This is a genomic window from Shewanella sp. LC6 (genome assembly GCF_006385735.2).
GTDB classification, from domain to species: Bacteria; Pseudomonadota; Gammaproteobacteria; order Enterobacterales; family Shewanellaceae; genus Shewanella; species Shewanella xiamenensis.
In genome coordinates this window covers 3,299,878-3,357,548 of sequence record NZ_CP043902.1, presented here as the reverse complement: position 1 = coordinate 3,357,548, position 57,671 = coordinate 3,299,878, and the positions used below count along the sequence as shown (strand labels likewise).

Here is a 57,671-nt window from a genome sequence, read left to right as displayed (position 1 = left end):
ATGATCCCTTTTTTATTAATGCGTTATCCACCGCAGATAAATTTGCCTACGAACAAAAATTACGCGCCGCAATTCGCGAAGAACTCAATACTCTATGGCAACAAAAGCAGGCCTTAATCGGACTCTTCGATGGTGCTCATTTAGTGGGGGTTGCTTGCGTTGTCACCCAAGAAGTGCCACTCGGAGAAGGTCGCTATTGGCACTGGCGGCTCAAAATGTTGCTGGGTACGGGGTGGCAATCGACCCAAGCTATGATGAAAAAGGAATCGATTATTTTGGAACTGTTACCCAGCCAGCGTTGTGGGATTTTGCAATTTATTGCTTTAGCGCCAAACGAGCAAGGTAAAGGGCTGGGCCATCAACTTGTTCAAGCGGTAGTGAGTTGGTGCGATGAGCAGCCAAATCTTGAAGGTATTGGGGTATTCACCTCGCAGGAAGCTCATATGCATTTATTTAAACAACATGATTTTGTTTTCTTGGGTGAATTGACTATTGGTAGTGTGGCTGGGCAATTACTTTTTTATACAGGCCAACAAGATGAATGAACGTTATCGCTCTTTCGCTGAGTTTTATCCTTTCTATCTCTCCCAGCATCAAGACAGTCGTTGTCGGCGGCTACATTTTATTGGAAGTATTCTGGTATTGTTATTATTAGGGGCTGCATTTATCACTGCCGCATGGTGGTTGTTGATGCTGATCCCGCTAGTGGGGTATGGATTTGCTTGGGTTGGTCATTTTGTCTTTGAGCGTAATCGACCTGCGACCTTTCAATATCCTTTGTACAGCTTGATGGGGGATTGGGTGATGTTTGTCCAAATTCTTTTGGGAAAAGTAAAGTATTGAATCTGATATTCCGGTAAGAAGCTGACAAGTGTGTGAGAGATCGCTTACAAAGCCTGTAAGACAATATGTTTTTCTGTTGATTGTTTTATAATCTGTAGTTTTAAAAGTTATTTAATTTCAATTTGTTACAAATTCCACTTTGCTGGTTGAATGAGATTTTTCTGGGTTGTTGTTCTTATGTGGGAACAACAAAGACAGAATTCACGTAGAATTTATTTGTCGCCAAAACACATGGATAGCACGGATTGCAATACAGGCGAAACGGACGCAAGAAGCAACTAATTTAGGTTCTTGGATTTTGGATTTGAACCTCTGGCGGTAGGAAAACTGTCATAAACCAAGGATAGGCTAAGGAAAAGCAGGATAGCTTTGTCAAGGATGATACAGGATATAATACTTGTTAGGACGACAGGTTTCAGGATGATAAAGGACAAGCTTAAGGATTAAGCATGTACTCGGTGCAGGATGTATCGAGTTAAGGGATAAGTATAAGGGTGAACAGCTTGTACTCGTCTATGGAAGGCATTGAGCAGGATGCATTATGGAATGAGTCATAGGATGTGACTGGTGCCGGAATAGGATTTCCGGGTCAAAGGATTGAGTGTTATGGTTAAGCCATAACACAGGGAGGATTAGGGATACAGGGATGCTGTAGGATGCACGTAAACGCATGGATGGTGCAGGGAGCACAAATAAGCAGGATGGCTTACAGAGAATAAATGGGGCGTACACAGTACGCCCTTTTCTTTTTTGTCTTTTGAAGCCGCAGCTTGTATCCAGGCATTTTCTAAATATTGAATTGCAAATCCGTCCAATCACCCAGTTCACAGCTCATCAAGATTCTAATATCAACCCGCTTATACATTGATAACAATGCGCAATGATACTTTTGAGTTGCTTGGTTCTAGTGGTTGATACTAACCAGAGTATATGGAACTTGGCGTCGCTTAGAGGCTGTTCATAGTTCTGTGTCAAAATGTCCATTTTTATAATTTTAACGGTAGTGGGATAAAAGAGATTGTCGATTATTGCTCCTTTATGCGGCGATTTACGGCTTGGTTGGTTCTGAGTCTTTCTTGGCAAGCAAACTAAATTAGTTGAGAGGATTAAAATTGCCAGTTTCTTTGTGAGATATGTCTCACAAGTATGTAAGTAATTTGTAAGTTTTTTGACTGATAAAAACCGTCATATTCCATCAAATATAGTTTAATCAGTGTGTTAGGTTTTGCTTTTAATTATGTCGTTATTATTGCGGCTTATCTTTTTATTTTAACTAGCGCAAATTTCATCATGACTATCCTAAGATTCATTTGCAGAGGGAGCGAGAGACAACAGGATGTTAGCGGTCAGGATGGCCGGACAGTGTTTAATGGATTAACACTCACGGAATGGTAAGGAAAGACTTTCAGGATGAAAGCGTTACGAACCACGGAAGGATAGACTATCACGGATAGATAGCCTAGTTGCACAGGATTGCGATGGCACAAGGAGTGCAGCAGAAAGGAAGCAACTTAACCTATTTCATGGATGATGCTGGAACCGCTCAGGAAAGAGCAAGCTTGGTAAAAGGAACGCCAAGAGGTAGGGATGTACTTGAGTACAGGGAGATATCAAGGATTGAACAGGGATGATGCAGGATGCAAGTTGACGCATGGATGGTGCAGGGAGCACGAAAATAGCGGGATAGCTTAACAAAGAACAGAAGGGCGTGATCTTAGGAGCACGCCCTTTCTTTTTGGTATTCATACAGATGATGCAGATGTTGAGCCGCGCTATGGCTGAGTGTTATCAATACGGCTTGGCGTGATCAATTCAGCTCAAAGGTCAACGGCAGTGACTTAATGACACTTGCCAGAGCTACAACTACTTTGGCTCCCACAGCCACCAAATTTACCTTTCGTCGTCGGTGCTTCTTGCCATTCGGGTTCTGGGAATATAGGCCATTCAATCTTTTGAATTTTTTTACCTAGCATCCATATATGACCACGATATTGATTTATACCATCTGTGCTGAACTCGAATAGATACTTTGCCTTCCAACAGATCCCGGTAGTGCCGCCAAGGCTAGGACGAGCGGTTTCCATTGCGATCGCTAATAGTTGTACTTTTTGTCTACAGCATTCTTTTTCAGCAAAAATACGGCTTAATTCTGCCATTTGACGAAGTTGCCAAAAGAAAGCGGCAACGACAATCAGCGCAATAATTAACAGAAGATCTGACATCATTTACTTGCAGCCTTAAACAAGCCACCAATGGCTTGTGATAGTTGAACACTACGATTGGGATTTCGTAATTCACGCAGTAAGTGATTGCGTAAATTAGGAATAGCCACAATATCAGCAAAGACCTGATTAAAAAAGGCTTGCGGCTGAAGTGCAAGTGCTTCTAAGTAAATACTGCGACTCAGCTCTTGCTTTAGTATCGACCAATTTCGACCTGCAATACTGATGAGGGCGTTTGCATCAAGCTGGTCTGTATGCTGTAAGTGGGCTAAGGCTTGTTGGCTTAATTCAGACTGTGATGCTAATGCTCGCATGTAATAGGATTGGTACTCATTAGGTGCCTTGATGAACTTACTAAAGATCTTCTCCGCAATAGCCTCAGTCAACTGTAGATGTTCGAGGCACTGGCATAGAGCGATTTGCACTTCAATGGCGGCATGGTCAAAACTGGCAAGTATATGTTGCTCATGATCTAATTCATTGAGACGGACACAAACATCACTCAAACCTTGCAGGCCAATATGTTGCCATTCACTCGGAGCAATTTGGCCTGATAAGTATTGCATGGCAAATTCATATTGGATTGATGCCTTTAACCCTAATTGCTTACGCACTAAGGCGTTGAATAACGCTAGTTTCTCTTGGCTAGGTTTAAAACTAAATGGATTATTGGCGAGGCGATCCTGCTGTTCATCGGTTAATGGCTGAGTTGGATCTTGTCCCAGTGCCGTGAGCACCATTTCAATAAATTGTGAACGGGGTGCAGGCGAGAGTAGACCTTGCTCATCTAAAGGAAGCTTGAGGAACCAAATAAAATGCTGCTGGCTTTCATTCCAAAAAACAATGGCAAACTGTGCATGGCCTTGAATAGGGTAGGGATAAGGTGTGGCTAGAGATTCGATTTGATGGAAGGCCAACATATCGATGTGCTGTACCCTTCGACCCAGTTCATAGACTTGGAATTGGGTTTTGGCTGTCGTTAAAAATTGGCTAAGCGTAGTAATTTCAGTCATTTGGCTGCTATATCAATCAAAAAGGCTCAATAAATTGGCGACATTATAGGGGGAAGTTGTTCACGATGGTATGATTGCCACACTTTTATCGCCCCCTGTCGCTGAGCGTTATCTTCTAGTGACAGCGAGCTAAAGGACGTTACATTGATGCTTTACAGCCAAACTCAAATAAAATTAGCCCAAATTATTCACGAGCTCCAAGGTGTTGGACTTTGGTCGGCCAATGCGCCAAGTGATAAAGCGATGGCCAGTACTGCGCCGTTTGCCTGCGATCTTATGTCGTTTGAACAATGGTTACAGTTTATCTTTATCCCGCGAATGCAAGCATTGATCGATGCTGGACAACCCTTGCCTAGCCAAATTGCCATTGCGCCTATGGCTGAACATGTGTGGTCTGAGCAGGCGACATTAGCACCCTTAATCGGTGTCTTAAATGAATTGGATATATTGTTAAATGAACCAAGATGATATCTGGTTAGATATACCAGAGAGTAAGCAATTGAATACCGATAGTGATGATGTAGAAGCCGCGCCTGAACTGCACATTTTATATCAAGACGAGCATCTCGTTGCTATCCACAAACCTGCGGGATTGCTGGTGCATCGCAGTTATTTGGCACGCCGTGAACGTTTTTTTGCGATGCAATTAACACGCGATCTGGTGGAGTGTCATGTGTTTCCGGTACATCGTTTAGATAGACCGACCTCTGGCGTGTTGTTATTTGCCAAAAATAGTGAAGTGGCTAACGCGCTTTGCGAACAATTTGCCGACCATAGTATCGAAAAACAGTACCTAGCGTTGGTGCGTGGCAATATGCACGAGAGTGGTGTATTGGATTATGCGCTCAAGGTGGAATTGGATGAAGTGGCGGATAAGTTCTCAAATCAAGATAAAGCAGCCCAAGAAGCGGTGACTCAATATGAACCGCTACTCAATGCTGAAATCCCCTATCCGTCAGGACGTTATGCAACGAGTCGATTTGCTTTAGTTAAACTGAGTCCTAAAACGGGGCGCAAGCATCAACTAAGACGCCATATGGCGCACTTACGTCATCCGATTATTGGTGATACCACCCATGGTGATGGTAAGCAAAATGCATTTTTTAGAACCCATTTTGACATCAATCGACTATGGCTGATTGCGAAAAAATTAACCTTCACTCACCCGATAACCCATGAGCGCTTAAGCATTGAAACAGAGCTTGAGCCTGAATGGGAAACCGTTTTTGCTCGCCTAGGTTGGGATGATAGCGCATTATCTTCCACACCCAGCATATTGATTGCGGGTTAAGCTGAAATGTATTAGGTCGCCACGTGTTTATTTGCGTGACTAAGATAGTGTGGTCTGTTCACTTGCTGTTGGCCCTGATGTTAACAGCTTAGCTACTCGCTAGCTTTAGTTCTTGCATTAAGGTGACTAAGCTTGAAAATCCCGTGGTGGGCTTAAGTGGCGTTTGCAGGTTTTGCTGTGCGGCATGAAAGTAATGTTTACGTCTAATTTGAGTGCTTTTATGTTGGTGCTTGAGGTGTTTTTGCCTATTGCTCTGTCGCATCAGTTTAGTTCCTCATGCTCAATAACTTGATTTAATTTATAAAATTTTACCTTGTTGCTTGCCCTAAAGCATAACAATAAAGTAACTTCAGCTGAGTTGCGTTTACGCATGTGGGACGGAGTATATCATGAAAAAAGTTAATCTGATCTTTGGCACTGTGTATGGTAGCGCACAATTTACCGCCGAAACCTTAGAAAAAGCGCTGACAGAACTTGGTTATGAAGCCAGATTGTGGCAACCGAATGAAATTAGCCAATTTACACCACCACAGGATGAGCTGTTAGTGGTTGTCACCTCAACCACCGGGCAGGGGGATTTACCCGATGATATCCAGCCTTGGTTTTATCATCTCCAAACAACAGCTCCCTATTTGCCAGAGCTGAAATACAGTGTTATTGCGCTGGGAGATTCAAGTTACGATACCTTTTGTGGTGCAGGCAAGTCAGTGGATGCATTGCTGAGTGAATTAGGCGCAAAAGCCGTTGTGGAGCGTCTCGATATTGACGCCTGTGAAACCATGGAACCTGAGGTCGAAGCGATAAAATGGCTGCAAAGCTGGAACCAAATCGTCAAATCCGAGCGCGCCGCTTAGGCCATTTGGTCACTCAGCAGTGGTTTAAATTTGCTCAGCGCTTAAGCCAAGCGCTGTTAATCCCTATTGCCATTTTACCCGCGGCTGGGGTCATGCTTGGGTTGACGGTAAGCCCAATTCCCTTTATGCCTGAAGTACTTAATGTATTAATGCTGGCTGTGGGTAAGCTGATCTTCGCGATTATGCCGATTTTGTTTGCGGTGGCAGTGGCGATTGGTTTTTGTCGAGATCAAGGGATTGCTGCATTTACCGCGGTGTTTGGCTATGGCGTGTTGACAGCAACCTTGGCTGCTTTAGCTGACTTATACCAATTGCCAACTCAGTTAGTTCTTGGCATGGATACCTTAGATACAGGGATTGCTGGCGGCATGCTGATTGGCGGCGTGACTTGCTTTGCGGTGCGTTGGAGCCAATATATTCGCCTGCCAGCGATTTTTTCCTTTTTCGAAGGGCGGCGTAGCGCCTCTTTATTGATCATTCCGTTGGCTATGGGGTTAGGTTATGTACTCGCCCATGTATGGCCATCAATCTCCTTATTGATTGAGCGAGTCTCTGATTGGGCTGTTTACCAAAAGCCTGCAATTGCGTTTGGTGTTTATGGTGCGCTTGAGCGTTTACTCATTCCTTTAGGGCTACATCATATTTGGAATGCACCATTTTATTTAGAAGTTGGCCAATATCAGTTGCAGGACGCCGAAGTGGTACGCGGTGAAGTGGCGCGTTATTTAGCGGGTGATCCGCAAGCAGGGAATTTAGCGGGGGGCTACCTGATTAAAATGTGGGGATTACCAGCAGCGGCGCTGGCCATTTGGCGCTGCGCTGATGCCTCGGAGCGAAATCGTGTTGCGGGTATTATGCTTTCCGCTGCGGCAGCCAGTTGGTTAACAGGTGTGACTGAGCCAATTGAGTTTGCATTTATGTTTGTGGCGCCTATCTTGTTTCTTATCCATGTCATGCTGGCGGGCTTGGCTTACTCTGTCTGCATTATGCTTGATATTCACCATAGTATTGTATTTTCCCACGGACTGGTTGACTTCACTTTGCTATTTTCCCTGTCCCGCAATACGGGATGGTTTGCAGTCTTGGGGCCGCTTACGGCGGTGATTTATTACATTTTGTTTAGGGGAAGTATTCTGGCATTTAATTTAAAAACGCCAGGGCGGCTTGAATCCTATGACGCCAATCGCTCCAAAGAGAGCTTAAGAGCAATTATTGCGGCATTAGGTGGTCGCGATAACATCGTTGAACTCAATGCCTGTTTAACGCGATTACGTTTGAGTGTGCATAGCCCTGAGTTAGTTAATAAAGTTCGACTCAGTCAGCTAGGCGCGAAGGGAGTGATTGTGATGGGGAAAGGTGTGCAAGTGGTCTATGGCACTAAGGCTGAAACTCTGCGTAAAGTGTTGCAGCGTTATTTAGATACACGGCGTTAGCATTGCAGCTTATTAAAATTAATCACTGATTTATTGTGTTTAATAAAGTCAACTCACAATAAATTCACTTTTTAATACAAAAAATTAGCTTTTCATGCTGTATCAGCGGATTGGCTATGGCACACTCGAGTGAGGGACCATAGAGGAGATCAGATTTTGCAGTCACAGCATGTAGTTTCCAACGCACAACCCGCCTTAGCACGTAAAATCCTGATGACAGATTGCGCCGATGCCCAAGGGCTTATCGCCAAAATCACCAGTGTTTGCTTTAACCATCAGCTTAACATCATCAAAAACAGTGAATTTGTGGATAATGCGCAGGGAAGATTTTTTATGCGCACTGAGCTTGAGGGGCACTTTAACAGCGAGCAATTATTGCAGGATCTGCGTCAAGTATTACCCGTTCCAAATCATATGACCTTAGTGAGTGCGGGTAAGAAACGCATTGTTATATTAGTCACTAAAGAAGCACATTGTCTCGGCGACCTCTTGATGAAAGCGTATTATGGCGGTTTAAATGTTGAGATTGCCGCCGTAGTGGGCAACCACGATGTACTTAAAGAACTTGTTGAAAAGTTTGATATTCCTTTTCATCTCGTCAGTCATGAAGGACTCGACAGAATTCAACATGAGCAGGCGTTGTTGGCCGCGGTGTCGCAATACGCGCCAGACTATCTGGTGCTTGCCAAATATATGCGGGTGCTGACGCCGGATTTTGTTGCTGAATATCCAAACCGTATCATCAATATCCATCACTCTTTCTTACCAGCCTTTATTGGTGCAGCTCCTTACCGCCAAGCCTGGGAACGTGGGGTGAAAATTATCGGTGCGACGGCGCATTTTGTGAACAACTGCCTCGATGAAGGGCCGATTATCAAACAGGATGTGATCCCCGTTGATCATAGTTACAGCGCACTCGAAATGGCCAAAGCGGGCCGAGACGTTGAAAAAAGTGTTCTCAGCAAGGCGCTGCAATTAGTGTTAAATGAGCAAGTGGTGGTTTACGGCAATAAAACCATAGTGTTTTAGGGTGTAAAATTTGATTTGAGTATCCCCAACATACTCCTGCGCATACCGTGATGGGGATCTTATGTTTCAGTTTTAGTCTGCGGCTTATATTCGCTTTGCTATCCTTATGTTTAATAGGATTTTTACTTTGTTTATGTCCTAATGAGTTTTTGAGTCTACATTCCTATTTTTAATCAAGGATGGAGGTTGGATGTCAACAAATCGCGGTCTAATTGTCGGAACGATGGATCTCCCCGATGGTTTGCATTTGTCTTGGGCACAACTTGATAAAGAGTTTCGTGTTCAAAAAATGAGCCAAGCCTTTTATGAGCGCTGTAACCGCTCAGCAGCGCAAATCATTAATAAACCTATTTGCCAGTTATTCAGTGCTTTTGATACTGATTTATGTGCAGATATTGAGCATAGTAGCGGTGGCTATATAGGCTTCCAGTTACAGGACAATAATGGCGCAAATGTACATTTCGCTTTGCATGCAGTTCCTGAAAATGGATGGTACTTGATCTTATCTGAGATAAATTTTAAAGATCCCAAAATTAAAGAATTGCACGTAGATTATCGCCGTGTAATCCAAGCGAGCGATGTTTGGTTGCAGCATATTGAAGAAGTGATTAGGTCTTCTCCTGAGGATGTTTTCCGGGTTGCGGTAGCCAAATCTGTCGCACTCAGCAGTAGTCGGTATGGGTTTATTCTTTTACATAACGAAAAATCGAAATTGCTTAGCTTGGCGGCCAGAACCCAATACCCTCAATCTAAGATTGACCTGCCAGAAATTGTCGAAGAAGAGACTCAAGCTCCTGAAACTGAAAGTCTTGTCTGGCTTGAATGCGCTCAAAACTTTAAGCCCATCATTAAAAATAGCCTAGGTAGGCCCGCGAATGCTCAGGGAGTATTCGATAAATTACTGCTTGAGGAACGCTATTTAGCGGTGCCCATTTTATTTCGAAATCGGTTGATGGGAATTATTTGCGTCGTTGGGCGAAGTGACCCCTACAGTCGTCAAGATGCCCGCTCATTGCTCACTTTTGCGAGTATTTTATGGCATTCGATTGAGCTTCCCCGCAGTTTGCGGGCAGTATCGCGGCAGTCCAAAATTATTAAGGCGCAAAAGGAGCAATTATCCCAATCGTTAACCCAGCTTATCAGCGCCATTTCCGAGGCATTAGAACTTAAGGATGCCTATACCGCGGGGCATCAAAAGTCGGTGGCCCAATTAAGCTATCTTATAGGTGAAAAGCTCGGGCTTGAGCCGCAGCGTTTAGAGGGGCTAAAAATTGGTGCACTAGTGCATGACATAGGAAAGCTTGCAATACCATCACAGATTTTGACTAAACCTTCAAAATTATCCAAAGAAGAATACGCCTTAATTCAAACTCATCCACAACATGGAGCGGAAATTGTAGAGGATGTCGAATTTCCCTGGCCGATTAAACAAATGATATTACAGCATCATGAGCGGCTCGATGGATCGGGTTATCCCTTGGGATTAAAGGATAAAGCGATTCTCTATGAGGCTAAAATTATTGCCGTTGCCGATGTTGCTGATTCAATCCTATCACACCGACCCTATCGTCCTTCATTGGGATTGGCGAAGATGACAGAAGTGCTTCGGGCGGGTAAAGGGACCTTATTTGATCATGATATAGTTGAAACCTGTTTAGAGGTACTTATTAACCGTGAAATTAGTATTAGCGATCATATCGGTTCTGCCGCGCTAGACCCGGTAGTGACAGTCACTTTGGACCATGAGTTAGCCGACATTAAACGACTACTTGCTCACGCCCATGCTAAGGTGGCTGTTGTACAGGATGAAGAACATCACCTCATTGGCGTTATCACCCAAAGATTATTGGACTACTGGCTCAGCCCCCTCATTGGCAGTGCAGCCGAGCGAGAACAGGATAGGGCTTTTTTGCGTAAAAAAGCTCATCAAATCATGGAGCATTCTGTTCCTTTAATTAGTGATGTGGCGACTTCAGAAGATGCGCTGCAGCAACTTAATGAGTCTGACTCTGAGTTTTTGGTGGTTGTGAATAAGGCGCAACATGCAATAGGCGTAATCGGCTGGCGTGCAATAGCAATGGCGAATAAGTTACGCCAGGATGTCGAGCGTTTAATTTAACGGAACTCAGTAGATAAAAAATGCCAAGCAGGCTGCTTGGCATTTTGTTATCCCGCAATGTAGCGAAACGATTAATCGACGATACGTAACAGTTCGTTGATCCCCACTTTGCCGCGGGTTTTTGCATCCACTTTCTTGACGATAATCGCAGCGTATAGGCTGTATTTGCCACATGCTGAGGGCAGGTTACCGGATACGACTACAGAGCCAGCTGGTACGCGGCCATAGTGGATTTCGCCCGTTTCACGGTCATAAATACGGGTACTTTGGCCGATATAAACGCCCATGGATATCACCGAGCCTTCTTCTACCACAACGCCTTCGACAATTTCAGAGCGTGCGCCGATAAAGCAGTTATCTTCGATAATAGTCGGGCCAGCTTGCAGCGGCTCCAATACCCCACCAATGCCTACACCACCAGATAAATGCACGTTTTTACCAATTTGCGCGCATGAACCCACAGTTGCCCAAGTGTCAACCATGGTCCCTTCGTCAACGTAGGCGCCAAGGTTCACGTAAGAGGGCATTAACACAGTGTTTTTACCGATAAAAGAGCCTTTACGAACAGTGGCTGAAGGCACCACGCGGATGGCTTCGGCTTTAAAGCGGGCCTCGTCATACTCGGCAAACTTTAACGGCACTTTGTCAAAATATTTGGTTTCGGCGCCATCGATAACTGCGTTATCAAAAATACGGAATGACAGTAACACCGCCTTTTTCAACCATTGATGAACATGCCATTGGCCGTCGATTTTTTCAGCGACGCGCAGTTCACCCTTGTCGAGCATATTGATGACATGTTGCACATCGTTACGCACGCTAGCGTCAACAGTGCTTGGTGTGATGTCGGCACGCGCTTCAAAAGCGGCCTCAATACGTTGGCGTAAAGCCTCCATTTACTTCTCCCGTTGTGGTTAATTGGTTGACTCTGTGTTGATGGCGCTCAGTGCGCTAATCAAGGCTTCCTTGAGCGTATGCTCTTGGTTTTCATTGAGTTGCAAGCCATCATTGGTTTGCAAAATAAAAAAGTCTTCCGCTCGCTCGCCGATGGTAGTGATCTTGGCGGAGAGCAAAGTGGTGTTGCAGCGATAAAAAATATCGCCCACTTTAGCTAATAATCCCGGCGTATCCAAGGCAATGAGTTCCATCATACTTGTACCATGACGGTTACTCTCAAGGAAACTCACCTGAGTGGGAACATTAAAAGGTTTCATCTTGCGCGACAGTTTTCTAAAGCGTGGCAGTTTGGGGTTATCACTGGCGAGCGCTTTTTCAAGGGCTTTACGGATACTTTGTATGCGCGAGAGTTGGCTGACGGGTTCGCCGTCTTGCTCGAGAATAACAAAGGTATCGAGAGCATAATTGTCCTTTGATGTCATGATGTTAGCATCGTGGACGTTAATATTTTTATTATCAAGCACCGCCATCACGGTAGCAAATAACTTAGGTCTGTCCTGACAATAAACAAACAGCTCTGTGCCGCCGCGGGTCGTGTGTTTTGAAACGAGCACTAAGGGCTCATCCAACTGCTTATGCTTGAGGATGGCTTCAGCATGCCAAGCGACTTGATTGGGCTGGTGGCGCAAAAAGTAGTCGGCCTTAAAGCGTTGCCAAAGGGTATCTAAATCTTTTTCTTTAATGCCGCGCCGCAGTAGTTCTTTTTTCGCCTTGGCTTGGTATTCGCGTACTCGGGCCCGAATATCGACGGGCTTTTCTTTGCCGCGAGCGAGCACCCTTTGGGTTGAAAAATATAAGTCGCGTAGCAATGAGCCTTTCCAGTTATTCCAGGTCTTTTCGTTAGTGGCGCAGATATCGGCCACGGTTAAACAGTACAAATAACTTAAATGCACCGCATCGCGCACCTTGCTGGCAAAGTCGGCCACCACATCGGGGTCGGAAATATCACGGCGCTGGGCGGTTACCGACATTACTAAGTGATTTTCAACTAACCAAGCGACTAAGCGGCCATCGTGGTCGTTCAAGCCATGAAGTTTACAGAAGGCTAGGGCATCGCTTGAGCCAAGCTTGCTGTGATCGCCGCCGCGGCCCTTGGCGATATCGTGGAAAATCGCGCCGAGTACTAACAAACCTTTTTTCGGTAACTGATTGATAAGCACTGAGCCTAAAGGAAACTCTTCTTTTTGTTCTGGCTGCGAGAAGCGCTCGATATTGAGGAGCAATCTGTGGGTGTGTTCATCCACCGTATAGGCGTGGAACAGGTCAAACTGCATTTGGCCTTCGATATTGCGCCATGCGGGCAAATAGGCCGACAGCACCCCGTGTTTATGCATCAGCGATAAGGCTGCAATACCGCGTGGATGTTTTAAGATCTCCATAAAGGCTTGGCGGCACTGAGGATTTTCTTGCAAAGGTTGCTGCTGTGCTCGGCGAGCACGTCTCAGTGAGCGTAGGGTAGGCGCATAAATGCCTTTAATATTAGAGTTTTTCGCGACATGGACAAACAAACGTACAATTTCTTCACCGCTGTCGAATAAATCGTCACTTAGGGCCTCGATAAAGGCACCACGGCGCTGATAGTTATTGTCAATCGCTTGAATTTCTAAAGCTTTCGTTTGACCAAGAGTTGCCCGCTTAAACAGTTGCAGCAGCATTTCGTTGAGTTCCATCACGCGGCGCACCGTGCGATAGTAACGTTTCATCATCTGCTCAACAGCAAGTTGGGTCGCGTCTTCGTATCCCATCAACTCAGCCACTTGGCGCTGGACATCGAACAGCAGGCGGTTTTCATCACGCCCGACAGTCATGTGCAGGGCAAAACGCAACTTCCACAGAAAGTGCTGACACTCGAGCAGCTCTTCTAATTCGGCGGGTTCTAAAAATTCGTATTGCACCAGTTCTTCTAAGCGTGAGGCGCCAAAGTGGCGCATGGCAACCCAGGCGATGGTTTGAATGTCCCGAAGGCCGCCGGGGCAACTTTTGATATTGGGCTCAAGATCGAAGGCACTCGCCTTGGCATGGCGGGCCGTTTGTTCATCGCGCTTAGCGATAAAGAACTGACTGGAGGTCCAAAAATCGCTTTGACGAATGGCATCGTAGAGCTGGTCAAACAGACTTTCAGGCCCTGAAAGCAAGCGCGCTTCAAGCAAATTAGTGGCGATGGTAATGTCGTCTCGCCCAAGGCGTAGCGTATCATCAAGGGTGCGGACGCTATGACCAATCTCAAGACTAGCATCCCACAAAAAGGCGATAAACTCGCTGAGCGCGGCTTCCGCTACCGCAGCTAACTCGCCCTCGAAGAGGAATAGCAAATCGACATCAGAGTGCGGATGTAACTCACCGCGACCATAGCCACCAACGGCAATCAGGGCGATGGGGTATTGATCTAGGCCGTGTTGCAACCAGGCCTGTTTTATAAGGGAGTCGACAAACTGACAGCGCTGAGTCACTAGCTCTTCAATCGGGGTTTTGGCCTTGAACCTTGCTAAAAGCGTTTGATTCTGTTCGATTAATGATTGTTTAGCTAGCAGCGCTGTATTCATCGAGTCCCTTGTTTGGATGCGTTAAAATATTTGCTACCCACCAAGTTCCAATATGACCTGATGGATAGTTTAACAATTGTCATTAGTGATTAATGATCCGCGGAAAATCTTCCTCATCGCGCAGCGTCAGCACTTCAACACCGGTTTCGGTCACTAATAATGTGTGTTCCCACTGGGCTGAGTTTTTACCATCGGAAGTGGTCACCGTCCAATTATCATCGCGATCTAGCACAGTGGTGTGTCGACCCGCGTTGATCATCGGTTCAATGGTAAAGCACATACCTGGGCGTAAAATGGTGTTGTCACCATTACGGTAGTGCATCACTTGGGGTTCTTCATGGAAACCCGCGCCAATACCGTGGCCACAATAATCTTGCACGATGGAATATTTCTCAAGGCCTGTTTTGCTGGCTTTGATGAATTTTTCAATAGTATTGCCGATTTCACCTAATTTTAATCCCGGACGCACTTTACGGATCGCAAGATAGAGACTTTCTTGGGCGATGCGGCACAGACGTTTATCCTTAGGGCTGACTTCACCGATTAAGAACATTTTAGAGGTATCGCCGTGGTAACCGTCTTTAATGACGGTGATATCGATATTGAGAATATCGCCATCCTTGAGAACGCGATCGCTCGGAATACCGTGGCAAATGACGTTGTTTAACGAAGTACAAATCGACTTAGGAAAACCATGGTAGTTGAGCGGGGCAGAAATCGCGCCTTGCTCTTCGGTATATTTGGCGCAGATATCGTTTAATTCATTAGTGGTGACCCCCGCCTTAACATAAGGGGCGATCATTTCTAATACTTGTGCAGCCAGTTTACCTGCCGCGCGCATTTTCTCGATTTCTTCTGCTGTCTTAATGACTATACTCATTGCGTTTTCTCTTGTGTCTTCGGTGTCTATTGGCGCGATCAACCTAATGCAAAAATTTGTGCTTTAGGGCTATTTATGGTATAAAGCGCGCCGTTATGTTTAAGTCTTGATGAATTACCCAAGCTCAGCTTTATCTGCTTTTGGGCGATAGCAAAACTAAAGATGGCGGCCATTATACATGGCAATTTATCTAAATACTAAATCACACACGTGTCGACACATTCTTCGGGGTGCCCTCAGCTGTTAACTGCGGGGTCGAAGACATGGGATACGTGGAGGTCTAACCCCCTAAATTTTAAGGTAATAGAAATGACTACAGTTTCAATGCGCGATATGCTCCAGGCCGGTGTCCACTTCGGTCACCAAACCCGTTACTGGAACCCAAAAATGAAGCCATTCATTTTCGGTGCTCGCAACGGCGTTCACATCATCAACCTTGAGCATACTGTGCCAATGTTCAATGAAGCACTGGCTTTCATCAGCAACGTTGCTTCAAAGAAAGGTAAAGTATTATTCGTTGGTACTAAACGTGCTGCTGGCGAAGCGATCAAAGAAGCTGCTATTTCTTGTGATCAGTACTATGTTGATCACCGTTGGTTAGGCGGTATGCTGACTAACTGGAAAACCGTTCGTCAGTCAATCAAACGTCTGAAAGAACTGGAAAGCCAATCAGTAGATGGTACTTTCGACAAGCTGACCAAAAAAGAAGCGCTGATGCGTACTCGTGAGCTTGAAAAGCTGGAAAAATCTTTAGGCGGTATTAAGAACATGGGCGGCCTGCCAGACGTATTATTCGTTATCGGCGCTGACCACGAGCATATCGCTATTAAAGAAGCTAACAACCTGGGTATCCCTGTTGTTGCAGTTGTTGATACTAACTCTGCGCCAGATGGTGTTAACTACATCGTTCCTGGTAACGACGACGCGATGCGTGCTATTCGCCTGTACACTACTTCTGTTGCTGCAGCAGCTAACGCTGGCCGTGGTCAAGATTTAGCTGTTCAAGCTGAGCAAGACGGTTTCGTAGAAGCCGAATAATAATAAGGCGGGATGAGTTTCATCACCCTTATTAACCAAGATTTTGATTGGTTAACAGGGGCCATTCGGCCCCTGTTTTATATCTGCAAATTAGTCGATTTTTTAGAGAGGATTTAACAATGGCAATTTCTGCTGCCCAAGTTAAAGAACTGCGCGAGCGTACTGGCGCAGGCATGATGGATTGTAAAAAAGCGTTAGAAGAAACCAACGGCGACATGGAGTTAGCAATTGACAACATGCGTAAGTCTGGTGCTGCTAAAGCTGCTAAGAAAGCAGGTAACATCGCTGCTGACGGTACTATCCTGATCAAAAACGGTGAAGGTTTTGCAGTACTGTTAGAAGTAAACTGCCAAACTGACTTCGTTGCTAAAGATGCAAACTTCTTAGGTTTTGCTAATGCTGTTTTAGACGTTGCTGCAGCGTCTAAAGTGACTTTAGAAGACTTAAAAGCCCAATTCGAAGAAGCCCGTGTTGCGCTAGTTGCTAAAATCGGTGAAAACATCAACGTTCGTCGCGTTGAGTACATCGACGGCACTAAATTAGCTTCTTACCGTCACGGTGAGCGTATCGGTGTAGTGGTAACTGGTGACGCTGATGACGAAACTCTGAAGCACCTCGCAATGCACGTTGCCGCTTCTAAGCCAGAATACGTTAACCCAGAAGACGTTCCAGCTGACGTAGTCGCTCGTGAACAAGCTCTGCAAATCGAAATCTCTATGAATGAAGGCAAACCTGCTGAAATCGCAGAGAAAATGGTTGTTGGTCGTATGAAGAAGTTTACTGGTGAGATTTCTCTGACTGGTCAAGCTTACATCATGGAACCAAAGAAAACTGTTGGCGAATTCTTGAAAGAGAAAGGCGCGAAAGTCACTAACTTCATTCGTTTAGAAGTGGGTGAAGGTATTGAGAAGAAAGAAGAAGATTTCGCAGCTGAAGTTGCTGCTCAAATCGCTGCTTCTAAAAAGGCTTAATCGCCAACGCTAAATACCCCCAAGACCGCAGCAATGGCTGCGGTCTTGTTATGACCAGGATATAAAAATTATGAGCACCAATCCAAAACCTGCATTTAGACGCATTCTTCTAAAATTAAGTGGCGAAGCACTGATGGGCGACGAAGGCTTCGGCATCGATCCTAAAGTGTTAGATCGCATGGCTCAAGAAGTCAAAGAGCTGGTAGAGTTAGGCATTCAGGTGGGTGTGGTCATTGGTGGTGGTAATCTATTTCGCGGTGAAGGCTTAGCAAAAGCGGGCATGAATCGTGTGGTGGGCGATCACATGGGTATGCTGGCAACGGTTATGAACGGCTTGGCCATGCGTGATGCCCTGCACCGTGCCTATGTTAATGCTCGTCTGATGTCGGCTATCCCATTAAAAGGGGTGTGTGACGACTACAATTGGGCTGAGGCGATCAGCTTATTAAAATCAGGCCGTGTGGTGATTTTTGCTGCGGGTACTGGTAATCCATTCTGCACTACCGATTCTGCTGCTTGCTTACGCGGCATTGAAATCGAAGCAGAAGTCGTGCTAAAAGGCACTAAAGTTGACGGCGTTTATTCTGACGACCCGATGAAAAATCCAGAAGCAGTGAAGTACGATGACTTAACGTACACTGAAGTACTGGATAAAGAATTAAAAGTAATGGACTTAGCAGCCTTTACTATGGCGCGTGACCATGACATGCCAATCCTAGTATTCAACATGAATAAACCTGGCGCCCTGCGCCGAGTGGTCATGGGTGAAGAAGAAGGCACAATGATCAAAGCGAAATAAGTTATTCAATGACCAAGAAGGACATTTAACGTGATTGCAGATATTAAAAAAGATGCTCAAGAGCGCATGGGTAAATGCGTTGACGCGACCAAAAACCAAATGGCTAAAGTACGTACTGGTCGTGCACACCCAAGCCTACTGGACTCAATCCAAGTATCTTACTATGGCACTATGACACCACTGAACCAAGTGGCGAACGTGGGTGTTGAAGATGCACGTACTTTGTCAGTAACCGTATTTGACCGTAGTGCAATCCAAGCGGTTGAGAAAGCGATCATGAGCTCTGATTTAGGGTTAAACCCTATGTCAGCGGGTGCAACCTTACGTATCCCATTACCCGCACTGACGGAAGAGCGTCGTAAAGACTTTATCAAAGTAGTACGTGCTGAGGCCGAAGGTGGTCGAGTGGCGATTCGTAACGTACGTCGCGATGCGATTTCTGACGTGAAGAAACTCGAAAAAGCTAAAGAATGCACTGAAGATGATGTTCGCCGCTTCGAAGAGGAAGTACAAAAGTTCACCGATGCTCACATTAAGAAGGTCGATGAGATTTTAGCGGCCAAAGAAATTGAGTTGATGGAAGTCTAATCTCAAGCGCTATAAGCTAGAGTTGCTACGCCGTGTAGGGGTATACTACACGGCGTTTGTCTATTTTAAAGGGTTGTATTAGATGTCATCCACAGTGGAATTTGATCCGCAATCTAGGCCGACTGAGGCGGATGCTTGTGCTCAGACAAGCTTACCGGAGATATTACCCGAACTCGTTAAACAGTCATTACCTAAGCATGTTGCGATTATTATGGATGGTAATGGACGTTGGGCCCAAATCCAGGGCAAGCCACGAGTGATGGGGCATAAGGCTGGGGTTAAAGCGGTGAGACGTGCGGTGAGCGCGGCCAGCCAGTTAGGGATACAATCGCTGACGCTATTTGCGTTTTCTAGCGAAAATTGGCGTAGACCCGATAAAGAAGTCAGCTTATTGATGGAACTGTTTTTTACCGTATTGCAGCGGGAAATTAAGTTACTCGATAAAAACCAGGTCAAATTGAATATCATCGGCGATATCAGTCGCTTTTCTGCGCGTTTACAAAAGCAAATTCGTGCCGCAGAAGCGAAAACTGCGAGCAATACGGGATTGATATTGAATGTGGCGGCCAATTACGGCGGTCGTTGGGACATACTGCAAGCTGCGCAAAAGTTAGCTGAAAAGGTTGAAACTGGCGAAATGACCAGCAGTCAGTTCACCGAAGAAGCCTTGAGTGAACATTTGTGCATGCAAAATCAGAGTGAAGTTGATTTAATGATCCGTACGGGTGGGGATTACCGGATCAGCAATTTTGTACTCTGGCAGGCTGCCTATGCTGAGTTGGTGTTTTTGGACACCCTTTGGCCTGATTTTGATGAACAGGCTTTTCATGAAGCGATTGCCACGTTTGCCAGTCGCCAGCGCCGTTTTGGTTTGACCGGAAGTCAAATTGATGAGATGCGCGCATTGTAAAACGTCATGAGGGATTTTTTTTGCTAAAACAACGTATAATAACAGCAATTTGGTTGATTCCATTAGTTTTGGGAGCAATCTATTTACTCCCCGTTGAGTACTTTGCTTGGGCCTTGATCGCCGTGTTTCTGATCGCCGCTAAGGAGTGGGGCAGGATCATCGATAGTCAATGTGATGTCACCCAATGGAGTTTTACTTGCACGGTCGGTATTTTACTGATCGCGCTTAATTTAATTGTTCCCGCCGACACCATTTGGCTTAGGGGGCAAATTCATCCCATTTATCTTGCCGTGGTTACCATAGGTACTTTGTGGTGGATGGTGTCACTGCTGCTGGTGGTCACTTATCCTAAAAGCGCCAAATTGTGGCAAAAGAGTCCGATGCTAAAGTCCATGTTTGGACAATTGACTTTAGTACCTTGTTTTGTGGCTCTGATTGCCCTTAAATCGATTAGTTCGCAAATATCGCCTTACTATGGGGCATCGCTAGTATTATTGGTGATGTTGATCGTTTGGGCTGCGGATTCTGGGGCGTATTTTGTGGGCAAAGCTGTCGGTAAAACTAAGCTTATGCCCGCAGTTAGCCCAGCTAAAACCTTAGAGGGTTTGCTTGGTGGCCTAGTGACTACACTAATTGTTGTTGCTGGTGTTATGTATATATCCCCTGAGCAGGAGTTAGGCTTAGTGGCTGCGGTGACCATTTTTGTGGCACTGATTTCAGCCCTTGGCGATTTATCAGAGAGTATGTTTAAACGCGCTGCGTGCATTAAAGATTCGGGCACGATTTTGCCTGGACATGGCGGCGTGCTCGACCGCATCGACAGCCTGACAGCAGCCTTGCCGGTGTTTACCCTAATCTACATTGCATTTTGGATGTAACGCTATGCAAAATATGGTGATTTTGGGTGCGACAGGCTCGATTGGTGCCAGTACCTTAAGTGTGATTTCGGCCAACCCTTCAGCCTATCGAGTGTATGCTTTAGTGGCAAATGCGAGTGTCGACAAGATGCTCGCTCTGTGTTTAGCCCATCGCCCGCAGGTCGCCCATATGGTCGACCCTAATGCTGCATTAGCACTCAAGACGCAATTACCCGCGGCGCTTAATATCCAAGTCACAAGTGGCGAGGATGAGCTTATTGCCTTAGTCACCTCCTCAGTGGTTGATACCGTGATGGCTGCGATTGTCGGCGCGGCGGGTTTAGTCCCGACACTGGCTGCGGTGAAGGCGGGTAAGCGGGTATTGCTCGCCAATAAAGAGGCGCTGGTGATGTCCGGCGAACTGTTTATTGAGGCAACGAAACGCTCTGGCGCCACGTTGTTGCCGGTTGACAGTGAACACAATGCGATTTTCCAATGCTTACCCGAAGAAGTGCAGGCTAATTTAGGGCGCTGTGATTTAGCGGCGTCAGGTATTTCCCATATTTTGCTCACCGGTTCTGGTGGTCCATTTTTAAGCGCCGAGCTGTCAAGTCTTGCGGCAATGACGCCAGCACAGGCTTGCAAACATCCAAATTGGTCAATGGGTCCGAAAATCTCGGTCGACTCTGCCACTATGATGAATAAGGGCTTGGAGTTTATCGAAGCGCGCTGGTTGTTCAATACCCAAAAAGATCAACTAAAGGTGGTTATTCATCCGCAAAGTGTTATTCATTCTATGGTGCAATACCGCGATGGCAGTGTGATCGCGCAGATGGGTAACCCGGATATGCGTACGCCAATTGCGCATTGTATGTCCTATCCGCAAAGAATTCGCTCCGGTGTTGAACCTTTGGATTTTTTCAAAGTCGGACAGTTAAGCTTTTGTGAGCCAGACTTTAATCGCTTCCCCTGTTTGGCTTTAGCGATTGCCGCTTGTGCCCAAGGGCAAGAAGCGACTACGGTACTCAATGCGGCCAATGAAATCGCTGTGGAGGCGTTTTTACAAGGCAAGATTGGGTTTACCCATATCGCCAAGGTGAACGAAGCCTGTTTATCGTCGGTGCCTAAACGGGCGATGACCAGCATCGAAGATATCATTGCCCTCGATGCACAAACACGGATATATGCCCGTGAATTACTAGCGAAATTTGCTTAGGCCTCTTGTTGACGAGGCTTGAGTGGATTTACTGATGACGTAAGGAGTGGAATGTTAGATTTTTTGTGGAACTTAGGTTCTTTTATCGTAGCACTTGGGCTGTTAATTACTGCCCACGAATACGGCCATTTCTATGTTGCGCGCCGCTGTGGTGTGAAAGTTGAGCGTTTTTCTATTGGTTTTGGTAAGGCGATTTGGCGCAAAGTCGGTCAAGATGGTACTGAATATGTTATTGCCATGATCCCGCTGGGTGGCTATGTCAAAATGCTCGATGAGCGTGTTGAAGATGTCCCCGATAACTTAAAAGATCAGGCCTTTAACCGTAAAAGCGTGTGGCAACGCATAGCCATTGTGGCGGCTGGCCCCATTGCGAACTTTATTTTTGCGATTATCGCACTGTATTTTACGTATTTAATTGGTGTGCCATCGCTAAAGCCAGTCATTACCTCAACGACACCTGGCACTGCGGCGGCACAAATCCAAGTCACTGAGCCGATGCAAGTGACGGCGATTTCAGGTCAGTCGGTACGGAATTGGGAAGAAGTCAATTTGGCGCTTGTTGGCCATATTGGTGATGATAGTTTAACACTATCCCTTGCGCCCCTTAACGGTTTACAGGGACTTAATACCGATACTCGTACTTACACTTTAGACACCCGTCAATGGCGTTTCGACCCTGAGAAAGAGTCACCGATCACGGCACTGGGCTTGGGCGTGTATCGCCCTGCTATTGAGCCACAAATTGCGCTCATCAGTGAAGGCAGTGCAGCGGCTAAGAGTGATCTGAAGGTCGGTGATACCTTAGTGGCTATCAATGGCCAGCAATATACCGATTGGCAAGCTTTTGTTGACATTATTCAGCATTCTGCCAATGTGCCTGTGGAGTTAACCGTGCGCCGTAATGGCGAGCAATTTGCCATCTCTGTGACACCAGCAAGTGTTAAAAATAGCGATGGTAAAGATGTCGGCGTGCTTGGGGTGAGCCCAGCTCAGGCACAATGGCCTGACAATATGCGATTACAGCTGGAATATGGGCCAATCGAATCTTTTGCTATCGCAGCCGATAAAACATGGCAACTTGTTGTCGTGAGCTTTAAGATGATTGGTAAATTATTTACTGGCGATGTGTCAGTGAAAAACTTAAGTGGACCTATCTCAATCGCACAGGGTGCGGGCAATAGTGCAAACTACGGCTTGGTTTACTTTCTCGGTTTCCTCGCGCTTATCAGTGTCAATTTAGGCATCATTAACTTGCTGCCATTGCCTGTGCTCGATGGGGGACACCTGCTGTATTACTTCGTTGAAGTAATAACTGGTAAGCCTGTATCTGAAAAAGTACAGGAAATAGGATTCAGATTTGGGGCAGCATTACTGCTGATGTTGATGAGCATTGCGCTCTTCAATGATTTTGCCCGACTCTGAGCAAGGACAGACTAATAATTAGAAGTGCTCTATGAGATTGAATAAACTTTTTGCCTCGATGTTATTCGTCGGTGCGTCGTTTTCAGGGACTGTGTTGGCGGATACTTTCCAACCCTTTGAAGTGACCGACATCCAAGTTGAAGGTTTGCAGCGAGTCGCACTGGGTGCTGCCTTGTTAAGCTTACCAGTGAAAGTGGGCGACACTGTAGATCAGTTAAAAATTCAGCAAGCCATTAAAAGCCTGTATGCCTCAACTAACTTTGAGAATATCTCAGTCAGTCATGATGGCGGCGTGTTGATTGTCAAAGTCACCGAAAGACCAACCATCAGTGCTGTGACGTTTGAAGGCAACAAAGACATTAAAGATGAGCAGTTACAGGAAAGTCTGGACGGCTCAGGCGTTAAAGTCGGCGAATCTTTAGACCGCACAATGCTGACTGGCATCGAGAAGGGATTACAAGACTTCTACTACGGCGTGGGCAAATACGGCGCCAAAGTCGAGGCGCAGGTGATTAACTTGCCTCGTAACCGTGTCGAACTTAAGTTCAAATTTACTGAAGGTTTAGCGGCCGAAATCCGCCAAATTAACGTGGTCGGTAATCATGAGTTCACTGATGCTGAGCTTATCGGCATGTTAGAACTGAAAGATTATGTGGCTTGGTGGGATCTGTTTGGTGAGCGTCGCTATCAGAAGCAAAAGCTTCAAGCCGACCTTGAGACGATTAAAACCTATTACCACAACAAGGGTTATATTCGCTTTGAAGTTACCTCGACTCAAGTGGCGATGACCCCAGACCGTAAAGGCTTGTACATCACTATCAACGTCAATGAAGGTGAGAAGTACAAGGTAAAAGGCGTTAACCTCACGGGCGATCTGATGGGTCGTGAAGAGTTGATGAAATCGATTCTGCCTATCAAGGCGGGCGATATGTACAACGGCGGTGATGTGACCTTCACCGAAGAGATGTACAGCAAATACTTAGGCCGTTTCGGTTACGCTTACCCTGAAGTGAAAACCTACCCTGAAATTGATGATAAGACCAAGGAAGTGACCTTAAACATCAATATCAAACCTGGTAAGCGAGTGTATGTTCGCTCCATCAACTTTACCGGTAATACTGTCACTAAAGATGAAGTGATGCGTCGCGAACTGCGTCAGATGGAAGGTGCTTGGTTAAACTCAGCGCAGGTTGAGCAATCTAAAGCCCGTTTAAACCGTTTAGGCTTCTTCGAGACCGTCGATACCGAGACCATTCAAGTGCCTGGTACTGACGATTTAGTCGATGTAGCGGTTAAGGTGAAAGAGCAGCCTTCTGGCTCATTTAACGCCGGTGTCGGTTATGGTACTGAATCAGGTCTAAGCCTACAGTTTGGTGTGCAGCAAAATAACTTCCTCGGCACGGGTAACCAAGCGGGTGTGAGTTTAAGTACCAACAAGTACTCTAAAAACGTCAACTTATCTTACACCGATCCATATTGGACTAAAGATGGTGTGAGCTTAGGCGGTAGTGTTTACTGGAACGAGTTCGATGCAAACGAAGCCAACCTTGAACGCTATAAAAACAGCTCCTATGGGGTAGCGCTAAACTCTGGTTTCCCGATTAACGAATACAACCGTATCAACGGCGGTATTGGTTATCGTCATAACACGATTTCAGAAATCTCTGCCTATGAACAGGCGCTGCGTTTCTACAATATTTACCGTGAAGATGATCCAAATGCAGACTTAAGTTTTGATAACTTTGAGCTGAGTTTAGGTTGGTATCGCAGTACCTTAAACCGAGGAACCTTCCCAACAGACGGTTCATCACAGCGTTTAAGCGGTAAGATGACTGTACCTGGATCAGATCTGCAGTACTTCAAGACTGACTTCGATACCAACTACTATTTCCCTCTCAACCGCAGTCAAAGTTTTGTGGTCTTGGCACGTGGTCGTTTAGGCTATGGTAATGGTTATGGTCAATTTAACGATAATGACCAGATCCTACCATTCTGGGAAAACTATTACTCAGGCGGTAGCACCTCACTGCGTGGCTTTAAGTCTAACTCCGTTGGTCCGCGTTCCTTCTATCTTTTCCGTGGAAGTGAACCCTGTGCGCCGGATCCATCGGGCGATGGTTGTAGTTTACCGGGCGATCCAAACAGTATTCAGGTAAGCTCTGGCCGTTCAATCGGTGGTAACGCTATCGCAACTGCGAGTTTAGAGTTTATTGTACCGACGCCATTCTTGGATGAGGCTTATACCAACTCTGTACGTACCAGCTTCTTCCTCGATGCCGGTAACGTGTGGGATACCGAGTTTGACTTTGCGAAATATCAAACCTTACCCGCTGAAGAGTTTGATAAGTTACAAGACTACAGTGACCCTGCGCGTATAAGAGCATCTTGGGGGGTAAGCTTACAGTGGTTATCACCAATGGGCCCTATGGTATTCAGCTTGGCATGGCCGATTAAAGAGTACGAAGGCGATCAAACAGAGATCTTCTCGTTCAATATTGGCAAAACTTTTTAAAAGGCATACACTCGGCAAGTTTTGCTGAATATAACAAAGGTAACAAGGAGTCTATTTTGAACAAGATGGTAAACCGTGCCCTGGTGACGTTAGCTTTATTAGGTGCACCTTTAGCTGCGCAGGCGGAAAATATTGCTGTAGTTGATATGGGCGCTGTGTTTGAGCAGTTACCTCAACGTGAGCAAATCATGCAGTCTCTGAAGTCAGAGTTTGGTGATCGCATGTCTGAAGTTCAGAAAATGCAAGAAGAAATGCGCTCTCTAATGGAGAAGCAGCAACGTGATGGCGCGTTAATGAATGACACGCAAAAAACTGAGCTGGTTCGTAAAATGGAAGCGCTAAAATCTGAATATCAGTTGAAAGGTAAGGCGTTGGATGAGGACTTACGTCGTCGCCAAGGCGAAGAGCAAAACAAACTGTTAGTTAAGGTTCAAAAAGCCATTAACACTATCGCTGAAAAAGAAAAATACGATTTAGTTTTACAGCGTGGTGCAGTCATTTATGTTAAGCCAAATGCTGACATCAGTGGCAAAGTGGTTGAAGCCTTAAGCAAAGGCAAGTAATTGATGAAAAGTGTGACTTTAAAAGAGCTAAGCCTGATATTAGATGGCGTTGTCCAAGGCGATGAAACCTTAGTGATCAACAGTGTTGCAACGCTTGAACATGCCACAGCGGGACAAATCTCTTTTTTAGCCAACAGCAAATACCGTGCTCAGCTTGAGTCAACTCAAGCGAGCGCGGTGTTATTGTCGGCTAAAGATGCGCAGGACTATCCTGGCACTGCGTTAGTTGTAAAAGATCCCTATGTGGGGTTTGCTCGTGTGGCGCAGTTGTTAGATACCACGCCCAAGGCAGCGATGGGTATTCATCCCTCAGCGCAAATTGACCCTTCTGCCCAGTTAGGTGAAGGCGTGGCAATTGGTGCTAATGTGGTGATTGGTGCCAATGTTATCCTCGGTGAAAATGTACAAATTGGTGCGGGTACTGTGATTGGACAAGACTCCATCATAGGCTCAAATAGCCGTTTATGGGCCAATGTCACCCTGTATCACAATGTCCATTTAGGCCAAGACTGTATTATTCATTCCGGTGCCGTTATTGGCTCTGATGGATTTGGTTACGCTAATGAGCGCGGACAGTGGGTTAAGATCCCTCAAACTGGCGGTGTGCGCATTGGTGATCGCGTCGAAATCGGTGCTAATTCAACGATTGACCGCGGTGCATTAGGCCATACAGAAATCCACAATGGTGTGATTATCGACAACCAAGTGCAGGTCGCCCATAACGATATTATTGGTGAAAATACAGCTATCGCAGGCAGTACCACGATTGCGGGCAGTGTCACTATTGGTAAGTACTGTATTATTGGTGGAAATTGTGCCATTGCTGGCCATTTATCCATTGCCGATGGTGTGCATATTTCTGGCGCGACCAACATTACTGGTAATATGCGTGAGCCTGGTTTGTATTCATCAGCCACGGTTGCTATGGATAACAAAACGTGGCGTAAAAACACAGTTCGCTTCCGTCAATTGGATGAACTGTTCCAGCGCGTGAAGACGTTGGAAAAAAATTTAAATACACCAGAGTAATTGCCCTAAGGCAATTTTGAGGAACTAGGTTCGTGTCTAATCAAATGAACACTATGGATATTTCGGAGATCCTTAAGTATCTGCCCCATAGATATCCATTCCTATTAATCGATCGCGTACTGGATTTCACCCCCGGTGAGAGTCTCCATGCGATTAAAAACGTGACGATTAATGAGCCCTTCTTTCAGGGGCATTTCCCGATCCAGCCTGTGATGCCCGGCGTGCTGATTTTAGAAGCCATGGCGCAGGCCACTGGTCTGCTTGCTTTTAAGACCATGAGTGACGATGTGCCACCACCTGGTGTGTTGTATTATTTTGCGGGTATCGATAATGCACGTTTTAGACGTGTAGTCGAACCCGGTGATCAAATCCATTTTGAAGTCAAAATGATTAAAGAGCGCCGCGGGATTGGCGTTTTCTATGGTGAGGCCAAAGTGGATGGTGAAGTGGTTTGTTCCGCTGAAATCATGTGTGCCCGCAGAGAGATTAATCAGTGATAGATACATTAGCGTTTGTGCATCCCGATGCAAAAATTGGTAAAAATGTCACCATAGGTCCATGGAGTTATGTGGGCGCGGGTGTCGAGATTGGCGACGATTGTTGGTTAAGCTCCCACGTGGTGGTGAAGGGGCCAACGGTGATAGGTAAAGGCAACCGTATTTTTCAATTCGCCTCTGTGGGTGAAGAATGCCAAGATAAAAAATACGCAGGTGAGCCTACACGCCTTATCATTGGCGATAACAATGTTATCCGTGAGCATGTCACTATTCACCGTGGAACGGTTCAAGACAATAGCGAAACCCGTATTGGTTCAAACAACCTGTTTATGAACTACGTGCACATTGCCCACGACTGCGTGGTCGGCAATAACGTAATTATGGCCAATAATGCGTCTATCGCAGGCCATGTGCATGTCGGTGACTGGGCGATTCTCGGTGGCATGACTGGCGTTCACCAGTTTGTGCATATTGGTGCTCACGCCTTTACTGCGGGATGTTCGTTATTATTACAAGATGTGCCACCCTTTGTAATGGCTGCGGGACAACCAGCTATCCCTCGCGGCTTAAACAGCGAAGGTATGAAGCGCCGAGGTTTCTCTAAGGAAACTCAATTAGCGGTGCGCCGCGCTTATAAAACCTTATATCGTAGCAGCCTGACGGTTGAAGAAGCGGTTGAGGCACTTGCCGAAGATGCACAAAATGACGCGCAAGTTAAGTTGCTCGTTGAGTTTGTCAAATCTTCGGGTCGCGGCATTATTCGTTAGCGGCATGATGCGTTAAGAGTTTCGACTCTAGACTATGCCATTCATAGGCACTGCTTGTGACATTCTGCGTTAGAAAATGCCATGGCAGAGGTTATCGCTGCGGTGCCATTCACTTGTCAGATATGATTGGTTTATGAGCAAAAAATCTCAATTAGTGTTTGCAATGGTCGCCGGAGAACTCTCCGGCGATATTTTAGGTGCGGGTTTGATGGCCGCGCTGCAAAAAGCACATCCCAATGCCCGTTTTGTTGGTATTGGTGGACCTCGTATGGAAGCCTTAGGCTTCGAATCCCTGTTTGCGATGGAAGAATTAGCCGTGATGGGGATAGTTGAAGTGCTATCGCGCCTGCCACGCCTGCTCCATGTCCGAGCTTCGTTAATTAAGTCCATCACCGAGCTTAAGCCTGATTGCTTTATCGGTATTGATGCGCCGGACTTCAATATCGGTCTCGAGCTTAAATTAAAGGCTCAGGGGATTAAAACCGTTCACTATGTGAGTCCTTCGGTGTGGGCATGGCGGCCTAAGCGGATCTTTAAAATCGCCAAGGCCACTAATATGGTACTGTCATTATTGCCCTTCGAGAAAGCCTTCTACGATAAGCATCAAGTGCCTTGTACCTTTGTCGGTCATACCTTAGCCGACGACATTCCGCTTGAGAGTGATAAAGCAAGTGCGCGTCAATTGCTGGAGTTAGATCCTGAGGCTGAATATCTCGCGATTTTACCTGGTTCGCGCGGCGGTGAGCTAAAGCAATTGGCTGAGCCCTTTGTGAAGGCGGCGCTACTTATCAAGCAGCAATTTCCCGATATTCGCTTTGTGACGCCTTTAGTGAATCAAAAGCGCCGTGAGCAGTTTGAACAAGCGTTAAAAGATTATGCGCCGGATTTAGAAATTCACATGGTGGAAGGCAAGTCACGCGAAGTGATGGCCGCTGCCGATGGTATTTTACTCGCCTCGGGTACAGCGACGTTAGAGGCCATGCTGATTAAACGCCCAATGGTGGTGGCGTACCGCGTGAGTCCACTGACCTATCGTATTGCCAAGAGCATGATGCAGGTGAATCGTTTCTCGCTGCCAAATTTATTAGCGGGGCGAGATGTGGTACCAGAGCTCATTCAGCATGATTGCACGCCAGAGAAAATAGCTGCCGCGGTTGGCGTTGAACTTAACCGCGACTTTGCACCAATTAAAGCCGAGTTTGAACGTTTGCATCAACTGCTGCGTTGTAATGCCAGCCAAAAGGCGGCCGAGGCGGTTTTGGCTCTGGTTGATGTTAAGGATGTGAACTAATGGCGGTATTTAAGACGCTGACCGACACCGAGATCGCTGCTTTTGCATCGGTGTTAGTGGCTGGTGTCGATGAGGTTGGTCGCGGTCCCCTCGTTGGCGATGTCGTCACCGCTGCGGTGATCCTCGATCCTAATCGACCTATTTGGGGCTTAAATGACTCTAAAAAGCTCAGCGAGAAGCGCCGCGAGGCATTATTCGATGAGATTTGTGAAAAAGCCTTAAGCTTTCATGTGGGGCGGGCAAGTCCTGCGGAAATTGATGAGCTGAATATCCTGCATGCCACTATGCTTGCCATGCAGCGCGCGGTGGCAGGGCTTGCACGTGCGCCCGAGTTAGTTTTAGTCGATGGTAATCGCAGTCCGGCGTTTACTCACCAAGGGCTGTCTTTGGCGAGCCATAGCATAGTCAAGGGTGATGGCCTGATTGCCAGCATCAGTGCAGCCTCGATTATTGCCAAAGTGACCCGCGATCGGGAGATGGATGCCCTCGATGCCGCTTATCCACAGTATGGATTTGCTAAGCATAAGGGCTATCCAACTAAGGCGCATTTTGACGCCATCGCCGAGCATGGTGTGTTCGATCAATATCGTAAAAGTTTCAAACCCGTCAAGGCATTACTGGAGCGTTAACACCGATTGGGTGTTTTCACTTCAGCTTGAGAGCAAAGTCACTAGCCCAAGAGCGGTGACTTTGCTAGTCTGCTTTTTTAGTGATTGTTAACCTGCTATTCAAAGATAATTCTAATTATGTCCGATCCTCGTTTTGTGCATCTGCGTGTCCACAGTGACTTTTCTATGTCCGATGGTGTGGCTAAGGTCAAGCCAATCCTTGCTCAAGTTGAAGCGCATGGGATGGCGGCGGTGGCTTTAACAGATCAAAATAACTTCTGTGGTCTAGTGAAGTTTTACGGCGGTTGCCATGGCGCAGGGATCAAGCCGATTATCGGCGCGGACTTTTGGATGCAAGTGCCTGGTTTTGATGGCGAGTTTTGCGCATTAACCATTATTGCGATGAATAATGAGGGCTATCAAAACCTCACCCAAATCATCAGTCAAGCCTATTTACGCGGGCATGTTCAAGGTCGCGTAGTGATTGACCAAGAGTGGTTGGTCACATATAACCAAGGCATTTTGCTGCTGTCTGGGGGCAAAGAAGGGGATGTGGGTAAGGCGCTGCTGAAGGGCAACAATACTCAGGTTGAGTCGTTATGCGAGTTCTATCAGCAGCATTTTGAGGGACGTTATTTCCTTGAGTTGTTACGCACCGGACGCCCCGATGAAGAGCGTTATCTGCACATGGCGGTGGGATTAGCGCAGGAAAAGGGTATTCCTGTGGTGGCTACAAATCAGGTGGTGTTTTTAAAGCCAGAGGACTTCGAAGCCCATGAAATACGGGTCGCGATTCACGATGGTTTTACGCTCGCCGATCCACGCCGTCCTAAAAAGTACAGTGAGCAGCAGTACCTTCGCAGTGAAGAGGAAATGTGTGAGCTGTTTGCTGACATCCCCGCAGCCCTTGCCAATACCGTTGAAATTGCTAAGCGTTGTAACGTCACTATTCGTTTAAACGAATACTTCTTACCTAACTTCCCCACTGGCGATATGTCGATTGAGGATTATTTGGTTGATCGCTCTAAGAAGGGGCTCGAAGAGCGCTTAGCATTCTTATTCCCCGACCCACAGGTGCGCGCCGAGCGTCGCGGTGAATATGACGAGCGTCTCGATGTAGAACTAAAAGTAATCAACCAGATGGGCTTTCCTGGTTACTTCTTGATCGTGATGGAGTTTATTCAGTGGGGTAAGGACAACGGGATTCCCGTTGGTCCTGGTCGTGGTTCGGGCGCGGGTTCGCTTGTCGCCTATGCCCTTAAGATTACTGACTTAGACCCCCTCGAATTTGACCTGCTGTTCGAACGTTTTTTGAACCCAGAACGGGTGTCGATGCCCGACTTCGACGTTGACTTCTGTATGGATCGACGCGACGAGGTCATTGACCACGTGGCTGAGTTGTACGGCCGTGAAGCGGTATCGCAGATTATTACTTTCGGTACCATGGCGGCTAAGGCGGTTATCCGAGACGTCGGCCGTGTGCTGGGCCATCCCTATGGCTTTGTCGACCGCATTTCAAAGCTTATCCCACCCGAGCCTGGGATGACACTGGCCAAAGCTTTTGAAGTGGAACCTGCATTGCAGGAATCCTACGATGCCGATGAAGATGTCAAAGATCTTATCGACATGTGCCGCAAACTCGAGGGCGTCACTCGAAACGCGGGTAAGCACGCGGGGGGCGTGGTGATTGCGCCCACCAAGATCACCGACTTTTCGCCGCTATACTGCGACGCTGAAGGTAAAAACCCGGTAACCCAGTTCGATAAAAACGACGTGGAAACCGCAGGGTTAGTTAAATTTGACTTCTTGGGGTTAAGAACGCTCACTATCGTCGATTGGGCGCTAGAGATGATCAACAAGGTGGAGGTTAAAAATGGCCGTCCACCAATACGCATTGAAGCGATTCCGCTAGACGACCCAGCCTCGTTTAGATTGCTGCAACGTTATGAAACCACTGCGGTATTCCAGCTCGAATCCCGTGGTATGAAGGATTTGATTAAACGTCTACAGCCCGACTGTTTCGAAGATATGATCGCTCTGGTGGCATTGTTTCGCCCAGGGCCGTTGCAATCGGGCATGGTGGATAACTTTATCGAGCGTAAGCATGGCCGTGAAGAGGTGTCTTACCCCGATTCTCAATACCAGCATGAATCCTTAAAAGAACTGCTTTCGCCCACCTACGGCATTATTTTGTACCAAGAGCAGGTGATGCAGATTGCACAGGTATTGTCAGGTTATACCTTGGGCGGCGCTGACATGTTACGCCGTGCTATGGGTAAGAAAAAGCCTGAGGAGATGGCCAAACAGCGGAGTATTTTTAAAGAGGGCGCGATTAAAAACGGTGTCGACGGCGAGCTGTCGATGAAAATCTTCGACCTTGTGGAAAAGTTCGCTGGTTACGGTTTTAACAAGTCTCACTCTGCGGCCTATGCGTTAGTTTCCTATCAAACGCTGTGGTTGAAGACCCATTTTCCATCGCAATTTATGGCGGCGGTAATGTCTGCCGATATGGATAACACCGATAAAATTGTGACCTTAGTGGATGAATGCGAGCGGATGGGGCTCACCATCATTCCGCCGGATGTGAATAAGGGATTATTTAAGTTTACCGTTGATGATGATCTGCGAATTGTCTACGGCATTGGTGCGATCAAAGGCGTGGGTGAGGGACCAGTTGAGTCAATTTTAGAGGCGCGTAAAGATGGTCCCTTTGTTGATTTATTCGATTTCTGTGCCCGTATCGACCTAAAAAAGCTCAATAAACGGGTTATTGAAAAGCTTATCTGTGCGGGAGCGTTAGATTCCCTCGGACCGCACCGCGCGTCGATGATGGCAACCTTACCCGAGGCCATTAGCGCAGCAGACCAACACGCCAAGGCTGAGGCCATTGGTCAGCATGATATGTTTGGTTTGCTTAATAGCGATCCCGAGGACAGCAAGCAGCAGTTTGTTGAATGTACTCCGTGGCCGGATAAAATTTGGCTTGAGGGCGAGCGCGAAACATTAGGGTTGTATTTAACTGGGCACCCAATAAATCAATACCTTAAAGAGCTTAAGCATTACACCTCTGGGCGCTTGAAGGATGTGCATCCTACCGAACGGGGTAAAACCGTTAAGGCGGCGGGCCTCGTCGTGGCGACCAGGGTGATGCTCACTAAACGCGGCTCGAAAATGGGCTTACTGACCTTAGATGATAAGAGCGCTCGGCTTGAGGTGATGCTATTTACTGAAGCCTTTGAGAAGTTTAATCACCTGCTGGAAAAGGACCGGATCCTGATCTGTGAAGGTGAGGTGAGTTTTGATGATTTTGCCGGTGGAAACCGGATGACGGCGCGCAATATCATCGATATCAGTGAGGCGCGTAGCCATTTTGCCAGTGCATTGGAAATCGATTTAGAGGCATCGCAGCTGACCCCAAATATGCTCGAGGGCATTGAGCAGGCAATCAGTCCATGGCGTAATGGCGCTGTGCCAGTGCTGATTAACTACAGCCAAGCTCAAGCCAAGGGGCAGTTTAGATTGGCCGAAACCTGGCGAGTTAACCCAAGTGATGAGTTGGTCTTTGCCTTGGAAAGTTTACTCGGCCCGAACAAAGTGCGGATTGTATTTCCATCGTAATATCTGCCTTAAGTCGAACCAAGCTTAGGTTTCTGTTGTTTTTGAGTGGGGAAGAGGATGGCTGCGCAGGATTTGAGTGTTCATATAGCGCGATTTTTAGATAGCTTACCCTTTCAAGCGGGGAGCAAGTTAGTCCTCGCTTACAGTGGCGGAGTCGATTCCGAAGTGCTCGCCTACGGCTTAAGTGAATATGCTAAACAGCGTCCTGATTTACGCTATCAATTGATTTATGTACACCATGGCTTGAGCCCCAATGCCGATGCTTGGGCCAAGCATTGTCAAGAACGCGCGGCCCTGTATGGTTTACCTGTGACGGTAGAACGGGTGCAACTCGAGCTTGGTCCTCGGGTGAGCGTTGAGGCTGCAGCGCGAAAAGCGCGTTATCAGGCGATTTTAGCGTATCTTAGTCCGCAGGATATCTTACTAACCGCTCACCATGAAGATGATCAACTCGAGACAATTCTGTTAGCCCTAAAACGCGGTCAAGGCCCTAAGGGGTTAGCGGCCATGGGGCATATTCAGCCGCTCTCATTAGCAGGTAAAGGTTCGTGCTTACAAGTGCGCCCTTTGCTTGATATTAGCCGCGAGATGATTGAAGCCTTTGCTAAAGCGCAACATTTAGTCCATATCGACGATGAGAGTAATCAAGATGATAAGTACGATCGTAACTTTCTTCGCCTCGAGATTATCCCACGCCTAAAGGCGCGCTGGCCAAGTATCGCCAGCACCGCCAGTCGCAGTGCCCAGCTTTGTGCCGAGCAGCAAGCCATAGTAGAAACTGAGGTCAGTGAGCGTTTACCTCAGCTGTTAACCAAGGCGGCTGTTACTGAGCAAACTGTACTCAAGCTGACTGAATTGGCAGCGCAACCGATTGAATGGCAAGGGATACTGCTGCGGGGCTTTATTGAGTCCCAAGGGTTTTCACTGCCATCCTACGTGCAGTTGCAGCAAATGTTGCAGCAATTAATCCACGCTAAAGAGGATGCTAAGGTCCATATCCGCATTAATGACTGTGTACTGCGCCGCTTTGCCGGGATGCTTTATCTGGATAGTGGAGAAACCCTATCTACTGCGCCCCACATTACAGCGCGCGACCTACATCAAGAGATTCTGACCTTATTGACTCAAGCATCAGCAATGGTTGAAGACAAGATTGTGCCATTTGCGTTGGTGACCACAGGCCCTCGGCTACGTTTACCTAACGCCGATGAAGTGGTGAGTCTACGTTATGGCTTGCCGGGGCAATTTCGCTGTCAGCCACATTTTCGAGATAAGGGACGCGAGCTGAAAAAGTTATGGCAGGAATGCGCTGTGCCGCCATGGTTACGTACTGATGTAGGATTCGTGTTCTACAACGATAAGCTGGTGATGGCCTTTGGTCTCTGGGTCGAAAAGGCATTTTGTGCCCAAGGGGATGATATCGGGCTTAAGTTTGATGGGAATGCGATCGGATAGCAAAGTCTATTTGCCATGCTTTATCGCCAGTGAGCAGCATCCATGCTCGATTAAGACAGTTGGGCCGGGCTTAACTTGTAGCAATTACGCCCCGAGGCTTTGGCTTGATACAAAGTTTTATCAGCCTGCTCATAGAGTTGTTCGGCTTCCATCGTGTCGCTCGCCTCAGCCGCCCCAAGGCTACTGCTCACGCCAAATTGATGGAAGCTGGTATTGGCATTGGTTGCAGTGACGATACGCTCACACAGTAAACCCGCGGCATGAATATTACCTTGTACTATGACCACAAACTCATCGCCGCCGATGCGGAAAGCCTGATCTGTACTACGGATACAGCTACGGATAATGTCACCAAACTCCTTCAAAATATAGTCACCGCATTTGTGACCATACTTATCGTTAAGCTGCTTAAAATTATCCAAATCCAACACAATAAGTGACACCGTTCCCTGTTTTCTGTGAGCCCTGGCCACCGCGTTTTTCAGGCTTTGGCTGTAATAGTGACGATTTCCAAGACCCGTTAGGGAGTCAAACATCGCCTGCATCGACATTTCTTGGTACTGCATGGCATTCAGCAATGGTTGTAACAAGAGCGGCTCTATTTCTTGCAAGCTGATGCTCTGTGAGGGCGTTAGTGGCGTTAACAGTTGATACTGCAGTGTAACTGGTGTCCCGCCGCAAATGATCTGCCGTTTAAGGCTAATCCCATAACGTTTACCCCAGCTTAATTTATATTGCTCAGATTGTAGTCGAACCCCTTGAATCGGCAGATGTTGTCCCAGCACTTTGCCGTAGCAGGCAAAGACTGTCCGCGGATCTAAACTAGCATGCAGTTGCTGGATAACTTGTACGAGATCCAGCGGCGCGGATGTCGGGCTATATGCCTCTGTTTGATAGTTATATTCATCGGGATATAACGTGGTCGCTAAGCCAAAGTCCATTATGATTACCCCAGCAAATGAAATGGCGATAAAAACTGTTACCTTAGTTAAGCAATATGTGTGCCGTTATATTTAATAATTAGATTTGTCTTTATATGTCACTCAGTTAAGCTTAAAGCTCATCGTTATAATTTTTAACATGCCAGTAATTTGACAGGAGCTAGTGCGTCTATGGAACATGGTTTCTTGATTCAAATTCTGCTGATGTTAGTCATTGCGATCGTTGCGATTGCGCTACTTAGGCGTATCGGTTTGCCAGCGATTTTGGCGTATTTGTTAACAGGAGTACTCAGTGGGCCGAGTGGCTTTCATTGGTTTACTCAGCAGCAAATGCAGTCTGTCGCCGAGCTTGGGGTAGTGCTGTTGATGTTTACCCTAGGGCTCGAGTTTTCGGTACCCCGCTTATGGGCGATGCGCAGAACCGTGTTTGGTTTAGGCAGTGCACAGGTGCTCGTCACCACTGTCTTGACTATGCTAGTGGCGTTAGCCTGTGGGTTGAATTGGATTGAATCCCTCGTTATCGGCGCTGCAATTGCGCTTTCATCTACCGCCATCGTGCTTAAACTGCTCAATGAGCAGGGCTGGCTGAGGCGTCGTCATGGCGAATTATCTGTCAGTGTACTGTTATTTCAGGATTTAGCGGTAGTGCCGCTGCTGATTCTACTGCCATTACTCGGACAGAGTGATGAACCCTTAATGTTAGCCTCTATCGCTTGGGCGTTACTCAAGGGGATTCTCGCCTTCTTTTTCTTAATGGCTTTGGGGAAGTGGGCTTTACCCAGGCTGTTTGATGAGGTGGCAAGGTCGCGCTCAAATGAACTCTTTGTTCTTTCAACATTAGTGGTCGCCTTGGTCACGGGCGCATTTACCCAGTGGTTAGGATTATCAATGGCCTTAGGGGCATTTATGGCGGGGATGCTGCTTGGTGAGAGTCAATATCGTCGCCAGCTAGAGGCGGATATTCGCCCCTTTCGCGATCTATTAATGGGGCTATTTTTTATTTCTATCGGCATGATGCTAGATTTTGGATTGGTTATTCAGTTTTGGTGGCAAATTCTATTGGTTCTGCTCGCAGTTGTGTTTGGTAAGGCACTTATTATCCATGGATTATTACGCTTAGTGGGTGAGCCCTTTAGGATTGCGATTAGCACAGCCTTAAGCTTGGCGCAGGTAGGGGAATTTAGTTTTGTGGTACTCGCGCTCGCCGTTAGCTATGGGTTACTGAGTAATGAGATCAGTACGATGCTGGTAATGGTGGCGGTATTATCGATGAGTATCGCCCCTTGGTTGGTGCGTCACAGTGTGGATATTGCAAAGTGGTTATTGGGGATCCGCCAGTCAGCGCATGTAGATGATGTCGTCCCCGTGGTATCCGACGACCATGATTTAGTGGTGATTTTGGGGTATGGGCGCGTAGGGCAAACCATTGCGCGTTTTTTAAAGACCGAAGCCGTGCCTTATTTGGTGCTCGATCTTGATCCCACAAGGGTTTCTGAGGCGCGTCGAGCTGGGGAGCCTATTTACTTTGGTGATGTGTGTAAGCGGGCCATTCTCAAACAGATTGGTATTAAGCATGCCAAAATGATAGTGATCACCTTTAGCGACTCCCGCAGTTTAGAAGACGCCTTACCCTTATGCCGGCAACTGGCTCCTGAAGCTAACATTTTGGTCAGAACCCGCGATGATAGCGAGTTAGACTTATTGCAAAAGGCGGGGGCCAATCAAGTCATCCCAGAAACCTTAGAAGGAAGTTTGATGTTAGTTTCGCAGGTTTTGCATCAATGCGGAGTGCCATTAGCGCGGATCCTCAAGCGGTTAGAGTCGGAGCGGCGTAATCATTATCAATTTTTACATGGCTTTTTCTCGGGTACAGAGACGGATTTCACTTTAGAATCTTTGCATGCAGTGCTGCTGCACCGCGGTGCAAATGCCGTTGGTAAGCACGTGGCGGATATTGATTGGGAATCACTGCGGGTAGAGTTGAGGGCTATACGTCGTAATGGTCAAGAAATTGAGCATCCTGCATCGGATTGGGTATTTCGAGCGGGGGATATTCTCCTCATCGTCGGCAAACCGAGAAGAGTAGAAAATGCAGAAGCGAAATTACTGCAGGGCTAGTTGGTTTAATGAGAACATCAATCAATAGGATAAAACGCACCAATAAAAAATGCCGACACTGAGTCGGCATTTTGTCTGTAAACTTGTTGTTAATTAATCCCTTGCGGGAAGTTAATTACAGAACAACAACGTTCGCAGCTTGAGGGCCTTTTTGGCCTTGTTCGACTTCGTAAGAAACCTTTTGACCTTCAGCAAGGGTTTTAAAGCCATCAGATACGATTGCGCGGAAGTGAACGAATGCGTCAGCGCCACCGTTATCAGGGGAAATAAAACCAAAACCTTTGTCTTCGTTAAACCATTTTACTACACCAGTAGTTTTAGACATGAATGTCTCCAAAATTTTCAAAAAAATAATTCGCAACAATGCGTGAAATTAGCCAGAAATAGAATTATTTACATTGATGATAAGTTATGAGTGGAAAGCTTCATGACAGCAAACAAATACCGGGTGCAGCGAAGGTTTTCAAATACATAATATTGCTTATAAATAGGTCTGACTCACAGGCCAGGACGCAGAATAGCATACTCCCACTTTTTGTATAGCTTTATTTTTAACTAGGGCATATCTATTAGGGGTTTTTAGTTCAAACATTTGATGAGGATAATTTTTTATTGTTTTTATTCATATGGATAGTGTTTGATTGTGTCACTGAAGCCAGATTGAAATAATTATTCCTGTAAGTTTACTCGCACTATAAAAAGTGGTGCTAAACATTTAGAAGGTGGCTTATTTATTTGTCACTTTTCGTTACGTTATTAAATTGTTGCTTATTTGTGATGGTGGTATTGTTTTCCGTATTGGGAAGTTTTCCCATCGAACTTTGACAATAATGACCTGTGGAGCATCAATATTGAAAACGGTATTAAAACGCATTGGGCTTGGCATTTTAGCCATATTGCTATTGTTGATGGCAGTTGCCGCCCATGAATGGTTTGCCAAAAAGCCATTTTTCTTTCGCGCATTTTTAGATAGAAGCGTCGTAAAAATGGCCTTTGAAAGTCCTGAGACGTTAACATCCTTAGGATTTTTAGAATCTGTTGGGATTACGGGGCATAACGCCCTGCTCGACGATGATAGCCCTGAAGCCATGGACAAAACCTTTACTCAAGTCCGTGCGTTAAGAGACACATTACTGAGTTACCAAGACGCAGATCTCGATGATAATCAGCGTATTTCGAAGGATATTGCATTGTATCTGGCGGATTTTGCCCTCGCGGCCGAACCCTATCGCTATCATAACTATCCGGTGAATCAGTTGTTTGGTGTGCAAAATGGTTACCCAAGCTTTATGCAGGCGCAGCATCAAATCCATTCGGTTGATGATGCTGAAAATTACCTCTCGCGCTTAATTGCGGTGAAGACTAAGTTTGGGCAAACCTTAGAAGGGCTCAAACTTCGTGAAGCTAAGGGCATTATTCCGCCTAAGTTTGTGATTGAGCGGGTGCTTACTGAAATGAATGACTTTATCAGTGTGCCAGTTGAAGACAATATTCTCTACAGCTCCCTTAAAACCAAATTAGCAGAAACTCAGATTAGCAGCGATGAACAGGCGTGTTTGCTTGCCACCGCAAAAACCAATATTGAAGCTTACGTGCAGCCAGCGTATCGACTCTTCATTGATTATTTTACTGAGTTACAGACTAAAGCAGGCACGGATGATGGTTATTGGGCTTTGCCTAACGGGAATGTAGCCTATGAACAGCTGTTGAAGTTCTTTACTACGACAAATTACACCGCCGATGAGATCCATGCTAAAGGCTTGGCCGAGGTGAGCCGTATCCAAGGTGAAATCATGACCATCTTGTCAGCACAAGGGTACGATATAAGCCAAGGATTTTCGGTGGCGATTGAGGCCTTGGCCGCCGATCCTAAATTTTACTATGAAGACACCGATGCTGGCAGAGCGCAGATCCTAGTGGATTATCAAAAAATCCTCGACGAGATCAATGCCGGACTCGACAACGCATTTCGTATCCGTCCAAAGGCGGGAATGGAAGTGGTGCGTATTCCTGAATTTAAAGAGAAAACGGCTCCTGGCGCTTATTATCAGCAACCGGCGATTGACGGCAGCCGCCCAGGACGTTTTTATGCCAACCTCTTTGATATCAAAGCAACACCTAAATACGGTATGCGTACCTTAGCCTACCATGAGGGGATCCCCGGACATCATTTTCAGGTTGCAGTTGCAATGGAACTTGAAGGGCAACCACTTATTCGTAAGATGGCGCCTTTTACCGCTTATATTGAAGGCTGGGCACTCTATAGTGAGCGTTTAGCTTGGGAACTCGGTTTCCAACAAGATCCCTTCGATAATATTGGTCGTTTGCAGGCGGAGTTGTTTAGAGCTGTGCGCCTTGTTGTTGATACAGGTATTCACCATAGTCGTTGGACACGGGAACAAGCCATTGACTATATGAAGAAAAATACTGGAATGTCAGATCGCGATGTGACCGCTGAAATTGAGCGTTATATTGTGATGCCCGGCCAAGCGACAGCCTATAAGGTGGGGATGATGAAGATCCTCGAACTGCGGGAAAAGTCGAAACAAGCTCTTGGGGACAAATTTGATTTGCGCGATTTTCACGATGTGCTGCTTAAAAATGGCGCTGTTCCCTTAGATATTTTAGAAAAATTGGTTGATCGCTATATTGCTGATAAGCGTCGTCAAGCCTAAGTTGAGGTGACTTTAGTTGGCACATCCCCGCAGGAATGGTCTGCGGGGATATATCCCGCTCACGTAAGTGATTCGTCTTCTGGCTTTCCCTATCCGGTTTCAATACAATTCCCCCTTACACGTTGATAAATGCCTTTGACAATCGTGGTTTATTGTCCGTAAAGGTATTTTTGAGTTTCAAGGTTTTGCTGATGAATCGCTTTCCCCCCCAAGAGCCCATTCAATTGACTCAAACGGCAATTGAGTCCTTATTCACGCCGCCGACCTTGATGCGTGCCCGTGATTATGTGATGCAGGGGAAGGTGTTAAGCGCAAAAGCCAATGCCGATTTTCGCCATATTGAAGGCTCGGTAGCGGGCAGTGAAACCTCGCCCTATCGTCAAGATATACGTTTAGTCAGCGTCAATCATAAGCTCATCATGAACGGTTTTTGCTCTTGTCCCGCCACGGGACATTGCAAGCATATGGCTGCGGTACTGTATAGCTTGCTCACCGATAAAACGGTTGAGGATCAACGCATCGCCCAATGGTTACATCTACTCGATGATGCCGATGATCCTCGTTTGAATGATGTTGAGTCCCTCTACGATGATCGGGTGCTGTATATCCTCTCAAAGGACGATAATGGGGTGTTTATCGAGCTTAGGCGCGGCAAGGTTGGGAAGAAGGGCGGTTATAACAAGGGTTCCAAAATTGCACTCTCGGATGTGCAATATTATATGCCTGCATGGATTGGTGCCGAGGATGTGCTGATCATCAATCTGATAATGTCTACGAGGCGCCATGGTGCATCGCGGCTCTATCTTAAGGCGCAGTTAGGTGCGGTTGCGCTCGAGAAAATGCTCGCGACCGAACGTTGTTTTTGGGAGGAAAGTCGCCTCGCATTGACCGCGGGCGATGCCATTACGCCACAGTTTATTTGGCAAGATATTGATAGTGAACACAAGCAAATGCGCCTTGTTTTGCCCAAGCGAGATAATTGGGAGCTTGTGCCAACCGAGCCTGCGTATTATATCGAACTCGATTACTTTCAAATTGGTCTTATCGACACTGATATCAGTATTGAAAAATTGCGCCTACTCAGCCAAATGCCACCCGTGCCTCGCACGCAGGTTGAGGTGGTGAGTCATAAACTGATTAAACATTTTTCAGCGCGCACAGTGCCGCTACCAAGTGCCATCAATTTTGTCGAACTACGGGATAAACTTCGGGTTCGGTTGAGCCTAAATATGCTTTCGGCGGTATCGACTCATGCCAATGCTACTCTACCTAATACGACCCAACTCAAGACAACAACGCCACATATTCAAGCTGTTGATATCAATCAGCCCTATGTGACCTTGGCATTTATCTACGGTGATGTCGTTTTGAGTGGTAATGCAGCTAAAGAAGCCTTAACCCTTGTGACCCAAGGCGGAACAACCTATCAAATTAACCGTGCGTTGGACGAAGAGCAAACGGCGGTTGAGGCTCTGCAAACGCTTGGATTTACTCGTTTTGTATTTGATCTTAGCAGTTTAGCCTGCCACTGGCGCTTAGGTGTGTTGCCCGAGGCGATTCGGGAGTGGCTGCACTTTATCGATGAAGACGTCCCAAGATTACAAGCCCAAGGTGTTGAGGTGTTATTGGCGCCCGAGTTTAGCCTTAAGGTAGTCGACGCGCCGTTAACCGTTGAGCTGGATGACAGTAAAGAGGGCTGGTTTTCCCTGTCTTTGCATGCGGATATCAATGGTCAGCGGTTACCCATGTTGCCGCTGGTGGCCACTTGGCTTAAACAACATGGTGAGCCCGCCGATGATGCCGAGCTATTGCTACCTAGCCCAAATGGTGAGTGGCTTAAAATTAAAGCCAGTGTTATCAAACCCTTGATGAGCATTATTTTAGAGCTGTTTGAACAGCACCGCGGCAACAGTATCGCCTTACCTAAATATCGGGCACATTTACTCAATGAGTTAGCCCAGAGTGATATCAGCTTGCTCAATGGTGAGCGGGTGCGCCAACTTGCGGCCAAATTAGAACAATTTACTGGTGTTGTTGCGGTTACTGCGCCAACCCAATTACAGGCAGAGCTGCGTCCCTATCAGCAACAGGGCTTAAATTGGTTATGTTTTTTAAAGGAATATCAACTAGGTGGCATTTTAGCCGACGATATGGGATTGGGTAAAACCATTCAAACTTTGGCATTCCTGTTGAAGCAAAAACAGCTTAAGTCCGCGGCTGGCCCTCATCTACCCAGTTTAATTATCTGCCCCACCAGTTTGGTCGGGAACTGGGCAAAGGAGGCGGCAAAATTTGCGCCTTCGTTAACACTGGCGGTGATCCATGGCGCACAGCGCGGGCCGCTTTTGGCACGGTTAAGTGAGTTTGATGTGGTTGTTACTACCTATCCGTTAATGGTGAGGGATAACGATTTTTACCAGGCACAACCTTTTGAGCACATAGTGCTTGATGAAGCACAGCAGATTAAAAATGCTCAAGCTAAAGTCAGTCAGATGATTAAAGCGCTGCAGGCGCCTTTTAAACTCTGCCTTACGGGGACGCCCCTTGAAAATCATTTAGGTGAACTCAAATCCTTAATGGATTTTTGTTTGCCAGGACTCCTTGGGACAACGGCTTATTTTAATAAGGCATTTCGTTATCGGATTGAGCGTTACGGCGATAGCGAGCAGGCAAAAGTGTTGAGTCAACGCATTGCGCCCTTTGTGCTCAGACGAACGAAGGCGGAGGTAGTGACTGAACTTCCGCCTAAAACCGAAATTTATCAAACTCTTGAGCTTGAGAAAGATCAACGCAATCTGTACGAGAGTATTCGCTTAAGTATGGAGAAAAAAATTCGAGAATTGTTTGCAAGCCAAGGCGTGGCGGGCAGCCATATCGAGTTTTTAGACGCGCTACTCAAATTGCGTCAAGCCTGCTGCGATCCGCGATTAGTAAAACTCGAACAGGCACAAAAAGTTAAAAATAACGCCAAGCTTAACTGGCTTAGCCAAAACTTGCCGGAAATGGTGCAGGAAGGACGCAAAATTTTAATCTTCAGCCAATTTACTAGCATGCTGATTTTGATTGAAGAATTGCTGCAATCCTTAGAGATCGACTACAGCAAACTGACAGGGCAAACTCGGCTACGTCAGGTGCAGATTGATCAATTCCAAGAAGGCGATACGCCAGTGTTTTTAATTAGCTTAAAGGCGGGCGGAACTGGGCTTAATTTGACCGCTGCCGATACGGTTATCCATTACGATCCTTGGTGGAATCCTGCGGCCGAAAGGCAAGCCACTGATAGAGCACACCGTATTGGCCAAGAAAATCCGGTGTTTGTCTATAAGCTTATCGCCGAGGGGACGGTGGAAGAAAAAATCCAAGAGATGCAGCAGCATAAACAAGGTTTAGCCGATAGTATTCTTGAAGGTAAGGGCAGTGGCGCATGGCAAGGTAGTGCCGATGAACTGCTCTCTTTATTCCACTAAGGCATTGTTGCATATCACTGCCTGTGGTCGTTGACTTGGCGACTCTTGTACAAGCAGAGCGGTAACAGATTGATGCTTAAAAATTCTTTTTAAAATGCGAGTTAAAAGACAGAGGTGACCCATGCAGTACCCAGTCGATACCCATACCCATACCGTGGCATCCTCCCATGCCTATAGCACTATCCATGATTATCTTGCGGTGGCAAAACAAAAGGGGATCCGCCTGTTTGCGACGACAGATCATGGCCCTGCCATGGCGGATGCGCCGCATTTTTGGCATTTCGTTAATTTACGGGTATTGCCACGCATGGTCGATGGTGTCGGGATTTTACGCGGCATTGAAGCCAATATTAAAAATCGCGACGGTGAAATCGATTACTTTGGCGATTATCTGTCGCAGCTCGATATCGTCTTGGCGGGATTCCATGAACCTGTGTTTGCGCCCTCAGATAAGGCAACCCATACCGAGGCGATGATTAATGCCATTAAAAGTGGCAAGGTCGATATTATTACTCACCCAGGAAACCCCGCATATCCCATTGATATTGAAGCTGTCGTCACCGCTGCCGCCCAATATGGGGTTGCACTTGAAATTAATAATTCCTCCTTTGAAGTGTCTCGCAAGGGCAGTGAAGCCAACTGCACCGCGATAGCCAAGGCGGCGAAAGCGTTAGGTGCAACCTTAGTCATGGGGTCTGATTCCCATGTGGCATTTAGCCTTGGTGGATTTGATCGCGCCTTAAGCATTATCAATGCGGTTGATTATCCAAAGGATAAGCTGCTTAATCGCTCGCCCATGGCGCTGTTAGACTTTTTGACTCTGCGGGGGCATCAAACTGTTGCTGATTTTATACCGCTCTTTCGCGATGAAGTAATCTGAGGCGCTTGAGTCAATCAATGCAGGATGTCACTCCCGCGCGACCAACAGTGCTCTTAACTGGCGCGCACAGCCAACTAGCAAAAGCATTAATCCGAACGCATCTCAATGGTGGATTAGCATTTAATCTCCATCCGCTTACGCATGCTGCCTTAGATATCAGCGATAAATACAGTGTGGCGGAGGTGTTTGCGCAGGTTAAGCCCGACTGGGTGATTAACTGTGCGGCCTATAATGCGGTCGACAAGGCTGAGATAGCGGTGGATGAGGCTTATCGCGTCAATAGCCTCGGCCCAGAATTATTGGCAACCGAATGTGCGCTCACGGGCGCACGGTTTGTACATATTTCCAGTGATTATGTGTTTAGCAGTCTGCTTGCGAGCGTTGAGGCCAATGCCTTAAGTGAATCTGTGACACCTTCGCCAATATCGGTTTATGGCAAGAGTAAGCTTGCCGGAGAGCAAGCGGTGCTGCGTATCTTGGGTGAGCGCGCGATTGTTATCCGTACCGCATGGCTTTACGGTGTCGATGGGCATAATTTTGTGAAAACTATGCTGAGGTTGATGGCCGCCACGCCCGATGCTCAGCCGCTCTTGGTGATTGACGATCAAATCGGCTCACCTACGTGGGTCGATGCCCTCGCGTCGCTTATCTGGCAACTGATGCTAACGGGCGAGTCGGGGCGATTCCATTACGCTGGGCAGGGGCAATGCAGTTGGTATGAATTTGCTGCTGAAATTCAGCAGCAAGCGTTGGCTCTTAAGTTATTAGATAAAGCCGTGCCTGTTGTTGCTATCGATAGCCTCAGTTATGCCGCCAAAGCGCTTGAGAAAGGCAATGTGCTGGCACAAAGGCCGACTTACAGCGCGCTTAATAGCGATAAACTGCGACAGACGCTGGATAAGCACCATCTTGCCGCTATGCAATGTCCTGAAGTTTGGCAGGATTGGCGAGTGCAACTTAACTGCATGCTTAACACCCTTATAACACAAGGTGCAAAACCCTAAACAGATGCCGTTTTTTGTTACTCACAGGCAAGCGGATTGCCTTTGCCAGTATTCCAATCCTATGTGGTTTGTTTTCAAGGCGGTGAATACGAATGCAGCCTAGGGAATGACTCTTTTCAGCGTATCTTGCTTGGCTTAGACTCGACTTATTTAAAATTAAAGCCTGTTGCTGAGGACTTAAGCTTTGGTGTTTAAGCCCGCTTAGTCAATTTTGCTTGATGTATGACGAATTTGTTCTTAATTCTCAATGGCTGCCGATGGCATAATGCCGCAAAGCTGATTGAATAAAGGACGACTAAGTGACCGATAACACCACAATTGCGCTGCATTTTTCTAAAGCGGACTTGTTGCGGCTAGTGAATATAGCCCATGCGGCAGGTGATGCCATTATGGCGATTTACGCCCAAGAGCATATTGCTGTTACACAAAAGAGTGATGATAGTCCTGTCACTGCTGCCGATCTTGCAGCCCATAGGGTGATAGTCACTCAATTAGCTGAGCAATTTGCGGGCATTGCTGTAATGTCAGAAGAAGCCGCCGATATTCCTTGGGATGAACGTGAGCAATGGCAGACCTACTGGCTTATCGATCCTTTAGATGGCACGAAGGAATTTATTAAGCGAAATGGTGAGTTTACCGTCAATATAGCGCTCATTCATCGAGGCGAAGCTATCGCGGGTGTGGTTTATGCTCCAGTGTTGAACACGACTTATTATGGGGCGAAACACTTAGGTGCCTGGCGACAGGATGGGCAGCAAGAACAGCCGCTTCAGGGCTGTAAGATACCAAGACAGGTGCCGATAGTGGTGGGCAGTCGTTCGCACTTAAGCCCTGATGTGGCTGATTATTTGAACAATATTGGCCAGCATGAAATGTTAAGCGTAGGAAGCTCGCTGAAGTTTTGTATGCTGGCAGAAGGTAAGGCCGATCTCTATCCAAGATTGGGGCCTACCAGCGAATGGGACACTGCGGCAGCGCAGGCGGTACTTGAAAGCGCAGGCGGAAAAGTCGTGTGTTATGACTCAGGTTTACCCTTAACCTACAATCAAAAACCTGACATATTAAACCCTTATTTTATTGCCACAGCGCCTGGCTGGGCAAAATAACGAGCAATCACAAGCGAGTCTGCGCGGACTCCTTGGCAGAACAATAGCGGAGAAGCTTATTCATGATACGCATGGGCATCGATTTAGGCGGCACAAAAATAGAACTCGTCGCCTTAAATGACGAAGGAAATGAGGTTTTTCGTAAGCGTATCAATACCCCTCGGGATTATCAGGGCACGCTTAACGCGATCGTCGATTTAGTGAATGAGGCGGAAGCGACCTTAGGTGAAAAAGGCTCTGTTGGCGTGGGGATCCCGGGAGTCATTTCTCCCTATTCAGGATTAGTCAAAAATGCCAACTCGACTTGGATCAACGGTCATCCCTTGGATGTGCATTTAGGGGAGCTGCTCGGCCGTGAAGTGCGGGTTGCTAACGATGCCAACTGTTTTGCGGTATCTGAAGCCGTCGATGGTGCTGCTGCGGGTAAATCTGTGGTGTTTGGGGTGATCATTGGCACGGGCTGCGGCGCGGGTGTGGCCATTAACGGTAAAGTGCATGCGGGTGGTAATGGCATTGGTGGCGAATGGGGCCATAATCCGCTGCCGTGGATGACCAAGGAGGAGTTTAATACTACCCGTTGTTTTTGCGGTAATCCTGATTGTATCGAAACCTTTATTTCGGGCACTGGCTTTGTTCGTGATTACAATGAGGCGCTCAGTCGCGCAGCAAGCGTCCAACGTGTGCCCGCTAAATCTGGTTCAGAGATCATGAGCTTAGTCGACGATGGAGATGAGATAGCTATATTGGCCTTTGACCGTTACATGGATAGACTCGCGCGCTCACTGGCCCATGTGATTAATCTACTTGACCCAGATGCGATTGTGTTAGGTGGCGGCATGTCCAATATTGAGGCTATTTACCCAAGATTACCTGCATTATTAAGCCATTATGTTGTAGGGCGCGAATGCCGAACACCGGTTGTACAGAATCTTTATGGTTGTTCTTCAGGTGTGCGTGGCGCAGCGTGGTTATGGGAAAAATAACCCAGTAACCTTAGTTTTCACTCGTGACAACGCATCGCCTCGGCGATGCGTTTTGCTTTCTTTTGATGTTATGATTGCGCTCCTTTGGATTATTGGGCGCTAGCGCATGTTTTGGATTAAGAAAGTTGTCTCTCAGGCAATTATGCCTGTTCCATTTATCCTGTTGTTATTGCTGCTATCTTTGTTTATTTGGCGCAAACCGCGGTTAGCAAAATGGGCGATTGGCGGTGCTTTTACCCTTCTACTGTTATTAAGCAGTCAATTTAGTGTCGATTATCTCGTGAAACCGCTTGAGACCCAATATCCCATTAATTCCACTCCCATTGCGGATATCTGTGTGGTGATGGTGCTGGGTTCTGCTCACTCGGATATTGAAGGTGCTACGGCGGTACAGTCTCTATCGGCTGTGGCATTGGCAAGATTAACGGAAGGGCTTCGGCAGCTTAAGTTAGGTCAAGATTGTAGTTTAGTCGTTAGTGGTTGGGGCGGCGAGCTAACCCAACATCCCCACGCTGAAGTCATGGCCAAGGCTGCGGTTGAACTTGGCATCGATGTGTCACGTATTATTGAATTTCCGCTCGCGCGCGACACCCTTGAAGAAGCGCACTATTTTAAAGAGCGCTTTGGCAATCAGCCTGTGCGATTAGTCACCTCGGCCTCCCATATGCCACGGGCGATGGCCATTTTTAGTGGTAAAGGATTAACCGCAAGTGCGGCGCCGACGGATTTTAGGGCCAGAGACGATTTTTATTGGCGTTTTACTGCGGATAACTTACTCGCCTCGCAACGTGCGCTACATGAATACATTGGCCGTTTATGGCTTTGGGTAAAACAGGAATAAAAATATGGCCTTAGAGTCTGATATTGTCTCGGTTCGTCCACTCTCTAAACGTAATGGTTTGACTTTAACTATTGTAGGTGCCTGTGCCTTTGTGTTGGGCTTTGGCTTGTTTGTGATACTACCTGAGCTATTTGCAGTGGGCTTAGTGTTTTTCAGCTTGGGTGCGATCGCATTGATATTGGGCCTTGCAAAGGTTTTCGAGCCTGACACAACATTGACTATGGATGAGCAGGGGCTGACTTATTTTCATCGCCGCGGCAAGGTGTCGATAAACTGGGATAATATTCAGCGGGTTGACATTCCAAGGGTGACTCAGGGAGTTGATACTATTGAGCTTTCCTATATTGGTATTAAGCTAAAGCAGTTAAATCCGATACTCGATAATATTTCATTACGGCTTGCAGCGGGATTATTGACTGAGCAGCGGCCGTTACTGGTTACCGCCGCATCACAGCAAGAAGATTTAGCGACCTTAGAAACTTATCTTGGTGCTGAATTTAGCCCTTTGGTGGTTGATGGTGACAGATACCGCGGCGTATTGGCGATGTTTGGACATCGCTGCGTGATGCTCAACACTCACCTTGGCTATCATCTTTATATTCCCCATGACAGTTTAGATCGTGAGCCGCGGGAATTTATTAAACTGTTAAGGCAACGCATCGCGCAGAGTTCGACGCAAATCGATGCTACAACAAATTAACACTACTGATAAAAAAGGGGCCCCGATGGAGCCCCAATAAGTTGCAGAGAGGAAGTTTGGGTTGTGCAGGGGGCAACCCAAAGGTACTAGTACTAGTGTGCTACCTCTGCGTGTACCTTATCTATGCCATAAGTTTTACCTTCAGCATGGCAGGTCGCGCATGATTCTACTGGTAGGTTAGAAGATGTCGTTGCATTAACTCCTTCTACTGTTGCACCGTTACTTACGAAGTGAGCTACAGCTGCAGCATCTGAGTGAGCGTGACAGGTACGGCAGGATTCAGCCACTGGGCTAATGTAGTTACTACCCACTTTGATAGAACGTTTGCCTGAAGTTAAACCACCGTCAGTTGCGAACAGTTTTGCGCCGTCTTTATGGCACGCTGTGCAATCTGTTTCTGGTGATGGATAACCGAATAACGCACCATTAGCATCACGGAAGATACCTTCCACTACACCGAAGTTACCGCTGTGGAAACGGTGAGCAACAGTGAACAGGTCTTTGTTGTTGAATGTCACTTCAGGAGTGACAACTAACTTGCCATCAGCACCTTTATAGCCTGTTTGACCATGGCCTGATGCGCCAGTTGTATCGTTGTGGCAGTTCATACATTGATCGAAGGTGTAAACACCATGTCTATAACCTTTGGCGTAGTCTAAGGTGCCATGACAAGCGTTACATTTCGCTTCAGCTACAGTGATACGAGCTGGGTCGCTCATACGAGCTGTTGCTGCGGTACCACCATCTAAGTTGAAGAATTTCACTGGAGAGGTGTTACCAATTGGGCTTGTTGGGCCATATTCTAGACCTGTTGTATTACAGCTGACGACTTTGCCGGCTTTAGCGCAGAAGTTGGCTTCAGAACCAACGTAGATCGTGCCAGTTGCTTGCGCATCTGGAACATCTTTAACAATGGTTAACACTCCACCAGATAGAGTACCGTTTTCTAATTTTATGGAGTAGGTTTTGTTTGTTGCAGGATCAATTACTTCTCTCCATGAGTACACTGTACCATCTGTCGCCACATTACCAAGTAGTAAACCGTTAGCGGCTAACATACCTGTTGGGTTTGAAGTCGCGTTATAGGTTTTCAGTGATGTACCATCTGCAACCGGTGCACCGTTAATGGTGATGTTAGCTTTAAAGGTAATGGTTTTCATGCCGACAGTTGCAGATGGTGCAACTGTAGGAGTAGTGAAATCCACTTTCATCAGTGAAGCGTATTCAGCACGTTTACCCACACTGTGAACCACTGCTGGAGATAAGTTACCTGCGCCATGACAAGAGTTACATTGAGTGTCATCCGCTTGTGCTAAACCAAACTCAGAGTGATTTTCGCCAGTTGCGAAGTTGACTGTCATATGGCAGCCCACGCAAGCCTGTGCGTAAACGGTGTTATAGCTAGGTTGTTCAGTTGTGTGGCAAGAAGTACATTCTTTAAGATCAGATGGGAATCCAATCTCGCTCCACTCTTTAGCAGTTTTATTGGTTAAATCGAAGTTCGCTGCGTTTTCTGCACCAGAGTGGATCCGGTGGATCATTGCAGGGAAATCAAAAATCAGACCTGCTGCAAGGTTAGCGTCACTGGGTACTAGATCTGGGTTATGGCAAGTTACGCAGTTTTTAACGTCTTGATAATTATGGTGAGCTTCGATCTTAGCGATATGGCCATCAGTTTCACCGTGACAGTTTTTACATGCTGCACTCGATACTGTGTCTTTGCCTGATGCGGCTAACTCATCGGTCGCTGGGATAAAATCAACAGGTACTGAAAGTACTTTATCTGCTAAGGCAACGCCTTGGCTATTGGCGATATTGTATGCGCGTAAAAATACTCTGTGTACTGCATTAGGGTTATCATTTGGATTAATGATCGGTGCAGCACCATCGTAAGTCCAAGTGGCAGTGTATGTACCAGGGTTTGCTGTATCTTCAGTTAATTTACAAGCATTCTTAGTACCGTTAAGGCCGTTTAGAGTACAAGTTAATGAGCTACCCGCTTTGTTTGCCGTAGCATTGTTTTGCCATTGAATTGGCGCACCAGTGCCTGACGTATTGTCATTTGCCGTTAAAGAGTAGATCGCAATTTTATCGAGTCCCATAAAAGGAACATCTTTGCCTGCGCTCTTTCCGGTTAAGCTGAACTTAACACTGAAGCCTTCGCTGCTGGTGACTTTGATATCAGCTGGGCTAAGAGTAAATTTCAGATCGGTTATAGATTCTGCGGTTTTAGCAAAAGAACCAGCGGGTAACCCTGGTGTACCAGGCGTACCCGGTGTTCCAGGGGTACCAGGTGTTCCGGGCGTGCCGGGTGCACCATCTTGCCCGTCTTCTCCGTCCCCGCAGGCGGTTAAACACAAGGCACTAGTGAGAGCTAGTGCCAGTAGAGATTTATTGTAGTTTTTCATCATCGCGTCCCTTTTTCTTTCTATAAGACTGCGTGTGCAGTGACTCTACTATAGGTCGAACAATCTACTTATAAAGGGGTATTTGCAAGTTTGTATCTGATATGTGAACAGTGATTTAACACACCAAAATGGAAATTCTAAAATGTGAAATTAAGTATTTCGCAAATTAGAATCTGACGGTAAAAGTGAGATATGGATTGCAGAATGTTATTTTTGTTTTTAACAATTTGTTGAGATTAATTTTCAATTAATTTTACTTAAAGATACTGATGAAACATTTATCAAATGCTTTTTTACAGTGAAAAATAAAACAAAAACAACTATTGAGAATCATAGTGTACAGAGGGAGAATGCGCTGTATTTACTTAAATTTAACAATTGAAGCTTTTGTAAATAGTGGCACAAGCATCCATGCTTTTGGGGATTATTGACTGACTCGCGTATTGAAAGGCGTGAGGGCGGTTAATAATGAACTGACGACAAGTTCGCATTGTGTTTGACTGTAGCGTCGATGGCTTCGTGGCTTTTCTACGAGAAAATACTGTGGTGGCATAATCGTTTCATGTAGACGATGTAACTCTGCGATGGGAAGCGGCGCTAGTTTTAATCCCGGCATATGTTTTACGGTATGCATATCAATACTCGAACAAAATGCCACACTTTGCATGGTGAGAAGGTGGGCATACCATTCTTCCCGATCCGTGACTCTTTCAATCGAGGGTAACAACAGCCCTTGGCGCTGACAGAACAGTTCTAGTGGGTCAATTCTGCTGTTAAAGCCCTTCAGTTCAATGCATAGAAATGAATAACGGCATATGTGCTCAAGGCTGATTTCAAGTTGGCTTTCCCAAAGGGAATGATGTTTCGAGGCAACGACATAGACATTTGAAATACAGCCTAAGCGTGTAACACTAAGCTCTTTGGATTCGGTCGGCTCTATTGTGATCCCAAAATCTAATTCACCTGCATGTATCAGTTCCGCACTATTGTCTTGCCACTTGTGTAGTCTTATTTGGCCTAATTCACTTATCACATCGGGTGAGCTGAGCTGTGGTGCTAAGAAACTTAATAATCCATTACTTGCGGCTATATGGAGCGGTAATTCAACGTGACTCGCTGCATTTTGCAGCTGCATTGCAGATTGTTCTAGGTGATAAACCGAATCGGTGAATTGGCAAATAGCGACATACAGACTTTCAGCAAGAGGTGTGGGTTTGAGCCCCTGTTGGCGCCGATAAAATAGTTCATCATTAAATGTTAACCGTAGCGCATTGAGACAGCGGCTAATTTTGGGAGCCGACACATTTAACGCTTTGGCGGCACTATTTGCATGTCCGTTATCAAAAATACTTTTAAATACAAGTAAGGTGAATACATCAAGTTCGCAGATTTGTTTTAGTAATTGATTGCTCATTTGGTCTCGCCTTGCGATGAGTCTGAGTCTGCAGTCACACAGTTTTGCCTAAGCATATCGATACCATTGATTAAGCAGCAAACCGTATGCACAAAATGCATTGTTGGTGGATTAGGTTAGCAGTTGTCGTACGGCTTAACTGTGATCTCAATCTTTAATTTAACAATTGGTTAACCAACGATGCTAGTCATTGGATTGTATGGTGTTTATTTAGGCGATTTTGGGCTGGAGGAGTAATTTAGCGAGCTCATCATCTTCATCAGAGTCGCTCGTAGTTGGTTGGAACAACGACACATCACTCGCGTGACGTAGGCTAGAATTTAGCGGCGCAAATAAAGGTTAATCTCTAAACGTCGACACACCCTCGCTCTTTTATGGGCTGAAATGTGGATTAGTCATTTTGACTCTGCGATAACAATACGTTTGTCGATGTTGCAGAGGGCAGGCTATGTGCGTGGATTGTCTGGTGATCTTCCTTAATCCTTAAACCAATAAACTGGCCGCCTTCATTGACTTGCATTGAAGTACAAGCAACATCACCGTCGACAATCCCATGTGCTTGGATGACTAAGCGCTCGCAAATCAATCGGCCTTTGAAATAACCATCAATAATTAATTCTCGACACTTTACCTCGCAGTGAAGACTTCCCGTTTGCTCAACAATCACATTCGCCTGTGACAGTATTTGACCTTGAACTTCACCACCAATCAACACATCGCCAGCAAATTCAATATTGCCAGTCAGCCTAGTGCCTTTAGCAATAAAACTGAGCGCGGGGGACGATTTGCGGGTAAACAGGAGATTTTTGCCAAACATGGTGATGAGAAACCTAATACATTGGGAATGAAATACTAACGTAAATACAGGGACAAGCCTAGGGCGCTCAATGGCTATTCTGCTTGCTTAATACTAATCGCTTGATTTGGGCACGGAGCGACACAGGCGCCACAACCCGTACATAGGCTTGTATCAATTTTCGGCATAGGCGCTTTGCCTACACTTAGGGTGAAACTGATGGCGCGGGGCTCACAAGCATCCTTACAACTTTGGCACCAAATACCTTGAAAGGTTAAGCAGTTATCTTGAATAGCCGCGATGTGTTGCCATGGCGTTTGGGTCAAATCAAACAACTTTTGCTCAGGACAGACAGTGGCGCATTGAGTACAAAAAGTGCATTCATTGTCCTTAAACGAGACTTCAGGGAAGCCGCCATCACCTTTGAAAATTATCTTAGTTTCACAGGCGGTGATACAGGCTGAGCAGCGAGTACAGATATCGGTAAATTCTACCCCCTCGCGCACCCAAGGCGGCCTAATCGCCAAGGACTTTCGGCGACTAAAGAGACTACGGCGACTGTGATTAATGCTTTCTGTCATAGGTGTTTAATGGATAACAATCTTTATTAATCGAGAAGAAAAATGGCTTGGGAATTACCACAAGCCATTTAGATGATTAGCTTTTATAACCATTGGGATTGGTTGATTGCCAATGCCAACTGCTATTGGCCATATCCTCAATACTATGGGTCGCCTGCCAGCCCAAATCGGTTCTAGCATGCTCAGGGTTTGCATAACAGGCGGCAATATCTCCTGGGCGGCGTGGTGCAATCTGATAGGCAATCGATTTACCACAGGCTTTCTCGAAGGCTTTAACCATATCGAGCACGCTGTAACCTTGGCCTGTACCTAGATTGTAGGTGACAAGCCCCGGTTTTGTGGCGAGTTTCTCAAGGGCTTTAAGGTGACCAATGGCTAAATCCACCACATGGATATAATCACGAACGCCAGTTCCATCGTGGGTTGGGTAATCATTGCCGAACACACTGAGGGCCTCGCGTTTACCCACGGCGACTTGGGCTATAAATGGCATCAAGTTATTCGGAATATCGTTAGGATCTTCGCCAATCAAACCACTGGCATGGGCACCAACGGGGTTGAAGTAACGTAAACGAGCGATATTCCAACTTGGGTCGCTATGGTGTAAATCCGCCAGAATATGCTCAACCATCAATTTAGATTGACCATAGGGGTTAGTGGCACCCGTTGGAAAATCTTCGGTAATGGGCAGGCTAGCAGGATCACCATACACAGTTGCCGAGGAACTAAAGACGAGATTTTTCACCTTAAACTCTGCCATCACTTGGCAAAGAATTAAGGTGCCAGTCACGTTATTCTCATAGTATTTCAGTGGCTTAGCTACTGACTCGCCGACGGCCTTTAATCCAGCAAAGTGGATAACGGCATCGATGTTATGGTCGCTAAAGACTTTCTGCAGTAAGGCCTTATTGAGAATATCGCCTTGGTAGAATGTGACCGATTTACCGGTAATGCGCTCGACACGGTTTAGTGCTTCGATACTTGAATTAGACAGGTTGTCTAATACAATCACTTCGCTTCCCGCATTAAGTAACCTGAGCTTCGGATAAGAATTTAGCTCCCAAAAGGAACTAAATGCTCGTTCCCTGATCCGATCATTCGACCAAGAGTGATTAGAAAAAGGAACGAGCATGAACAAACTAGTTGAAACTTACTGTGATGTCGATGATTTCTGTCAGTTATTTATCCCACATTGGCAACGCTTATTGCTTGATAATGGTGAAATGAAGCGTAATAGACCTTGTCGCCTTTCTCCCGCAGAAGTGATGACCATTATCATTCATTTCCATCAATCACATTACCGAGATTTCAAAAATTATTATCTGCACTATGTTTGTCGCCAGCTAAAACCCTATTTTCCAGAGTTGTTGAGCTACACTCGTTTCCTTGCATTAATGCCTAGCGTCGTTGTCCCTATGTGTAGCTATCTGACTTCAAAGCTTGGAAAGCCAACGGGAATTCAGTTTGTCGACTCCACTAAAATTGAAGTCTGTCATATTATTCGAGCGAAGCGAAATAAGGTTTTTGAAGGCATTGCCGAACATGGAAAGGGAACTATGGGCTGGTCGTTTGGATTTAAACTGCATCTTATTATCAATCACTTGGGTGAAATTGTAGCGTTAAAACTGACGAAAGGTAATGTCGATGACAGGCAACCTGTCAGTGAAATGGCTGAGTCTCTTTTTGGTAAGCTTTATGGTGATAAAGGCTATATTAGCCAAGCCCTAACAGGTGAGCTTTTGGAAAAGGGCGTTGAGTTAATCACCACAGTTCGTAAGAACATGAAGAAAAAGTTTATTTCTCTATGGGATAGAGCAATCTTAAAAAAGCGATTCATCATTGAAACAGTGAATGACCAATTGAAGAACATTTCCTATATTGAACACTCAAGACACCGCAGCGAGCATGGGTTCATGCTCAATCTACTTGGTGGATTGATTGCATATTGTTTAAAAGAAGAAAAGCCATCGTTAAATCTAACAGCTCAGGAGCTTGAACTGTTAGATAGCTCTAATTTAGTGCTGGCTTAACCAGATCTGAGGTTAAGTAATTCCACTACGGTATGAGTGCCAATATAACCGGCGCCTCCGGTCACTAAAATCGTCATTATTTAATTCCCTTTACAACTGTTTTTAAGTAGTGGGCAAAATCTTCACCGATTTCGCTGTGGCGCAGAGCGTATTCTACGTTAGCGCGCATATAGCCTTGTTTGTTACCGCAGTCGTGACTCTTACCTTGCATATAGTAAGCGTTTACGGTTTCTTGCTTCATTAACATCGCAATGGCGTCTGTTAATTGGATTTCATCACCTGCGCCCGCAGGCGTTTTGGCCAGCAATGGCCAAATTGCTGCGGGTAACACGTAACGGCCAACAACGGCTAAGTTAGATGGCGCTTCATCAACTGGAGGTTTTTCAACGAGTTCGACTAATG

General features: G+C 46.4%; 50 protein-coding genes (2 of these 50 only partly in view). 36 read left to right on the top strand and 14 right to left on the bottom strand.

Annotated features, from left to right (window positions below; all coding sequences use genetic code 11):
- Together FJD32_RS15150 and FJD32_RS15145 are read left to right on the top strand one after the other, a co-directional pair.
- On the top strand, nucleotides 1-545 hold the 3' portion of the coding sequence (locus FJD32_RS15150; protein WP_037430045.1) for a GNAT family N-acetyltransferase. 94 nt of this gene lie to the left of the window's left edge; the window shows 545 of its 639 coding nt (coding positions 95-639); its start codon lies beyond the left edge, outside the window; its stop codon occupies nucleotides 543-545.
- Nucleotides 538-843, top strand: a complete 306-nt coding sequence (locus FJD32_RS15145; RefSeq protein ID WP_037430048.1) for a DUF962 domain-containing protein — start codon at nucleotides 538-540, stop codon at nucleotides 841-843. The genes FJD32_RS15150 and FJD32_RS15145 overlap by 8 nt, the downstream gene beginning before the upstream one ends.
- 1,838 nt (nucleotides 844-2,681) lie before the next feature.
- Here FJD32_RS15145 and FJD32_RS15140 read toward each other — a convergent pair.
- A complete protein-coding gene (locus tag FJD32_RS15140; RefSeq protein WP_047534621.1) occupies nucleotides 2,682-3,068 on the bottom strand; it encodes a DUF3301 domain-containing protein in 387 nt (128 codons plus the stop codon).
- Nucleotides 3,065-4,078, bottom strand: coding sequence for a DUF3549 family protein (locus FJD32_RS15135; RefSeq protein WP_037416706.1), 1,014 nt, complete (start codon nucleotides 4,076-4,078; stop codon nucleotides 3,065-3,067). The genes FJD32_RS15140 and FJD32_RS15135 overlap by 4 nt, the downstream gene beginning before the upstream one ends.
- Before the next feature lie 147 nt (nucleotides 4,079-4,225).
- Here FJD32_RS15135 and FJD32_RS15130 point away from each other — a divergent pair, with 147 nt between their 5' ends.
- Complete coding sequence (locus FJD32_RS15130) at nucleotides 4,226-4,546, top strand: YqcC family protein (RefSeq protein ID WP_055648604.1); 321 nt, start codon at nucleotides 4,226-4,228, stop codon at nucleotides 4,544-4,546.
- Nucleotides 4,533-5,369: a tRNA pseudouridine(65) synthase TruC gene (truC, locus tag FJD32_RS15125; protein ID WP_140906856.1), complete on the top strand. Its 837-nt coding sequence runs from the start codon at nucleotides 4,533-4,535 to the stop codon at nucleotides 5,367-5,369. The genes FJD32_RS15130 and truC overlap by 14 nt, the downstream gene beginning before the upstream one ends.
- An 88-nt stretch (nucleotides 5,370-5,457) precedes the next feature.
- On the opposite strand, the gene FJD32_RS15120 is transcribed toward truC, so the two are convergent.
- Nucleotides 5,458-5,631: a hypothetical protein gene (locus FJD32_RS15120; protein ID WP_037416714.1), complete on the bottom strand. Its 174-nt coding sequence runs from the start codon at nucleotides 5,629-5,631 to the stop codon at nucleotides 5,458-5,460.
- A gap of 127 nt (nucleotides 5,632-5,758) precedes the next feature.
- On the opposite strand from FJD32_RS15120, the gene FJD32_RS15115 reads away from it, so the two are divergent.
- The 4 genes from FJD32_RS15115 to FJD32_RS15100 all read left to right on the top strand — a co-directional run bounded on the left by FJD32_RS15115 (nucleotide 5,759) and on the right by FJD32_RS15100 (nucleotide 10,804).
- Nucleotides 5,759-6,223 carry a flavodoxin gene (locus tag FJD32_RS15115; RefSeq protein ID WP_047534629.1) on the top strand — a complete coding sequence of 155 codons (465 nt, stop codon included), beginning with the start codon at nucleotides 5,759-5,761 and terminating at the stop codon, nucleotides 6,221-6,223.
- The gene (locus tag FJD32_RS15110) at nucleotides 6,175-7,656 is read left to right on the top strand and encodes a PTS transporter subunit EIIC (protein WP_088585828.1); all 1,482 of its coding nucleotides are present in this window, start codon (nucleotides 6,175-6,177) and stop codon (nucleotides 7,654-7,656) included. The genes FJD32_RS15115 and FJD32_RS15110 overlap by 49 nt, the downstream gene beginning before the upstream one ends.
- Before the next feature lie 213 nt (nucleotides 7,657-7,869).
- Nucleotides 7,870-8,685 carry a formyltetrahydrofolate deformylase gene (purU, locus tag FJD32_RS15105; RefSeq protein WP_037416965.1) on the top strand — a complete coding sequence of 272 codons (816 nt, stop codon included), beginning with the start codon at nucleotides 7,870-7,872 and terminating at the stop codon, nucleotides 8,683-8,685.
- Between the two features lie 190 nt (nucleotides 8,686-8,875).
- Nucleotides 8,876-10,804, top strand: a complete 1,929-nt coding sequence (locus FJD32_RS15100; protein ID WP_088585826.1) for an HD domain-containing phosphohydrolase — start codon at nucleotides 8,876-8,878, stop codon at nucleotides 10,802-10,804.
- A 71-nt stretch (nucleotides 10,805-10,875) separates the two neighbouring features.
- Here FJD32_RS15100 and dapD read toward each other — a convergent pair whose 3' ends face one another.
- The 3 genes from dapD to map form a co-directional block, all read right to left on the bottom strand.
- The gene (gene dapD / locus FJD32_RS15095) at nucleotides 10,876-11,700 is read right to left on the bottom strand and encodes a 2,3,4,5-tetrahydropyridine-2,6-dicarboxylate N-succinyltransferase (protein ID WP_037416726.1); all 825 of its coding nucleotides are present in this window, start codon (nucleotides 11,698-11,700) and stop codon (nucleotides 10,876-10,878) included.
- Nucleotides 11,701-11,718: 18 nt separating this feature from the next.
- Entirely contained in the window at nucleotides 11,719-14,304 is a 2,586-nt protein-coding gene (glnD, locus tag FJD32_RS15090; RefSeq protein WP_047534636.1) for a bifunctional uridylyltransferase/uridylyl-removing protein GlnD, read from the bottom strand.
- Nucleotides 14,305-14,386: 82 nt separating this feature from the next.
- On the bottom strand, nucleotides 14,387-15,184 hold the full coding sequence (map, locus tag FJD32_RS15085; protein ID WP_037416730.1) for a type I methionyl aminopeptidase: 798 nt from the start codon (nucleotides 15,182-15,184) through the stop codon (nucleotides 14,387-14,389).
- A gap of 309 nt (nucleotides 15,185-15,493) precedes the next feature.
- On the opposite strand from map, the gene rpsB reads away from it, so the two are divergent.
- The 17 genes from rpsB (at nucleotide 15,494) to tilS (ending at nucleotide 35,325) form a co-directional block, all read left to right on the top strand.
- Nucleotides 15,494-16,222, top strand: coding sequence for a 30S ribosomal protein S2 (rpsB, locus tag FJD32_RS15080; RefSeq protein ID WP_011071784.1), 729 nt, complete (start codon nucleotides 15,494-15,496; stop codon nucleotides 16,220-16,222).
- A gap of 119 nt (nucleotides 16,223-16,341) precedes the next feature.
- On the top strand, nucleotides 16,342-17,193 hold the full coding sequence (tsf, locus tag FJD32_RS15075) for a translation elongation factor Ts (RefSeq protein WP_037429566.1): 852 nt from the start codon (nucleotides 16,342-16,344) through the stop codon (nucleotides 17,191-17,193).
- A 70-nt stretch (nucleotides 17,194-17,263) separates the two neighbouring features.
- On the top strand, nucleotides 17,264-17,992 hold the full coding sequence (gene pyrH, locus FJD32_RS15070; protein ID WP_037416734.1) for a UMP kinase: 729 nt from the start codon (nucleotides 17,264-17,266) through the stop codon (nucleotides 17,990-17,992).
- Between the two features lie 30 nt (nucleotides 17,993-18,022).
- Nucleotides 18,023-18,580, top strand: a complete 558-nt coding sequence (gene frr, locus FJD32_RS15065; protein WP_037416738.1) for a ribosome recycling factor — start codon at nucleotides 18,023-18,025, stop codon at nucleotides 18,578-18,580.
- Nucleotides 18,581-18,662: 82 nt separating this feature from the next.
- Nucleotides 18,663-19,490, top strand: coding sequence for a polyprenyl diphosphate synthase (gene uppS / locus FJD32_RS15060; protein WP_037416741.1), 828 nt, complete (start codon nucleotides 18,663-18,665; stop codon nucleotides 19,488-19,490).
- A 20-nt stretch (nucleotides 19,491-19,510) separates the two neighbouring features.
- Nucleotides 19,511-20,368 carry a phosphatidate cytidylyltransferase gene (locus FJD32_RS15055; protein WP_088585825.1) on the top strand — a complete coding sequence of 286 codons (858 nt, stop codon included), beginning with the start codon at nucleotides 19,511-19,513 and terminating at the stop codon, nucleotides 20,366-20,368.
- Between the two features lie 4 nt (nucleotides 20,369-20,372).
- Nucleotides 20,373-21,563, top strand: a complete 1,191-nt coding sequence (gene ispC, locus FJD32_RS15050; RefSeq protein ID WP_088585824.1) for a 1-deoxy-D-xylulose-5-phosphate reductoisomerase — start codon at nucleotides 20,373-20,375, stop codon at nucleotides 21,561-21,563.
- Nucleotides 21,564-21,614: 51 nt separating this feature from the next.
- Nucleotides 21,615-22,985, top strand: a complete 1,371-nt coding sequence (gene rseP / locus FJD32_RS15045; RefSeq protein ID WP_088585823.1) for a sigma E protease regulator RseP — start codon at nucleotides 21,615-21,617, stop codon at nucleotides 22,983-22,985.
- A 31-nt stretch (nucleotides 22,986-23,016) separates the two neighbouring features.
- Nucleotides 23,017-25,497, top strand: coding sequence for an outer membrane protein assembly factor BamA (gene bamA / locus FJD32_RS15040; RefSeq protein WP_037416752.1), 2,481 nt, complete (start codon nucleotides 23,017-23,019; stop codon nucleotides 25,495-25,497).
- A gap of 65 nt (nucleotides 25,498-25,562) precedes the next feature.
- Nucleotides 25,563-26,060 carry an OmpH family outer membrane protein gene (locus tag FJD32_RS15035; protein WP_037416754.1) on the top strand — a complete coding sequence of 166 codons (498 nt, stop codon included), beginning with the start codon at nucleotides 25,563-25,565 and terminating at the stop codon, nucleotides 26,058-26,060.
- A 3-nt stretch (nucleotides 26,061-26,063) separates the two neighbouring features.
- Entirely contained in the window at nucleotides 26,064-27,089 is a 1,026-nt protein-coding gene (lpxD, locus tag FJD32_RS15030) for a UDP-3-O-(3-hydroxymyristoyl)glucosamine N-acyltransferase (RefSeq protein WP_047534654.1), read from the top strand.
- A gap of 32 nt (nucleotides 27,090-27,121) precedes the next feature.
- Nucleotides 27,122-27,586 (top strand): 3-hydroxyacyl-ACP dehydratase FabZ, encoded by a 465-nt coding sequence (gene fabZ / locus FJD32_RS15025; protein ID WP_037416758.1) that lies wholly within the window; start codon nucleotides 27,122-27,124, stop codon nucleotides 27,584-27,586.
- Nucleotides 27,583-28,353 carry an acyl-ACP--UDP-N-acetylglucosamine O-acyltransferase gene (gene lpxA / locus FJD32_RS15020; RefSeq protein WP_037416761.1) on the top strand — a complete coding sequence of 257 codons (771 nt, stop codon included), beginning with the start codon at nucleotides 27,583-27,585 and terminating at the stop codon, nucleotides 28,351-28,353. The genes fabZ and lpxA overlap by 4 nt, the downstream gene beginning before the upstream one ends.
- 133 nt (nucleotides 28,354-28,486) lie before the next feature.
- The gene (lpxB, locus tag FJD32_RS15015) at nucleotides 28,487-29,644 is read left to right on the top strand and encodes a lipid-A-disaccharide synthase (RefSeq protein WP_088585822.1); all 1,158 of its coding nucleotides are present in this window, start codon (nucleotides 28,487-28,489) and stop codon (nucleotides 29,642-29,644) included.
- On the top strand, nucleotides 29,644-30,273 hold the full coding sequence (gene rnhB, locus FJD32_RS15010; protein WP_088585821.1) for a ribonuclease HII: 630 nt from the start codon (nucleotides 29,644-29,646) through the stop codon (nucleotides 30,271-30,273). Before lpxB ends, rnhB begins: the two co-directional genes overlap by 1 nt.
- A 117-nt stretch (nucleotides 30,274-30,390) precedes the next feature.
- A complete protein-coding gene (gene dnaE, locus FJD32_RS15005) occupies nucleotides 30,391-33,870 on the top strand; it encodes a DNA polymerase III subunit alpha (protein ID WP_037429554.1) in 3,480 nt (1,159 codons plus the stop codon).
- Nucleotides 33,871-33,927: 57 nt separating this feature from the next.
- On the top strand, nucleotides 33,928-35,325 hold the full coding sequence (gene tilS / locus FJD32_RS15000; protein WP_088585820.1) for a tRNA lysidine(34) synthetase TilS: 1,398 nt from the start codon (nucleotides 33,928-33,930) through the stop codon (nucleotides 35,323-35,325).
- 50 nt (nucleotides 35,326-35,375) lie between these two features.
- On the opposite strand, the gene FJD32_RS14995 is transcribed toward tilS, so the two are convergent.
- On the bottom strand, nucleotides 35,376-36,266 hold the full coding sequence (locus tag FJD32_RS14995; RefSeq protein ID WP_088585819.1) for a GGDEF domain-containing protein: 891 nt from the start codon (nucleotides 36,264-36,266) through the stop codon (nucleotides 35,376-35,378).
- A 171-nt stretch (nucleotides 36,267-36,437) separates the two neighbouring features.
- Here FJD32_RS14995 and FJD32_RS14990 point away from each other — a divergent pair, with 171 nt between their 5' ends.
- The gene (locus FJD32_RS14990) at nucleotides 36,438-38,384 is read left to right on the top strand and encodes a monovalent cation:proton antiporter family protein (RefSeq protein WP_088585818.1); all 1,947 of its coding nucleotides are present in this window, start codon (nucleotides 36,438-36,440) and stop codon (nucleotides 38,382-38,384) included.
- Nucleotides 38,385-38,499: 115 nt separating this feature from the next.
- On the opposite strand, the gene FJD32_RS14985 is transcribed toward FJD32_RS14990, so the two are convergent.
- Nucleotides 38,500-38,709 (bottom strand): cold-shock protein, encoded by a 210-nt coding sequence (locus FJD32_RS14985; protein WP_011071803.1) that lies wholly within the window; start codon nucleotides 38,707-38,709, stop codon nucleotides 38,500-38,502.
- A 526-nt stretch (nucleotides 38,710-39,235) separates the two neighbouring features.
- Here FJD32_RS14985 and FJD32_RS14980 point away from each other — a divergent pair.
- From FJD32_RS14980 to FJD32_RS14940, 9 genes are all read left to right on the top strand, one after another.
- Nucleotides 39,236-41,059, top strand: coding sequence for a DUF885 domain-containing protein (locus FJD32_RS14980; RefSeq protein WP_088585817.1), 1,824 nt, complete (start codon nucleotides 39,236-39,238; stop codon nucleotides 41,057-41,059).
- A 191-nt stretch (nucleotides 41,060-41,250) separates the two neighbouring features.
- Entirely contained in the window at nucleotides 41,251-44,526 is a 3,276-nt protein-coding gene (locus FJD32_RS14975; protein ID WP_088585816.1) for a DEAD/DEAH box helicase, read from the top strand.
- Nucleotides 44,527-44,647: 121 nt separating this feature from the next.
- Nucleotides 44,648-45,406 (top strand): phosphatase, encoded by a 759-nt coding sequence (locus FJD32_RS14970; RefSeq protein ID WP_088585815.1) that lies wholly within the window; start codon nucleotides 44,648-44,650, stop codon nucleotides 45,404-45,406.
- 17 nt (nucleotides 45,407-45,423) lie between these two features.
- Entirely contained in the window at nucleotides 45,424-46,410 is a 987-nt protein-coding gene (rfbD, locus tag FJD32_RS14965; RefSeq protein ID WP_088585814.1) for a dTDP-4-dehydrorhamnose reductase, read from the top strand.
- Between the two features lie 42 nt (nucleotides 46,411-46,452).
- On the top strand, nucleotides 46,453-46,605 hold the full coding sequence (locus FJD32_RS14960; RefSeq protein ID WP_181159795.1) for a hypothetical protein: 153 nt from the start codon (nucleotides 46,453-46,455) through the stop codon (nucleotides 46,603-46,605).
- 104 nt (nucleotides 46,606-46,709) lie between these two features.
- A complete protein-coding gene (gene cysQ / locus FJD32_RS14955; RefSeq protein ID WP_088585813.1) occupies nucleotides 46,710-47,516 on the top strand; it encodes a 3'(2'),5'-bisphosphate nucleotidase CysQ in 807 nt (268 codons plus the stop codon).
- A 62-nt stretch (nucleotides 47,517-47,578) separates the two neighbouring features.
- Nucleotides 47,579-48,499, top strand: a complete 921-nt coding sequence (gene mak, locus FJD32_RS14950) for a fructokinase (RefSeq protein ID WP_088585812.1) — start codon at nucleotides 47,579-47,581, stop codon at nucleotides 48,497-48,499.
- A 106-nt stretch (nucleotides 48,500-48,605) separates the two neighbouring features.
- The gene (locus FJD32_RS14945) at nucleotides 48,606-49,340 is read left to right on the top strand and encodes a YdcF family protein (RefSeq protein ID WP_088585811.1); all 735 of its coding nucleotides are present in this window, start codon (nucleotides 48,606-48,608) and stop codon (nucleotides 49,338-49,340) included.
- A 4-nt stretch (nucleotides 49,341-49,344) separates the two neighbouring features.
- Nucleotides 49,345-50,040, top strand: coding sequence for a DUF2982 domain-containing protein (locus FJD32_RS14940; protein ID WP_037416799.1), 696 nt, complete (start codon nucleotides 49,345-49,347; stop codon nucleotides 50,038-50,040).
- A gap of 92 nt (nucleotides 50,041-50,132) precedes the next feature.
- On the opposite strand, the gene FJD32_RS14935 is transcribed toward FJD32_RS14940, so the two are convergent.
- The 5 genes from FJD32_RS14935 to galE form a co-directional block, all read right to left on the bottom strand.
- Entirely contained in the window at nucleotides 50,133-52,451 is a 2,319-nt protein-coding gene (locus FJD32_RS14935; RefSeq protein WP_088585810.1) for an OmcA/MtrC family decaheme c-type cytochrome, read from the bottom strand.
- 421 nt (nucleotides 52,452-52,872) lie between these two features.
- Nucleotides 52,873-53,862, bottom strand: a complete 990-nt coding sequence (locus FJD32_RS14930) for a LysR family transcriptional regulator (protein WP_037430852.1) — start codon at nucleotides 53,860-53,862, stop codon at nucleotides 52,873-52,875.
- A gap of 391 nt (nucleotides 53,863-54,253) precedes the next feature.
- Nucleotides 54,254-54,679 (bottom strand): polymer-forming cytoskeletal protein, encoded by a 426-nt coding sequence (locus FJD32_RS14925; protein WP_047539190.1) that lies wholly within the window; start codon nucleotides 54,677-54,679, stop codon nucleotides 54,254-54,256.
- Nucleotides 54,680-54,753: 74 nt separating this feature from the next.
- Nucleotides 54,754-55,239 (bottom strand): ferredoxin-type protein NapF, encoded by a 486-nt coding sequence (gene napF, locus FJD32_RS14920; protein ID WP_047539189.1) that lies wholly within the window; start codon nucleotides 55,237-55,239, stop codon nucleotides 54,754-54,756.
- A 76-nt stretch (nucleotides 55,240-55,315) separates the two neighbouring features.
- Nucleotides 55,316-56,329 carry a UDP-glucose 4-epimerase GalE gene (gene galE / locus FJD32_RS14915; RefSeq protein ID WP_140906871.1) on the bottom strand — a complete coding sequence of 338 codons (1,014 nt, stop codon included), beginning with the start codon at nucleotides 56,327-56,329 and terminating at the stop codon, nucleotides 55,316-55,318.
- A 40-nt stretch (nucleotides 56,330-56,369) separates the two neighbouring features.
- Here galE and FJD32_RS14910 point away from each other — a divergent pair, with 40 nt between their 5' ends.
- Nucleotides 56,370-57,269 carry an IS982 family transposase gene (locus FJD32_RS14910; protein ID WP_088585327.1) on the top strand — a complete coding sequence of 300 codons (900 nt, stop codon included), beginning with the start codon at nucleotides 56,370-56,372 and terminating at the stop codon, nucleotides 57,267-57,269.
- Nucleotides 57,270-57,345: 76 nt separating this feature from the next.
- Here FJD32_RS14910 and galU read toward each other — a convergent pair whose 3' ends face one another.
- Nucleotides 57,346-57,671: the 3' portion of a UTP--glucose-1-phosphate uridylyltransferase GalU gene (gene galU / locus FJD32_RS14905; protein ID WP_037416817.1), read on the bottom strand. The gene runs 583 nt beyond the window's last position; the window shows 326 of its 909 coding nt (coding positions 584-909); its start codon lies off the right edge, out of view; the stop codon is at nucleotides 57,346-57,348.

What these genes read in the sequence shown, in the direction of transcription:
- truC (WP_140906856.1), top strand. Translation starts at nt 4,533, where the DNA reads ATGAACCAAGATGATATCTGGTTAGATATACCAGAGAGTAAGCAATTG.
- FJD32_RS14930 (WP_037430852.1), bottom strand. Translation starts at nt 53,862, where the DNA reads ATGAGCAATCAATTACTAAAACAAATCTGCGAACTTGATGTATTCACC.
- FJD32_RS15115 (WP_047534629.1), top strand. Translation starts at nt 5,759, where the DNA reads ATGAAAAAAGTTAATCTGATCTTTGGCACTGTGTATGGTAGCGCACAA.
- FJD32_RS15130 (WP_055648604.1), top strand. Translation starts at nt 4,226, where the DNA reads ATGCTTTACAGCCAAACTCAAATAAAATTAGCCCAAATTATTCACGAG.
- FJD32_RS15035 (WP_037416754.1), top strand. Translation starts at nt 25,563, where the DNA reads ATGGTAAACCGTGCCCTGGTGACGTTAGCTTTATTAGGTGCACCTTTA.
- FJD32_RS14990 (WP_088585818.1), top strand. Translation starts at nt 36,438, where the DNA reads ATGGAACATGGTTTCTTGATTCAAATTCTGCTGATGTTAGTCATTGCG.
- ispC (WP_088585824.1), top strand. Translation starts at nt 20,373, where the DNA reads ATGCAAAATATGGTGATTTTGGGTGCGACAGGCTCGATTGGTGCCAGT.
- FJD32_RS14975 (WP_088585816.1), top strand. Translation starts at nt 41,251, where the DNA reads ATGAATCGCTTTCCCCCCCAAGAGCCCATTCAATTGACTCAAACGGCA.
- FJD32_RS14985 (WP_011071803.1), bottom strand. Translation starts at nt 38,709, where the DNA reads ATGTCTAAAACTACTGGTGTAGTAAAATGGTTTAACGAAGACAAAGGT.
- FJD32_RS14925 (WP_047539190.1), bottom strand. Translation starts at nt 54,679, where the DNA reads ATGTTTGGCAAAAATCTCCTGTTTACCCGCAAATCGTCCCCCGCGCTC.
- bamA (WP_037416752.1), top strand. Translation starts at nt 23,017, where the DNA reads ATGAGATTGAATAAACTTTTTGCCTCGATGTTATTCGTCGGTGCGTCG.
- FJD32_RS15110 (WP_088585828.1), top strand. Translation starts at nt 6,175, where the DNA reads ATGGCTGCAAAGCTGGAACCAAATCGTCAAATCCGAGCGCGCCGCTTA.
- lpxB (WP_088585822.1), top strand. Translation starts at nt 28,487, where the DNA reads ATGAGCAAAAAATCTCAATTAGTGTTTGCAATGGTCGCCGGAGAACTC.
- rseP (WP_088585823.1), top strand. Translation starts at nt 21,615, where the DNA reads ATGTTAGATTTTTTGTGGAACTTAGGTTCTTTTATCGTAGCACTTGGG.
- FJD32_RS14935 (WP_088585810.1), bottom strand. Translation starts at nt 52,451, where the DNA reads ATGATGAAAAACTACAATAAATCTCTACTGGCACTAGCTCTCACTAGT.
- FJD32_RS15140 (WP_047534621.1), bottom strand. Translation starts at nt 3,068, where the DNA reads ATGATGTCAGATCTTCTGTTAATTATTGCGCTGATTGTCGTTGCCGCT.
- rfbD (WP_088585814.1), top strand. Translation starts at nt 45,424, where the DNA reads ATGCAGGATGTCACTCCCGCGCGACCAACAGTGCTCTTAACTGGCGCG.
- dapD (WP_037416726.1), bottom strand. Translation starts at nt 11,700, where the DNA reads ATGGAGGCTTTACGCCAACGTATTGAGGCCGCTTTTGAAGCGCGTGCC.
- dnaE (WP_037429554.1), top strand. Translation starts at nt 30,391, where the DNA reads ATGTCCGATCCTCGTTTTGTGCATCTGCGTGTCCACAGTGACTTTTCT.
- pyrH (WP_037416734.1), top strand. Translation starts at nt 17,264, where the DNA reads ATGAGCACCAATCCAAAACCTGCATTTAGACGCATTCTTCTAAAATTA.
- rnhB (WP_088585821.1), top strand. Translation starts at nt 29,644, where the DNA reads ATGGCGGTATTTAAGACGCTGACCGACACCGAGATCGCTGCTTTTGCA.
- FJD32_RS14910 (WP_088585327.1), top strand. Translation starts at nt 56,370, where the DNA reads ATGAACAAACTAGTTGAAACTTACTGTGATGTCGATGATTTCTGTCAG.
- map (WP_037416730.1), bottom strand. Translation starts at nt 15,184, where the DNA reads ATGAGTATAGTCATTAAGACAGCAGAAGAAATCGAGAAAATGCGCGCG.
- FJD32_RS14970 (WP_088585815.1), top strand. Translation starts at nt 44,648, where the DNA reads ATGCAGTACCCAGTCGATACCCATACCCATACCGTGGCATCCTCCCAT.
- FJD32_RS15100 (WP_088585826.1), top strand. Translation starts at nt 8,876, where the DNA reads ATGTCAACAAATCGCGGTCTAATTGTCGGAACGATGGATCTCCCCGAT.
- tilS (WP_088585820.1), top strand. Translation starts at nt 33,928, where the DNA reads ATGGCTGCGCAGGATTTGAGTGTTCATATAGCGCGATTTTTAGATAGC.
- FJD32_RS15135 (WP_037416706.1), bottom strand. Translation starts at nt 4,078, where the DNA reads ATGACTGAAATTACTACGCTTAGCCAATTTTTAACGACAGCCAAAACC.
- tsf (WP_037429566.1), top strand. Translation starts at nt 16,342, where the DNA reads ATGGCAATTTCTGCTGCCCAAGTTAAAGAACTGCGCGAGCGTACTGGC.
- FJD32_RS14945 (WP_088585811.1), top strand. Translation starts at nt 48,606, where the DNA reads ATGTTTTGGATTAAGAAAGTTGTCTCTCAGGCAATTATGCCTGTTCCA.
- glnD (WP_047534636.1), bottom strand. Translation starts at nt 14,304, where the DNA reads ATGAATACAGCGCTGCTAGCTAAACAATCATTAATCGAACAGAATCAA.
- rpsB (WP_011071784.1), top strand. Translation starts at nt 15,494, where the DNA reads ATGACTACAGTTTCAATGCGCGATATGCTCCAGGCCGGTGTCCACTTC.
- FJD32_RS15120 (WP_037416714.1), bottom strand. Translation starts at nt 5,631, where the DNA reads ATGCGACAGAGCAATAGGCAAAAACACCTCAAGCACCAACATAAAAGC.
- FJD32_RS14940 (WP_037416799.1), top strand. Translation starts at nt 49,345, where the DNA reads ATGGCCTTAGAGTCTGATATTGTCTCGGTTCGTCCACTCTCTAAACGT.
- FJD32_RS14995 (WP_088585819.1), bottom strand. Translation starts at nt 36,266, where the DNA reads ATGGACTTTGGCTTAGCGACCACGTTATATCCCGATGAATATAACTAT.
- lpxD (WP_047534654.1), top strand. Translation starts at nt 26,064, where the DNA reads ATGAAAAGTGTGACTTTAAAAGAGCTAAGCCTGATATTAGATGGCGTT.
- mak (WP_088585812.1), top strand. Translation starts at nt 47,579, where the DNA reads ATGATACGCATGGGCATCGATTTAGGCGGCACAAAAATAGAACTCGTC.
- uppS (WP_037416741.1), top strand. Translation starts at nt 18,663, where the DNA reads ATGTCATCCACAGTGGAATTTGATCCGCAATCTAGGCCGACTGAGGCG.
- napF (WP_047539189.1), bottom strand. Translation starts at nt 55,239, where the DNA reads ATGACAGAAAGCATTAATCACAGTCGCCGTAGTCTCTTTAGTCGCCGA.
- FJD32_RS15145 (WP_037430048.1), top strand. Translation starts at nt 538, where the DNA reads ATGAATGAACGTTATCGCTCTTTCGCTGAGTTTTATCCTTTCTATCTC.
- purU (WP_037416965.1), top strand. Translation starts at nt 7,870, where the DNA reads ATGACAGATTGCGCCGATGCCCAAGGGCTTATCGCCAAAATCACCAGT.